Genomic DNA, 43,336 nt, shown 5'->3' with positions numbered 1-43,336 from the left:
CGTGTTGTGCGGCGGGCCCCGCTGTGTGGAGCAGGACCACGATTTGCAACTTGCAACGAGGTCGGTACCGTCGAGGCGAGTTCACGTTGCGGGAGGTGTTCGTGTGCGGCCCGGGAGGACCGGTTTCCTGGTGACGCTGGCAGGCCTGGTGGTCGGTCTTGCCGGATGCGGGCAACAGCAGGCGGACGTCGCGTCCGTGCAATCAGGTGGGCCAGGACTGTCGAAACAGGGCGTCGAGCGCCAGGACGCGGCCGCCAGATGGGCCGACGGGTACTGCGTCGCCGTCGGGTCCCTTGTGGACGGCTTGGCCACCATGCCGACGGTCGACCCGAGCACCCCGCGCCGTGCCGTGCAGACCTCCAGCGACCTCCTCGGCTCCATGATCGGCGGCCTCGACAACGCCAAGCGCGGTCTGCAGGCGCTGCCGCCGTCGCCCGTGGCGGGCGGGGATTCGGTGCGCACGAGCACGATCACCGAGTTCGACGGCATTCGCGCGCGGGCGGCTGCCGCGAAGCAGCGGCTCGACGCCGCCAGAAACGCGCCCTCCATCGATCAGCGCACACTGGGCGAGGCGAGTGGCCCGCTGGGTGAAGTGTCGCGTTTGGACTTGCTGGCGGGTTTCCAGTCCTATCCCGAACTGGCCACCGCGGCCGGCCAGGCACCGGTGTGCCAGCAGCTCACCGCGCGTGCCTCGGCCACGCCGACCGTTTCCACCACTCCGACGCCCTGACGCTCAGGCTCCGGCCCCCACGGGGGTCCACAGGGCTTCGATCGCGCGCTCGGCGTCCGCCAGGCTCTTCTTGGCCAGCGGGATCAGCTCGGCCATCGCCGGGTTGGTCTCGGCCAGCGTGAGCTCCGCCGTGATGAACCGTGGTTCGAGACCGGTCAGCGCGACACCGTGCGGGAGCCAGGCTTCCGCGTGGTCCCAGCCTTCGCGCGGCGTGCCCTCGCCGAACCCGCCACCGCGGCTGGCGAGCACGATGAACTCACGACCGCCGAGCAGCGGTTGCCGCGTCTCGGCGTCGACGGACAGGCCCGCCGCGATCAGGTGGTCGACCCACGCCTTCACGCTGCTGGGCGGGCCGAAGTTGTACAGCGGCAGGCCGAGCAGGATCGTGTCGGCCGCCTTGACCTCGTTGACGAGCCGCTCCGTCAGCGCCCAGGACTGCGCCTGCTCCGGGGTGTGCTGCTCCGGGGGCATCATCCGGGCGAGCGCGGTGGCGGTGTCGACATGCGGCACCGGGTCGCTGCCCAGGTCGCGATAGGTCACGGCGCCACGGGGATGGGCCGTTTTCCACGCCTCGGCGGCGCGGGCGGTGAGTTTCCGGCTGATAGAGCGCTCGCCCTGGATGCTCGAGTCGATGTGCAGAAGGTGCGCCATCTCGTATGCTGACCCTTCGGTAATGGTTTGTCCTACGCAAACCATTTATAGCATGCGGATAGATGACGTGTGGGTAAACTGATGCCGTGGCTTCCCCCTCCATCGGCAACCAGCCGCTCCACCGTTCGGGAGCGCTGATGGATCACCTCGCGCGCCGGATCCGGGTGCGTGCGGAAGCCGTGCTCACGCCGCTGGGTCTGCGGCCGCGGCACCTGATCACGCTCACGATGCTGCGCGACGGTGGTGGCTGCTCCCAGCAGACGCTCGCCGGGCGGCTCGAGATGGATGGCACGAACGTCGTCGGGCTGCTCAACGACCTCGAGAAGCTCGGGCTCGTGGAGCGCCGGCGATCACCGGAGGACCGCCGGCGCCACGTCGTCGAGCTCACCGACGCCGGTGACGAGCGCCTGGCCAAGGCCGAGCTCGCGCTCGCGGGCGTCGAGGACGAGGTGCTCGGTGCCCTCGATGGCAAGCAGCGCCAGGCGCTCTACGACCTGCTCAGGCAGGCCGCCTCGGGCGCGATACCCGGGTGGAGCGAGACTGGCCACGGGGCCTGCGTCGAGGCCGCTCGCGACTGCTGAAGCCGCGGCCGAGGCCTGTGTAGGACTCGGCATTGGGTGGAAATCCGGACCGATCTTGGGGTCGCGGGTAATCGAACTGATGTTCTACCCTGTTCGCTGTGGACCAGATCTCGTTCTTCTCGGCCGAGGCGAGCGGGCCCCGGCTCGCCGACCTCGCCGGAGTGCTGTGCGGGCGGGGACAGATCGTGAGCTTCGGGCGTACCGCCGCGCGGCTGTCCGTCGCCGTCGCCGAGGTGTGGCGCGCGAAGAGTCTGGCCACCGAGTTCGCCCGGCGCGGCGTGCAGGCCGACGTCCTGCGCACCGAGGACGGCGAACCACTCGTGCGCACCGCGTTCCGCGCCGATCTGATCGCGCTCGCCAACGCCTGGCGCCCGCGAGAGGAAAAGGAATTACCAACAGGGTTCCGGCTGACCGGTGGCGCGCTGCGCATGTGGGCACTCGCCGCGGGCTGCCCCGCGCAGCGGCACTACCTGCTCGCCGTCGACGAGGACGCGCCGGGCACGCACGCGCTGCTCGCCGACTCGTTGCGCCAACTCGGCCTGCCCGCGCAGGTCGTCGGACCGCGCGGCGGCGGGCCGGCCATCAGGGTGACCGGCCGCCGCAGGCTGGCGACACTGGAGGAACTGATCGGCTCGCCACCACCGGCGGCGGCCGCCGTCTGGCCGGTCAGGCCGGAATCGGGATCGGCAGCGTGATGCCCTGCGGTTTCGGCAGCATGCAGCCCGGCTGGTCCAGAGCCGCTTCGCCGTCACGGGTCAGGCACGCGGGGAGGCGATAGGTCTGCTGCCCGTAAGAACGACCGCGCAGCACGGTGACGTTGCCGTTTTCGTCGACCTCGCACGGGTTGTTCATGGTGCAGGATTTCCCGTCGTCGTTGCCGGTGTTGTTGACCCCGACGACCTCGCCGGTGCCGGTGTCGATGACCGGCGAACCGGACGTGCCGTGGATCGTGTCGCACGAGGGCGTGTAGCGGATGGAGTCCTTCCACACCCAGTCCGCCTCGTGCACCGAGTACACGACGCGCTCGATCCGGCAGGACCAGGTGCGCTTGAAGTAGCCGGAAACGACGTCGATCGGCGTGCCGACATCGGCGGGCGAGGCGGCGAGCGTCAGGGCGTGCCCGCCGAGATCGTCGGCGATCTGCCGGTAGCTGGAGTCGAGCTGGTAGAGCGTGACGTCGGTGTTGGTCATCGTGCCGTAAACGATCTTGGTCGACCGCAGTGTGCCCAGGTCACGGCCGTCGGCGCCGAGCAGGGTCATCTCGCGCCGGGACGGCTGGTTCACGATCACCTGCCCCGGGCCGGGCATGCCCTCGGACTCGCAGTGCCCGTTGGTCAGCACCAGACCGGGATCGTTGTCGTGGGAGCCGGGCAGCCGCACGAGCGACCCGGAACAGTTGTCGAGTTTGACGATGCCGGTGTAGCCGGAGCCCGGGTCCGCGAACGCGGGCGTGATTCCGATGCCGAGAGCGGCGGTGACCAGCACAGTGAGCAGGCGGCGAAGCATGAAGCCGGAGCGTAGTGGAACGGTCACCGAATGACCCCGGGCGGCACGTGGTGCGCATCACGTGCTAGGTGTGGAAAAGGTAACGCCGCCCAGCTCGGCGCGATTCGTGGAAAGTGCCGGCGACGGCGTGTTGCGAGACCTGGGCGGACATAACCGGCCTTCAGCGTGCACACTGGCTGGTTGAACGAGCGTCGCGCAGCGGCGACGGGAATGAGCAGGAGAGCGGACAGCGTGGCTGGAGCACGAACCAACAAGACCGCGGCGCGGAGCGCCTCCGCCGGGGGTGGTGGCCGGGCGACGGGTGGGCCCGACGCCTCGGCGAACGGTGCCGGGCGCCGGCGGCTCGTGATCGTCGAGTCGCCGACCAAGGCCCGCAAGATCGCTCCGTATCTCGGCCGCGGCTACGTCGTCGAATCCTCGGTCGGCCACATCCGGGACCTGCCGAGGGGCGCCGCCGACGTGCCCGCCAAGTACAAGGGCGAGGCGTGGGCCCGGCTCGGCGTGAACGTCGACCACGACTTCGAGCCGCTCTACGTCGTCAGCCCGGACAAGAAGGCCAAGGTCACCGAGCTGAAGAGCCTGCTCAAGGACGCCGACGAGCTCTATCTCGCCACGGACCCCGACCGTGAGGGCGAGGCCATCGCCTGGCACCTGCTGGAGACGCTCAAGCCCAAGGTGCCGGTGCGCCGCATGGTGTTCCACGAGGTCACCGAGCAGGCCATCCGCGCCGCGGCCGAGGACACCCGCGAGCTGGACAACGACCTGGTCGACGCGCAGGAGACCCGCCGCATCCTGGACCGGCTCTACGGCTACGAGGTCTCGCCCGTGCTGTGGAAGAAGGTCATGCCGAAGCTGTCGGCGGGCCGGGTGCAGTCGGTGGCGACCCGCATCATCGTGGAGCGCGAGCGTGAGCGGATTCGCTTCACCTCGGCCTCGTACTGGGACATCGCGGCGACGATGGACGCGGGTGAGGACGCCACGCCGCGCACCTTCCCGTCGCGGCTCATCTCGATCGACGGTGCCCGCCTGGCCACCGGTAAGGACTTCGGTTCCGACGGCCGCCTCAAGTCCTCGGCGAAGGACGTGCGGGTGCTGGCCGAGGCGGACGCGACCCGGCTGGCCGGTGCGCTGCAGGGCCGCGACTTCAAGGTCACCAGCGTCGAGGAGAAGCCGTACACGCGGCGTCCGTACCCGCCGTTCATGACCTCCACGCTGCAGCAGGAGGCCGGCCGCAAGCTGCGGTACTCCTCGGAGCGGACAATGCGCATCGCGCAGCGGCTCTACGAGAACGGCTACATCACCTATATGCGTACCGACTCCACGACGTTGTCGGAGACGGCGCTGACCGCGGCGCGCAACCAGGCCACGGACCTCTACGGCCGCGAATTCGTCGCGCAGAGCCCGCGGCAGTACACGCGCAAGGTCAAGAACTCGCAGGAGGCGCACGAGGCGATCCGGCCCGCCGGTGAGGTGTTCCGCACGCCGGGCCAGGTCGCGAACGAGCTGGCCACCGACGAGTTCCGGCTCTACGAGATGATCTGGCAGCGCACGATCGCCTCGCAGATGGCCGACGCCAGGGGCACCACCATGTCGGTGCGCATCACCGGCACCGCGAGCAGCGGCGAGGAGTGCACCTTCTCCGCGTCCGGCCGCACGATCACCTTCGCCGGGTTCCTGAAGGCCTACGTCGAGGCGGTGGACACCGAAAGCGGCGGCGAGGCCGACGACAAGCAGAGCCGCCTGCCGCAGCTGGTCAAGGACCAGCCGCTGACCGCGGCCGAGTTGAACCCGGACGGCCACACCACCAACCCGCCGCCGCGCTACAGCGAGCCCAGCCTGGTCAGCAAGCTGGAGGAGCTGGGCATCGGCCGCCCGTCGACGTACGCGTCGATCATCAACACGATCCAGGACCGCGGGTACGTGTGGAAGAAGGGCTCCGCGCTGGTGCCCTCGTGGGTCGCCTTCGCCGTGGTCGGACTGCTGGAGCGGCACTTCGAGCGGCTGGTGGACTACGACTTCACCGCCGCGATGGAGGACGAGCTCGACCGCATCGCCTCCGGTGACGAGCAGCGCACGCGGTGGCTGTCGCGGTTCTACTTCGGCGGCGAGCAGGGCGTCGACGGGTCGATCGGGCGGCTCGGCGGGCTGAAGAAGCTCGTCGGCACCGGCGTCGAGGACATCGACGCCCGCGAGATCAACTCGATCCCGATGTTCACCGACGACGCGGACCGCACCGTCTACGTGCGGGTCGGCCGGTACGGCCCGTACCTCGAGCGCGAGGTGGACGGCAAGTCGCAGCGCGCCAACCTGCCCGAGGACCTGCCGCCGGACGAGCTGACCGCGGAGATCGCGGAGAAGCTGTTCGCGACGCCGCAGGAGGGCCGCGTGCTGGGCACCGACCCGGTCAGCGGGCACGAGCTCGTGGCCAAGGAAGGCCGGTTCGGCCCGTACGTCACCGAGGTGCTGCCCGAGCCGGAAGAGCCCGCCGAGGGCGCGAAGAAGACCAGCAAGGCGAAGAAGCCGAAGCCGCGTACGGCGTCGCTGTTCAAGTCGATGGACATCGAGACCGTGACGCTGGACGACGCGCTCAAGCTGCTGTCGCTGCCGCGCGTGGTGGGCAAGGACCCGGAGTCCGGGGACGAGATCACCGCGCAGAACGGCCGGTACGGCCCGTATCTGAAGAAGGGCACGGACTCGCGCTCGCTGGAGACCGAGGAGCAGCTGTTCGGCATCACGCTGGAAGAGGCGCTCAAGATCTACTCCGAGCCGAAGCGCCGCGGCCGCCAGGGCGCCGCGAAGCCGCCGCTGAAGGAACTCGGCGCCGACCCGGTGTCGGGCAAGCCGATGGTGGTCAAGGACGGCCGGTTCGGCCCGTACGTGACCGACGGCGAGTTCAACGCCACGCTGCGCAAGGCCGACAGCATCGAGGAGCTGACCGCGGAGCGGGCGGCCGAGCTGCTGGCGGAGAAGCGCGCGAAGGGCCCGGCGCCCAAGAAGAAGGCGCCCGCGCGGAAGAAGGCGGCGGCGAAGAAGTAATTCTGGCCGTCCGTAACCTCGCCGTTACCCGGATGGGCGGATGCCATCGGCAAAATGCGCATTACCCTGGACGGGAAGCCCCGAGTAGCGCAGGAGTGGTATGAGCCCCGCGAAGGACAACGACTACTTCGGCGACGGCACGCACGCTGCCGCGTTCGACGATGCGCTGTCCGGTCCGGTCAGAGCTGACGAGGACGACTTCACGCTGACCAGGGTCGCGTCCCCGGTGCGGCCGGACTCGACGGCGATCCGCACGATGGTCGACCCCGAGACGCCGTTGGAGTTCTCCGATGCCGTCGAGGTCGATCCCGCCACCCCGGACGCCGTACCCCCGGCCCACTCGGCGGCGGCGGTGCCGCCCGCACCACCGCTCGGCATGCTGCCGAGGCAGCGCACCCGGCCGGGCCTGCGTTCGCTCAAGCGCCCGCAGCTGCGGATGCCGAGGTTCTCCTCGGTGTCTCCGGGCACGATCCGCCGCCCGAAGCCGTCGGCGGGGTCGACCGGGGTGATTCTGGCCGTCGTGATGGTGCTCGTGTTCTTGTTCGTCGCGATCCAGTTCCTCTCGAGCCTGATCAGCAGCATTTCGGGGTTGTTCAACTAGCCGGGGGACCCACCCAAGAGCAACACGATCGGCCCAACGGAGCTACCCTGGCGGAGCCGGACCGGCGATTCGGGGGCGTGCGCGGTCGCATGCGCCGGTACCACAGGGAACAAGCGGGGTGGGTCGGATCAGCGAGGTCGTACAAGCGAAACCCGACGCGGAGGCGGTGGCCGCGCGCGACGGCTCCACCATCTTCCGCGCGCGCAGAGTGCTGGCCATCCGGCCCTTTCGCAGGCTGTGGTTCGTCACCTACCTGTGCAGTGTCGCCGACTGGCTGTCCATCCTCGGCGTCACCAGCCTGGCCACGAAGCTGACGCAGAACTACACGGCGCAGAACTTCGCCTTCACCGGCGTGCTGATGGCCAACCTGCTGCCCGGCCTGATCTTCGCCCCGCTCGGCGGGCTGCTCGCGGACCGGTTCGATCGGCGCAAGATCATGTTCGTCGCGGACCTGCTGCGCTGCGGGTTCATCATGTCGATCGCGTTCGTCGGCACACCGTGGTGGCTCTACGTCGCGAGCTTCCTGGCCAGCTCCAGCGCCATGATGTGGATCCCGTCCAAGGACGCGGCGGTGCCCAACCTGCTGCGCCGCCCCGACCAGGTGGAGACGGCCAACCAGCTCGGCCTGGTGATGACCTACGGGCTGGCCGTGCTGTCGGCGGGCGGTATCTACACGATCATCACCGGCATCATGCCGACGCTGCACCTGCCGCCGGACCTGTTCGGCGAACTGGGCTTCGCCAAGATCATCGTCGTGCTGATCGGCCTGCTGTACCTGACCAGCGCGTTCCTGATCCTCACCCGCATCCCCGAACTGTCCAAGCGCAACGGCAGCGCGGCGGCGAAGGCGGCGGAGAAGAAGGAAGAGGAAAAGGAAGCCAAGGAGGCTTCGCCCGGCCTGTTCGCGCTGATGCGGGACGGGGCGAGCTTCATCCGCAGCACCCCGCTCATCCGCGGCCTGCTGATCGGCGCGGCCGGCGCGTTCGCGACCGGTGGCGCGGTGGTCGGTTCGGCGAAGCCGTACTCCTCCAGCCTGCTCGCCGGCGACGCCGCCTGGGGTCTGCTGATCGTCGCCGTGTTCGTGGGCCTGGCCACCGGTATGGGCGGGGCGCCGAAGCTGGCCCGCAGGCTGCCGCACGATCGGTTGTTCGGGATCTCGATCGTCGTCGCCGGGCTCGCGCTGATGCTGGTCGCGCTGTCGCCGCATCTGGCGGTGTCGCTGGTGGCGGTGGCCATCGTCGGCGCATGCGCGGGTGCCGCCTTCCTGACCGGCGTGACGATCATCGGCTCGCAGGTCGACGACTCGATCCGGGGCCGGATCAACGCGATCTACCAGTCGATGATGAAGATCATCGTGTTCGGCTCGACGGGGATCGTGCCGCTGCTCATCGGCCTGACGAAACCGCGCACGATCACGGTGTGGGGCAGTCCGATCATCATCGACGGCACCCGCCCGGTCATGCTCGGCGGCGGTGTCCTGGCCGCGGTCGTCGGCGTGATCGCCTACCGGCAGATGGACTCGCGCCGGGCCGAGACGATCATGTCCGACCTGCGCAACGTCATCCGCCGCCGCCCGCGCCGGGTGAACGGCCTGCTCATCGCGCTGGAGGGCACGACGGCCGCCGACACCGCGCACCAGGCCGACCGTCTCGTGCGGTGGCTGCGCGCGGTCGGGCCGCGGCCCGTGGTACTCGCCGCCGACCCCGCACTGGACGACAAGCGCCTGGCGCAGCTGATCAGCGGGGCTTCCCTGTCCGGTGCCCGCGCGCAGGCGCTGGCCGCGGCCGCGGTGCGGGCGGACATCGTGGAACGTGACGTGCAGCCCGCGCTGGACGACGGCGCGATCGTGGTGATGGAACGGTTCGTGGACTCGCCGCTGGCGCATCTGTCCGCCGTCGCCGGGCTGGACGCGAAGGAACTGGAAGGGCTCGCGGACTGGGCCACCGGACGGCTGCGGCCGGACGTGACCGTGCTGCTGGACGCGAAGCCGGACGGTGCCCCGCCGGGCCCGATCTCGATCGAGGACCAGTTCAAGGTGCAGAACCTGTTGAGCGAGATGGCCGCCGCCGACCCCGATCACTACGTCGTGGTGGACAGCGACGGCACCGAGGACGAGGTCGCCGAGCGCGTGCAGACCGCCGTCCGCGCGGTGCTGGTCGGCAGGCACGCCGGGCTCGCGCCACTGGAGGTCGTGGAGGCCTGATGGGCGGCGTCTGGTCACAGCTGGTCGGTCAGGAACCGGCTGTGGAGATCCTTTCGAGCGCGGCCGAGGCCGCCGCCAAGATCGTCGCGGGCGAGCGGGTGCCCGCCGGGGCGATGACGCACGCGTGGCTGTTCACCGGGCCGCCCGGATCGGGCCGTTCGGTCGCGGCGCGCACGTTCGCCGCCGCGCTGCAGTGCTCGACCGGCATCGGCTGCGGTGAGTGCACCGGCTGCCGCACCGCGCTGCACGGCACCCACGCCGACGTGCGGCTGGTGGTGCCGGAAGGACTGTCGATCTCGGTCGCCGAGATGCGTGCCCTCGTCCAGGCGGCCGCCCGCCGCCCGACCACGGGCGAATGGCAGGTCGTGATCATCGAGGACGCCGACCGGCTCACCGAGGGCGCGTCCAACGCGTTGCTCAAGGCCGTCGAGGAACCGCCGGACCGCACGGTGTTCCTGCTGTGCGCGCCCTCCGACCATCCCGAGGACGTGTCGGTGACCATCCGGTCGCGCTGCCGCCTGATCAACCTGCGGTCACCGGGAGCGGAGTCGATCGCGCGCGTGCTCGTCGAACGCGACGGCGTGAACCCGGAACTCGCGAACTGGGCCGCCTCGGTGTGTGGCGGGCACGTCGGCCGCGCCCGCCGGCTCGCCACCGACGACAGCTCCCGTAAGCGGCGGGAGACCGTGCTGCGCATCCCGCTGGGCCTGCGCCGCCCCGTGGACGTGTTCGCCTGCGCCGACGAGCTGATCACGGCGGCCGAAGGCGACGCGAGCGAGGCGAGCAAGGAGCGCGACGAAGCGGAGAAGGCCGAACTGCGCAACGCGATGGGCGGCGACGCGACCGGAAAGGGCGTCGCGGGCGCCAAGCGCGCGGCCGAGGCCGCGGTGAAGCAGCTGGAGAAGCGCCAGAAGTCGCGTGCCACCCGTACCCAGCGCGACACGCTCGACCTCGCGCTGGTCGACCTCGCCGGGTTCTACCGGGACGTGCTGGTCGTCGGCAGCGGCGCGCAGGCCCTGCTCAACCACCCCGACCACGCCTCCGACGTGCACGAGGCGGCGCGGACGTGGACACCCGAGTCCACGTTGCGCCGCCTCGAAGCCGTGCTCGCGTGCCGGGAGGCGATCCTCTGGAACGTCAAGCCGCGCATCGCCGTGGAGGCGATGGTCACGGCTTTACGCCAGGGCTGACCGCTACTTCGACCGCGGCGTCGGCGACGGCTTCACCACCGCGCTGCGGCGCCGGTTCGGCAACGCCGCGACGAGCACCACACCCAGCAGCAGCATCGCCGTGCCGGTCCAGAACATCGGCACCGCGGAGTACGCGCCCGAGGTGTAGGCGAGCTGCTTCGGGGCACCGGGCGCCGGGTTGTTCGCCGGGGCCGCGGGAGCCGTCGAGCCGCACACCACGCCGCCCTTCGGGGCGTAGGCCCGGCCGATCTGCTCGCCGAGCGAGAGCTGCGCCAGCGACGAGGGCAGCTTTCCGGCGACGTCCGCGGGCAGCACGTTCTTGAGCGCCTGCGTCGGCAGCACCTGCAGGTCGAGCATCCGGGCCGACGCGCCGAGCTGGTAGCCGGCGAACGGGTCGGTCAGGTCCTGCCCCTTCTGGTTCAGCTCGGCGATGCTCAGCCGCAGCACACCCAGGTCGAGCACCTTGCCGGTGGTGTCGCCGACCGGCTGCAGACCCTTGGTGGCGGTGGAGACCAGCCCGCCGACGACCGGCAGGCTCTGCAGCGGGCCGAACGCGTCGGACAGGCCGGACAGCGGAAGCCCGATCGGGATGTCCTTGGTCGGGTTGGCGGCGTCGAGGGTGTAGAGCACCTGGCCCTGCCGCAGGATCTGGATGACCGGGGCGGTGTAGTCGACCTTCGAGGTGTTCTTGTCGCCGGTCGAGGTGACCGTCAGCGTCGGCTGGCTGACCACCTTCAGTTCCAGCTCCAGCGGCGTGCCCTTGAGGAGCTGGATGTCGGCGGCCTGCAGGGTGGAGACCGACTGGACGGCCTTCTTGGCCGAGCCGGGGATGTCGACGAGCTTGACAACCGAGTGCGAGGACAGCGTGTTGGGCAGGCTCAGCAGCGAACCGGTGCCGTTGGCGCTGGTCTGGCCGCCGCCGCTGAGCAGGCCGCCGAGCGCCTGCAGCCCCTGCTGCGGGTCGAAGCCCTGGGCGAGCTTGTCACCCTGCGGCAGGTTGAGGCCGGTCATCGGCAGGTTCGGCATCGACGGGATGACGTTGAGCAGCGACAGGCTCGCGATCGAGGTACTGGCGTCGGCGATCGTGTCGACGCACGGACCCTGCGTCGGGCTCCAGCGTGCGTGCACTTGGCCGTTGAGCAGGCCGACGTTGAGCAGTGGATTCTGCGGCGCGTTGAACCCGCCGGAGAGGCCGTTGGGGTTGTCCGGCAGCGCGGTCTGCACCAGGCTGCCCGGCGCCTGCGGCGCGTTGCCCGCGACGGCCAGCCCGAACGGCGAGGACTGGGCGATCGCGCGCTCGTAGGAGAGGTAGGACTCGGAGTTGGCCTGCGCGCTGGACAGGCCCATCCCGGCTTCGAGCGCGGACTGCTTGGGCAGCTGTTGTCCGTAGCCGGGAAGGATCGTGCTCGTGTCGACCGCGTTCGGCAGCAGCCGCAGCACGCCCAGCGACGCGGCCGCGTCGGCGACCGCGTGGCCGAGCGGCTGCGGACCGGTGGGCGCTGCGACGGGCGCCTGGTTCGGGTCCGCCGGTTGCGGTGTCGGCGTGGTCGGAATCGTGGAATCCGCCATCGCAGGCGTGCCGGACAGCACGAGCAGGGCAGCGGTCACCGGCAGAGCCAGCGCGCGGTGCAGGCGTCGACGCATTGCGGGAAGTCCTCCACGGAAAACCAGGGCCGGATGGCTGGGACCGGCGTCACGCAGCCTAACGAGGAAGCCGGTCATGAGTGACGAACGCCATGCCGCTAGACTTGTCGACGTTGCCGCGTTAGCTCAGTCGGCCAGAGCGGTTCACTCGTAATGAACAGGTCGGGGGTTCGATTCCCCCACGCGGCTCGCAGGTCAGGGGTCCTCTTCGGAGGGCCCCTGACCTATTTCTGCGCTCCCGCGGATACCGTCAGCGGGCCGCAGCGAGGTCCGATTCACCCCATGTGGGTGACCGTATAGCCTGCCCGGCGTGCGAGGGAGGCGTCTGCTCGGCGCGATCACGGGGCTGGCGTTGCTCGGCGGTTGCGCCGTCGGTGCCGCGTCGTCCGGCGAGGACGTCGTGCGCACCACCGACGGCCTGGTGCGCGGTGTCGTCGCCACCGACCATCGCACGTTCTCCGGCATGCCGTTCGCCGCGCCACCGGTGGGCGAACTGCGCTGGCGCTCGCCCCAGCCGGTCCAGCCGTGGGACGACGTGCGCGACGCGACGCACACCGCCGACGTCTGCCCCCAGCCCGGCCGGGGCAGCGAGGACTGCCTGTACCTCAACGTGACCGCGCCCCGCGGCGCCGACCGCCTGCCGGTGATGGTGTGGCTCCACGGCGGCGGGTTCGTGGCGGGAGCGGGCAGCGACTACGACACGACCGGGCTCGCCGTCGACGGCGGCGTGCTCGTCGTGACGTTGAACTATCGCCTCGGCGCGCTGGGATTCCTCGACGCCGGCGACGATCCGGCCGCGGGCAACTTCGGTCTCGCCGACCAGCAGGCCGCGCTGCGCTGGGTCCACGACAACATCGCCGCCTTCGGGGGCGATCCGGGAAACGTCACGTTGTTCGGCCAGTCCGCCGGTGCCTACAGCGTCTGCGCGCAGCTGGCCTCGCCGGGCGCGCAGGGCCTGTTCGGCAAGGCCATCATCCAAAGTGGACCATGTGCGAACTCCTTCGTGACGGCCGAACAGGCGCGCCGGCGTGCGGCCGCTCTGCAGACCAGGCTCGGCTGCCCGGATATCGCCTGCCTGCGTGCGAAACCACGCGGCGAGTTCGTCGGTCTCGACGAGGCGGACGTGATCAGCGCGACCGGAACGCTGGGCGACATGCCGTGGCTTCCCGTGGTGGGCGAGGGTTTCCTGCCGCGCCAGCCGATCGACGCGCTGCCCGGCGGGATCCCGCTCATTCAGGGCACGACCCGTGAGGAGATGCGTCCTTTCGTTGTCGCGCAACCCATCGCCGCCGAGGACTATCCGCGCGTCCTCGAGCACGTCTTCGGCAAACAGGCGCAAGCGGTGCTGAACGAGTACCCGCTGGCGAACTATCCCTCGCCCGTCGCCGCGCTCGCGGCCGTGCTCACCGACTGGGGCCAGAAGGTCGGTGCGTGCCCCGCGCTGGACACCGACAAGGCGGCGAAACACGTCTATGCCTACGAATTCTCCGAAGGCGACGCGGCGCACTCCGACGAGCTGCCCTACCTGTTCGGCGGCAACGGTCCGCTCGCGCAGGCGATGATCCAGTACTGGTCGCGCTTCGCGAAGACCGGCGATCCCGGCTGGCCCGCCTTCGAGCAGAACGGCGTCGTGCTGTCGATCAAGAACGGCGACTTCCGCCCGGTCGACCTCGCGGCCGAGCACCACTGCGCGTTCTGGGCGAAGTGAGCCCGCGTCTGGGACGGGCGTCCTGAGAGTTAGGCTGGGTGTCCACATCGCACGGAGGGGAACAGCGTGGCCGTCACGCCGCCGGGGCACCGCGATCAGCTCTCGCCGAACCAGCTGGCCAAACAGGAACAGATCGTGCAGGCCGCGCGCAAGGTACTCGCCAGGGACGGGCTCGCGGGCTGCACCGCCCGCGCGATCGCCGACGCGAGTCCGCTCACCAAGAGCGCGATCCATTACTACTTCTCCGACATCGACCTCTTGATCGACCGGGCGATGGCCGCGCACGTCACCGATTTCCTGCGTGATCTGCGTGCGATCGCCGACCGGCACGACGATCCGGAGCACCGGTTCTGGGCGGTGGTACGGGCCTATTTGGACACCTTCGCGGAAAACCCGAACGCCGCCTTCGTCTGGTTCGAGTACTGGGTGGCCGTCGACCGCGCCGATCACGTGCAGGCCGCCGAGGTGATGCTGCGCTCGTCCACCGAACTGCTGACCGACCTGCTGGCCGATCTCGACGTCGACGACCCCCGCGCCAAGGCCCGTGCCCTGCAGTCCTACCTGCTGGGTGCGATCGTCCAGCAGCGCGTCCGGCCTCGGCCGTTCGCGACGTTGCGCGAGGAGATCAGGCCGCTCTGCCTGCCTTAGAGTGCCAGACATGCCATTGTTCTCGTTCGAGGGCGTCAGCCCCACCGTGCATCCCGACGCCTGGATCGCCCCCACCGCGACACTCATCGGCGACGTCGTCGTGGAGAAGGACGTCTCGATCTGGTACGGAGCGGTGATCAGGGCCGACTACGGCAGGATCATCATCCGCGAAGGCGCCAACATCCAGGACAACTCGGTGATCCACGTCGGCGGGATCTGCGAGATCGGCCGCAACGTGACCGTGGGGCACCAGTGCCTCGTGCACGACTGCACCATCGGCGAGCAAGCACTGATCGGGAACGGGGCGATCGTGCTCGACCAGGCGAGGATCGGGGAGCGGACGCTGGTCGCGGCGGGTGCGACCGTCGGCCCGAACACCGAGGTCCCGGCCGAGGTCATCGCGATGGGCACCCCGGCGAAGAAGTTCGTGCCGCTGACCGACTCCGCGCGGAGTTGGGTTGATCACAACGCCGCCCTCTACCAGGAGCTCGCCAGGCGGCACGCCGAAGGGATTGCCCCGGTCGACTAGGATGGCGAGTACAGCAGCGACTGGCGCCGTAGAGGTGGAGCACCACCGGGAAGCGACCGACGAGGCCGGCACCGCGCGCCTGGGTGTGGCCAGTGTCAGGGAGTAGGAAGATGACGCACCAGCCAGCCATCCCCACCCTCACCGCCGCAGACCCCGAGATCGCCGGACTCGTCGAGGACGAGGCTCGACGTCAGGCCGAGAAGATCCGCCTGATCGCGTCCGAGAACTACGTGTCGCAGGCAGTGCTCGAGGCCACCGGAACGGTGCTGACGAACAAGTACTCCGAGGGCTACGCGGGCAAGCGCTACTACGAGGGCCAGCAGGTCATCGACCAGATCGAGCGGATCGCGATCGACCGGGCGAAGGCCGTGTTCGGCGTGGACCACGCCAACGTGCAGCCCTACTCCGGCTCCCCGGCGAACCTCGCCGCGTACCTCGCCTTCGCCAACCCCGGCGACACCGTGCTCGGCATGTCCCTGCCCGCGGGCGGTCACCTGACCCACGGCGCGGGCGTGTCCGCGACCGGCAAGTGGTTCAACGCGGTGCACTACGGGGTGCGCAAGGAGACCGGCCGCGTCGACTTCGACCAGGTGCGCGACCTGGCCAAGGAGCACCGGCCGAAGCTGATCATCGCGGGCGGCACGGCGATCCCGCGCACGATCGACTTCCCCGCCTTCGCCGAGATCGCGCGTGAGGTGGACGCGGTGCTGGTCGCCGACATCGCGCACATCGCGGGGCTGATCGCGGGTGGCGCGCATCCCTCGCCGGTCGGCCACGCGAACGTGATCACCACCACGACCCACAAGACGCTGCGTGGCCCGCGTGGCGCGATGATCATGACCGACGCCGAGCACGCCAAGGCCATCGACAAGGCCGTCTTCCCCGGCCTGCAGGGCGGTCCGCACAACCACACCACGGCGGCCATCGCGGTCGCGCTGGCCGAGGCGGCGAAGCCGGAGTTCCGCGACTACGCGCACCAGATCGTCGCGAACGCCAAGGCGCTCGGTGACGCCCTGATCGAGCGCGGGTTCGACCTGGTCTCCGGTGGCACCGACAACCACCTGCTGCTGGTCGACCTGACCAGCAAGCAGATCGGCGGCAAGCCGGCCGCGCAGGCGCTGGACCGGGCCGGCATCGAGCTGAACTTCAACGCGGTGCCGTTCGACCCGCGCAAGCCGTTCGACCCCTCCGGTATCCGGATCGGCACCGCGGCGATCACCACGCGCGGCCTGACCGCGGAGCACCAGCCGCGCATCGCGGAGTGGATCGACCGCACCGTGGCCGCGGCCGCCAAGGAGGACGAGGACGCCATCGGCGCGATCGCCGGCGAGGTCCGGGAGCTGCTCTCGGCGTACCCGATCCCCGGTTACCGGGCCTGACGAGCACGAGAAAAGGGCACCCGTGCAACGGGTGCCCTTCTTTCGTTCCGTCCGGTCTCAGTGCTCGCCGGAGTCCGCGGCGAGCTTGGCGAGCCGGTCCGATTCGCGCTGGTAGGAGCGCTTGATCTCGGCCTCGGCCTCCATCCGGCCCACCCACTGCGAGCCTTCCACGCTCTTAGCGGGCTCCAGGTCCTTGTAGACCTGGAAGAAGTGCTCGATCTCGAGCTTGTGGAACTCGTTCAGGTGGTGGATGTCGCGCAGGTGCTCAAGGCGCGGGTCGTCGGAGGGGACCGCGAGGACCTTGTCGTCCGGGCCCTTCTCGTCGGTCATCCGGAACATGCCGATCGCGCGGCAGCGGATGAGGCATCCGGGGAACGTCGGCTCCTGCACCAGCACCAGCACGTCAAGCGGGTCGCCGTCCTGGCCGAGGGTGTCGTCGATGAACCCGTAGTCGGCCGGATACTGGGTGGCGGTGAACAGGGTGCGGTCCAGTTTGATGCGCCCGGTCTTGTGGTCCACCTCGTACTTGTTGCGCTCCCCCTTGGGGATTTCGATTGTGGCGTCGAACTCCACGGCGTCCTCGCTGACCTCGTCTTTTCAAGCCGCCCTGGCGGCTTACGGTTTCGCTAACTTGTCTTCACTAGTGTGGACCACACGCCGTTGGGAAGTCGCACTGATGTTGCCTTACCGACAGTGAGTTCAGCCCCGCGGGGGCGCCAAGGCGATGAGGAGGGGTGCGTGCCGCCGCACGAGGACGAGCCACTGTGGCCGTCGGACGACAGCGATGCGACGTCGGAGGCAGACGGGGGCGCTACGGCTCACCTGCCCCTGCCGGGCAAGCAGGAGCCCTCCGCGCGTCCCGAGGAGCCGGGCGAGGGCACGCAGCGCTCCGGCTCGCAGCCGCCGCCGGAGTCGGCGGGGGAGCGCACCCAGTTCCTCCAGCCGTGGGCCCGGCAGCCGCAGGGCCCGCCGGATCAGCCGCAGCCCCGCCAGAGCGAGCCCGCGCAGCAGCCCCGACCGCAACCCGAGGCCGAATCCGCGACGGCCTACCTGCCACTGCCGGAATCCCCGGCGGGCCAGTCGCGTCCCGAGCAGCGGCCAGGGCCCGCCCAACCGGCCCTCGGCGAGCAGCCGACCATGTTCGTGCCGCGCGTGACCGACGCCGAGCCCCCGGCGGAGCAGCGGCCCGTGGTCCCGCCCGCCGGGATCGTGCACGCGCAGCCCATGCGCATCGAGCCGAGCGGCGAGCTGCGCCCGGACGGCCCGTCCGCCGAGAACGAAGCCCCGCCGGCCGCCCCGGCAGCGGAAACGGCTGCGGAGACCGAACCGCGCCGCAAGCGCCGTGGCCTCATCTACAGCGGTGCCGCGCTGGTGCTCGTCATCGTCGTCGGGGTGGCGCTCGCGTTGCCCTACGTCTCCAACCGGCTCGGCCTGCCGTGGGCGCCCAACCTGCCCAAGGGCGACACCCCCGAGTCCCCGACCGTCAACCTCGCGCTTCAGGCGCCGAGTTCCACCGCTGCCACCCCCACGAGCAGCGGCGTCGGCTCCGCGCTGGCCGGGCCCGCCGCGAACCCCGCGCTCGGCACGCTCACCGGCATCGTGATCGACCCGGCCACCGGTTCCACGCTGTGGAACCACAACTCCGGCCAGCTGCTCACCCCGGCCTCGACCACCAAACTGCTCACCACCTCCGCCGCGCTGCTCCAGCTCGACCACGGTCTGCAGCTGACCACGAAGGTCGTGCAGGGCAGTTCCCCGGACACCGCGATCCTCGTCGCGGGCGGGGACATCACGTTGTCCGCGCTCCCGCAGGGCAAGGACTCGGTCTACCAGGGCGCCGCACACCTGGACACGCTCGTCAACCAGGTGAAACAGGCCAGCGGCGGCACCATCAAGAAGGTCCAGATCGACCTCTCCGCCTACACCGGCGCCACCTCCGCGCCGGGCTGGGCACCCGAGGACACCCCGTCGACCTACGCGACCCAGATCGTCCCGGGAATGCTCGACGGCGGAATGACGGATCCGAACAACGACGAGTCGAAGCGGACCGCCAATCCGGCGGGCGATCTGCTGCAGACCTTCGCACAGCGGATGGGGGCGACCGTCGCGCCGGCGAGCACCACCACCGCGCCGCAGGGAGCGAAGGTGCTCGGCGAGGTGAAGTCGGCGCCGATCACGGAACTGATCGCACACCTGCTCGAACGCTCCGACAACGAGCTGGCCGAGGTGGTCTCCAGGACGACCGCGATCAGCGTGGGCAAGCCCGCCTCGTTCGCCGGTGGCGCGCAGACGACGCTGGATATCCTCTCCCGCAACGGTTTCGACGTCTCCGGCGTCAGCCTCAACGACGGCAGCGGTCTGTCCACTTTGAACAAGGTGCCCGCCAGGCTGCTCGCGCAACTGCTCTCCGTGGCCGCCGCGCCCGATGGCAAGGACCCGCGCACCGAGAAACTGCGGCCTCTGTTGGAAGGCCTTCCGGTGGCCGGTGGCAGCGGCACGCTGTCCGACCGCTACGGCGACCCGAACTCCTCGGCGGGCAAGGGCTGGGTCCGCGCCAAGACCGGCACGTTGTCCGGGGTGAACACGCTCGCCGGCGTCGTGCTGGACAAGGACGGCCGCGTGCTGACGTTCGCGTTGATGTCCAACGGTTCCGACATCGCCGCGAGCCGTCCCGCACTCGACGCGATCGCGGCCAACTTGCGTGGCTGCGGATGCCGCTGACGCCGGGTAGCGTCGGACAGGTGAGCACGGTGGGCGAGGACAACAAGAAGCTGGTCGTCGACTGGTCGTTGGCGGCATCGACCGGCGCGTTCCTCGTGCGCGGCGGCCCGAACGTGCCGCCGGAGGAAGCGAAGCTGGCGGTCTCCGAACTGCGGGAGCTGACCGTGGACGCGGAGGCCCACGTCCGCGAGGTCACCGGGCTCGGCGCCGGGCTGCCCCTGCTGCCCGGTGAGGTGGTGGACCGTCCGGGCTGGGTGCGCTCGGCCGCCGCGGGGCTGGATGCGTTGACCGGCAAGGCTTTGCAGTCGCTGCCGACCGGCAAGCTGAGTCCGGTGCTCGCCGGGGGAGCCGGTGTGCAGACGGGTGTGGTGCTGGCGTTCCTCGCCTCCCGCGTGCTCGGCCAGTACGACCCGTTCGGCGGCGACGGCGGCCGTCTGCTGTTGGTGGCGCCCAACGTGGTCACCGCGCAGCACGCGATGCAGGTGCCCGGCCGCGATTTCCGGCTGTGGGTGTGCCTGCACGAATGCACGCACCGGCTGCAGTTCACGGCGGTGAGCTGGCTCAAGGACTACTTCGGCGACGAGGTGGAGCGGCTGGTGTCCGGCCTGGCCGGGGACGACGACGGGTTCACCCAGCTCGTCGGCCGCCTGCCGGACGCGGTCCGCGAGGTGAAGCGCGCGAAGTCCGACGGGGTGGTGGCGCTGAGCCAGCTGTTGCGTTCTCCGCAGCAGCGCGAGGTTTTCGACAAGCTGCTCGCGCTTTCCACGTTGCTGGAAGGGCACGCGGACTACGTGATGGACGCGGTCGGCCCCGGCGTCGTGCCCGCGGTGGAAATGATCCGTGCCCGCTTCACCGCGCGCCGACGTGGCGGCGGGCTGCTGGACCGGATCCTGCGCAGCCTGCTCGGCATCGACGCGAAGGTCCGCCAGTACGCACAGGGCGCCGCGTTCACCCGGCACGTCGTGGACCGGGTGGGCATGTCCGGGTTCAATGCCGTATGGACTTCGCCGAACACCCTGCCCAGCCGCGCCGAGATCGCGGACCCGGACAAGTGGGTGCGGCGCGTCCACGGGTGAGCGAGCACCTGGCCCGCGTCCGGCGGGCGGTTCGTGAGTTCCTCGCCACGCAGCCCGGCACGAGCGTCGACGTGGCGGTGTCCGGTGGCGCCGACTCCCTTGCGCTGACCGACGCCGCGCACTGCTCCGGTCGCCGGGTCCGGGTGCTGATCGTCGATCACGGCTTGCAGGAGGGTTCCCGGAAGATCGCCGAGGACGCCGCCCGGCAAGCGCGCGCACTCGGCGCCGACGACGCCGAAATCCTGACCGTCGACGTGGCGGGTCCCGGCGGGCCCGAAGCCGCCGCACGCCGGGCCAGGTACGCCGCGCTGCGGGAAGCCGCCGATGGTCTGGTTCTGCTCGGGCACACCCGTGACGACCAGGCCGAGACGGTGCTGCTGGGCCTCGGCCGGGGTTCCGGGCCACGGTCGATCGCGGGCATGAAGCCGTTCGATCCGCCGTGGGGCCGCCCGCTGCTGGACGTGCCGCGCGCCGCGACCCGTGCGGCGTGCGCGGCGCTGGGCGTCGAGCCATGGGAAGACCCGCACAACACCGACACCCGCTTCACGCGCGTCCGTCTGCGTAACGAAGTGCTGCCACTGCTGGAAGAAGTGCTCTCCGGTGGGGTCGCGGCCGCACTTGCCCGCACCGCGGCGCAACTCCGCGAGGATGTGGAGACACTGGACACGCTCGCCACCCGATTTGGCGCGGACGAACCGACGCTGGATGCCCGTGAGCTGGCCGAAGTACCCGCCGCGTTGCGACGCAGAGTGATCCGGCGGTGGCTCCTCGACGGCGGCGCGTGTGATCTGACTGACGCGCATCTGCGTTCGGTGGACGACCTCATCGGAAATTGGCGCGGACAGGGCGGTGTGTGGCTACCCGGCAGCTTGGTGGTGGAACGGACACATGGCAGGCTTGCGATGAATCGTCGCGAACTCACCAGAGGGGATTGACCTGTGTACGAAGGCGAGATCGCCTCCGTGCTCGTCACCGAGCAGCAGATCCAGGACAAGATCAACGAACTCGCCAAGCAGATCGCGGCGGACTACGAACGTGAAGGTGTGACCGGCGATCTCCTGCTGGTCGGGGTGCTCAAGGGCGCCATCATGTTCATGACCGACTTCGCCCGCGCACTGCCGATACCGGCCCAGCTGGAGTTCATGGCGGTGTCCTCGTACGGCTCCGCCACGTCCTCTTCGGGAGTGGTGCGGATCCTCAAGGACCTCGACCGGGACATCGCGGGCAAGCACGTGCTCATCGTGGAGGACATCGTCGACTCGGGGCTGACGCTGTCGTGGCTGCTGAAGAACCTCGCGAGCCGCAACCCGGCCTCGCTGGAGGTCTGCTCGCTGCTGCGCAAGCCGGAAGCGGTCAAAGTGGACGTTCCCGTCCGTTATGTCGGTTTCGATATTCCCAACGAGTTCGTGGTGGGCTACGGCCTCGATTATGCGGAGCGTTATCGCGACCTCCCCTACATCGGGACGCTCGATCCGAAGGTCTACAGCAGTTGAGTAACTCCTGGTGAACACCTTGCACAGGCGTCAAGAATTTCGGAACCGTTGCTCCGGCAAACGCGTCATACAGCCGGACCGAGTGCGTTAACCTAAGCGAACAGGGGTAGCCGTCCGGCCACGGGCGGCATCGACTTGGGGTAGGAGAGAACTGATGGGGAACAGCGGCTACGCGGACACCGCGGCGTTCAAGAACGCGGCGGTGAATGGTCAGCTGGGTGTCGATCCGGACGCGGCGCAGAACGTGCTGAAGAAGATCCGGGCAGGCAAGGACTCCGTGGAGAACCTCCTGCGCAACGCCGGTGCGCTCGCCGAGGCCCCGAAGCTCGGCGCGAACCCCGTCGGTGACGCGATCGCGGCCAAGTTCGCCCAGCGCGCCGACGGCGGCAACGACTCCTACTCCACCGCTCTGCAGAACCTCTTCACCCAGTACGAGCAGGCCGAGCAGGCGATCGTCGCCGCGATGAGCCACTACCACCAGATCGACCAGGATGCCGCGGACGCACTGTCCGGGCAGGCGTGAACCAGGGGGCAAGAGCCGAGATGGGTAGCCAGAGCGATTCGTACTCCGGCGGCGCTGGCGGCAGCGCCGTCCAACTGGGCGACAACGGCGAGAGCGCCGCGCTGGTCCAGCAGGCCCGTAACAGCGCGGGCGGTTTCGACTACGGCTCGGACCGGGCCATCGCCAGCCCGCCGAACTGGGCCTCGCAGGAGAGCATGCAGCTCTACCAGGGCGCCACGGTGAACAACGACCCGGCCACGGCCGAGGCCACCGGACAGGCGTGGAAGGCACACGGCGACGAGCTGCACCAGGCCGCCACCGATCTGTACAACGCCGTGACCGAGCTCGGCAACGCCTGGGTCGGGCAGGGTGCCGCGTCCGCGCAGGGCGCGCTGGTCGGCATCGCCGGTTCCAGCAAGCAGGCGGGCGACGCCGCGCACACGATGTCCAACCGGATGGCGCAGCAGGCCTCGGCGGCGGCCGAGGTCAAGAAGATGCCCGCGCCCAAGGAGTTCGACCCGGCCAAGCAGACGGCCGCGATGCTGGCCGGTGGCCCGGCCGCGATGGTCGCCGACATGAAGCAGCAGTCGGACGAGGCCAAGGCCGTGCACGCGCAGCAGGTCCAGTACTTCAACGCCTACACCCAGGCGATGTCCGAGGTGGACGACACCACGCCGAGCTTCGGCCCCGAGTCGCTGGGCCTGCCGCCGGACGGCAGCATCGGCGCCACGAAGGCGTCCTCGGTCGGCGCGGGCGCCGGCGGGATCACCGGCGCCTACGGTGGCGGCACGCTCGGTCCCGGCGCCGGCATGTCCTTCGGCGGCGACACCACGCACGGTTCGTTCGCGGGCAACTTCGGTCAGGGCGGTCTCGGCGCCGGCCAGCCGGGCGCGGTCCCGCCGGGCGCCCCGGGTGCCCCGGCTCCGGGTGCGGTCACCGGCACGGGCGCGGTCCCCGCCGCGCACATCACACCGACCGCGTCCTCTTCGGGTGGTTCGGGTGCCGCCCTGGGCGTGGGCCTCGGTCTCGCCGGTGCGGGCCTGGCCGCCGCCGGTGGCAAGACGGTGCTCAGCCGCGGCAGCAAGTCCGCCGCCAAGGAGGAGACCGACGAGACCTCGGCGGCCGCGACGGGCGAAAGCAGCCAGTCCCAGCAGCAGGGACACAGCGCCGCCGCGAACATGCCGCAGCAGCAGCTGATGAACTCCGGCGGCACCATCGGCTCGAACAGCACCCCGACCGCCGGCATGGGCGGTATGGGCGGTGCCGGTGCTCAGGGCGCCGAGGACGAGGAGCACCAGCGTGCTTCCTTCCTCATCGAGGCCGACCCGGACGAGGCGTTCGGTGCGAATGTCGCCACCGCGCCGCCGGTCATCGGGGCCTGGGGCGACGACGAGGACGAGGACTGACGGGTGCGGGCGGAGCTGCTTTCTCCGCTGGAGCTGGATTTTCTGTGGGAGTCGTTCGGCGGCGGTGAGCTGCCCTACCCACTGGAGGTGCGCTCACACGGAGCCACCTTGGACGAGCGCGACCGGCTGCGCAGGCAGACGCTGGCCGCGCTCGCCCAGCGTGGGGTCGCCGACGGCCGCGGGCGTCCCGAGCCCCACGTGGAGAACTACTTCGAGGTGCTCGCCGGCGCCGAGGTGAGCCTGGATTCGGTGCACCTCGCCGCGCCGAACACGTCCCCGCTGCTCGCGGTGGCGGCGGCGCTCGGCGGGCAGGGCGTGCTGACCGTCCACGACGAGCGGGGTTTCCACTTCCACCCCGCTCCCGCGGACGGCCTCGCCAGCGCCGTCCTCTCGCTGCTCCCGCCCGCCCAGCGTGGCGCGGAGAAGTCGATCACGGTGCCGCTCGCGCAGCTGCTCACCGGCACCGGTGCCGATTTCCTGCAGCGCCGCGTGCCCGACGGCGAGGGCAGGGTCAGCGCGGACGAGGACCGCAAGGCTCTCGCCCGGTTGCAGGCCCAGCCGCGGTTGCGGGGCGGGCAGATCGGCGCGAACGCGCGCAACCGGATGGGCGGCAAGGTGCGCCCGCCGGTGCTGAGCTGGTTCGACACCGAGTCCGGCCGCTACTTCACACAGGCCAGCCGCGGGCACGACGGCCGCGACTGGATCACGATCGCCCCGGCGGACGCGCCGTCCCTACGTCATCGCCTTGGTGAGATGCTCTCCGGTGCCGCGAGTACGAGCATGGCGCCGGGAGGAGCATAGTGACGGGCGGGCAGGAGTTCTTCACGCCGCTGACCTTCGATTTCCTGTGGGAATCGGCCGGGTTGGGCGAACTGCCGTACCCGCTGCGCGTGCGCTCGCACGGCACCACGATGGACGAGCGCTCCGCGCTGCGTCACCGCGCGGACCAGGAACTGCGGGCCCGTGGCCTGCGCGATCAGTACGGCAGGCTCGAGCCGCACGTCGAAGACTGGTTCGCGCTGCTGGCGCGGCCCGCGCTGTCCATCGACGCGCTGCACATCCCGGAGTTCCAGCAGCCGCCGGTCGCGATTCTCGCCGCGACGGACGGCCGTACCGGCGTGCTCGCGATCCAGGACAACGATGGCGTCTGGATCCGCCCGGCCCACGCCGACGGGCTCGCGGCCGAGGTGGTCGACCTGCTGCCCGCGGGCAAGCGCGGCTCCGAAGCCTCGATCACGCTGCCCGTGGAGGAGGCCCTGCGCATCCCGCCGAACCGGGTGTCGGTCATGTCCGGTGGCGGTGAACCCGACGGCAAGTCGCGGCGGCGGACGTCGCTGAGCGACCGGATCGCCGATCCGCGGGAGGCCTACGCCCGGCTCGCGGGCCAGCCGAGGCTGCGCGGCGGTCAGCTCGCAGCGAACAGCCGCAACGAACTCGGCGGGCGCAGCCGGTCCCCGGTACTGGCCTGGTTCGACACCGCGAGCGGCCGCTACCTGAGCCTTTCCCGGGCAGGCACCGACGGCAGGGAGTGGGTCACGGTGTCCCCGGCCGACGCGAAGACGCTGCGCAGCAGGCTCGGGGAGATGGTCGCCGCGGTCGCGGACCGAACAGCCGGGAACCAGCAGGCATAACGGGCCGTTTACCTCCCGAAGGTTGTGCGGGTGGCAGCGAGTCCACCAATGGCGGCCGGACTGTACCCTGGATGAACGGGTGTCCCTCGCACACCGCAAGTAGTTGTCACACCGTGACGGCGGATGGCTACATCTACCGCCTAACCAGGGAGGGTCAAGGCCAGCACGGCCGAGGCATATGGACCGGAAGCGCCTGCTCAGGAACCCATTACTGTGGATCGTCGCGGTTCTGCTGCTCTACTTCGCGTTCAGCACCATCTTCGACAGCAACCGCGGCTACACCCAGGTGCCGACTTCACAGGCGATCGCGCAGGTCAGCGCGGGCAACGTGAAGGAAGCCAATCTCGAGGACAAGGAGCAGCAGCTCAAGCTGTCGCTCAACAACAAGATCAACGTCGACGGGCAGCAGGTCGACCAGATCATCACGCCGTATCCGGCGAACGCGTCCACCGAGATCTACAACCAGCTGATCGCCGCCAAGAACGTCAAGTTCACCACGACCGTCACCCAGCAGTCGTTCTTCTCCCAGCTGCTGATCTACCTGATCCCGCTGGGCATCCTGCTGTTGCTGCTGATGTGGATGATGAACAACGCGCAGGGCGGCGGCAACCGGGTCCTCAACTTCGGCAAGTCCAAGGCCAAGCAGCTCAACAAGGACATGCCCAAGACCACCTTCGGTGACGTGGCGGGCGCCGACGAGGCGGTCGAAGAGCTTTACGAGATCAAGGACTTCCTGCAGAACCCGGCGCGCTACCAGGCGCTCGGCGCGAAGATCCCGAAGGGTGTGCTGCTCTACGGCCCGCCCGGTACCGGTAAGACCCTCCTCGCGCGTGCCGTCGCCGGTGAGGCCGGCGTGCCGTTCTACACGATCTCCGGTTCGGACTTCGTCGAGATGTTCGTCGGTGTCGGTGCCTCCCGGGTGCGTGACCTGTTCGAGCAGGCCAAGCAGAACGCGCCCTGCATCATCTTCGTCGACGAGATCGACGCGGTCGGCCGCCAGCGTGGTGCCGGCCTCGGCGGCGGGCACGACGAGCGCGAGCAGACGCTGAACCAGCTGCTGGTCGAGATGGACGGGTTCGACTCGCGCGGCGGCATCATCCTGATCGCCGCCACCAACCGGCCCGACATCCTGGACCCGGCGCTGCTGCGGCCCGGCCGCTTCGACCGGCAGATCCCGGTGTCCGCGCCGGACCTGCGTGGCCGCCAGGCGATCCTGCAGGTGCACTCGAAGGGCAAGCCGCTCGCGCAGAACGTCGACCTGGAGGCGCTGGCGAAGCGCACCGTCGGCATGTCGGGCGCGGACCTGGCCAACGTCATCAACGAGGCCGCGCTGCTCACCGCCCGCCAGAACGGGCACGTGATCAACGACGCCGCGCTCGAGGAGTCGGTGGACCGGGTGATCGGCGGTCCGGCCCGCAAGAGCCGGATCATCTCCGAGAAGGAAAAGAAGATCACCGCCTACCACGAGGGTGGCCACGCGCTCGCCGCGTGGGCGATGCCCGACCTGGAGCCGGTGTACAAGCTGACCATTCTGCCGCGTGGCCGCACCGGCGGGCACGCGCTGGTCGTCCCCGAGGACGACAAGCAGCTGATGACCCGGTCGGAGATGATCGCGCGGCTGGTGTTCGCGCTCGGCGGGCGCACCTCGGAGGAGCTCGTGTTCCACGAGCCCACCACCGGTGCCTCGTCCGACATCGAGCAGGCCACCAAGATCGCCCGCGCGATGGTCACCGAGTACGGCATGAGCGCCCGGCTGGGTGCCGTGAAGTACGGGCAGGAGCAGGGCGACCCGTTCCTCGGCCGCTCCGCGGGCCGCCAGGCCGACTACTCGCTCGAGGTCGCGCACGAGATCGACGAAGAGGTGCGCAAGCTCATCGAGACCGCGCACACCGAGGCCTACGAGATCCTCAACACCTACCGGGACGTCCTCGACGATCTGGTGATGGAGCTGCTGGAGAAGGAAACCCTGCAGCGCAAGGACCTCGAACGGATCTTCGCGACGGTCGAGAAGCGCCCGCACATCACCGTGTTCAACGAGTTCGGTGAGCGCGTGCCATCGGACAAGCCGCCGATCAAGACCCCCGGCGAGCTGGCGATGGAGCGTGGCGAGCCGTGGCCGCCGCCGGAGGACAAGCCCGTGCCGCGTCCGGAGCCCACCCCGGTGGGCACCGCGCCCGGTGGGGGGGACCTGCCCGGCGGCCCACCGTACGGGCAGCCGGAGCCGCCGTCGAACCCGTACGCCCCGCCGCCGTCCGGTGGTGGCTACCCGCCCAACGGCGGCCGTCCCTACGGCCCGAACGGCACCGGCCAGTGGCCGCAGCCGTCCGGCCCGCAGAGTGGCCCGCCGAACTACGGTGCCCCTCCGGGATGGCGCCCGGCCACGCAGCCGGGTGGTCAGCCGTGGCGGCCCTCGGACGAGTGGCGCCGCTCTCCGGGTGAGGAGCAGCAGCAGGGCCGGCCGGGTTGGTTCGGCGGTTCGGGCGACGGCGGTTCGGACGAGCAGGGCGGCAACGATCGCCAGTGAGCTGAAAGCACTGCCGATGCCCGGTCGCTGCGTGGTGATGGGCGTCCTGAACGTCACCCCGGATTCGTTCTCCGACGGCGGCCGCTACCTCGACCTCGACGCCGCGATCCAGCACGCACACGAGATGTGGGATCGCGGCGCCGACGTGATCGATGTCGGTGGTGAGTCCACCCGGCCGGGCTCGGCGAGGGTGGACGCCCAGACCGAGATCGACCGGGTGCTGCCGGTGATCCGCACACTCGCCGCCGACGGGCTGTGCCTGTCCGTCGACACCACCCGCGCCGCGGTCGCGGAGGCCACGATCGACGCGGGTGCGACGATCATCAACGACGTCTCCGGCGGCCTCGCCGACCCCGGCATGGCGAAGGTCGCGGCGAGCACGCGTGCGCCATGGGTGCTGATGCACTGGCGCGGGCACAGCAAGGACATGAACCAGCTGGCCACCTACGGCGACGTGGTGGCCGAGGTGCGCGACGAGTTGTCCGCACGGGTGGACGCCGCGCTGGCCGCCGGTGTGGCCCACGAGAACATCGTGCTCGACCCCGGCCTCGGCTTCGCGAAACAGGCCGACCACGACTGGGCCCTGCTGCAGCGGCTCGGCACGTTCCTGGACATGGGCTTCCCCGTACTGGTCGGCGCTTCCCGGAAACGCTTCCTCGGGCGCCTGCTCGCGGACGAGAAGGGCGAGCCCCGCCCGCCCTCCGGCCGCGAGGACGCCACCGCCGCGATCTCCACGCTCGCCGCGGCCGCCGGCGCGTGGGGCGTGCGAGTGCACGCCGTCGGCGCGTCGCTGGACGCCGTGACCGTGGCCGCCGCGTGGCGGCAAGGGCACGCATGAGCGACCGGATCACCCTGACCGGACTGCGGGTTTTCGGCAGGCACGGCGTGTTCGAACACGAGAAGCGCGACGGGCAGGAGTTCGTCGTGGACATCACCGCCTGGCTCGATCTGACTCCCGCGGCCGCGACCGACGACCTCGAGCGGACGCTGCACTACGGCGAGCTGGCGGAGCTGGCCGCCGGCATCGTCGGCGGCGAACCGTACGACCTGATCGAAAGCGTCGCGGGCAGGATCGCCGACGAGGTCATGGCCGACGACCGGCTGAGCGCGGTCGAGGTGACCGTGCACAAACCGTCGGCGCCGATCCCGCTCACCTTCGACGACGTGGCGGTGACCGTGCGGCGGGACCGATGAGCCGGGCCGTGCTGTCGCTGGGCTCGAACCTCGGCGACCGGCTGGACTACCTGCGGTCGGTGCTGGACGGGCTGCGCGAGGCGGTCGTCGCCGTGTCGTCGGTGTACGAGACGAAACCGTGGGGCGTCGAGGACCAGCCGGACTTCCTCAACGCGGTGTGCATTGTGGACGATCCCGCCCGCGACCACTGGGCGTGGCTGCGTGCGGGACAGGCACTGGAGCAGGCTGCGGGCCGGGTGCGCGAGCTGCGCTGGGGCCCGCGCACCCTCGACGTCGACGTGGTGACCGTGGACGGCGTCAGCTCCGGCGATCCCGAACTGCTCCTGCCGCACCCGGGCACCCCCGAACGCGCGAGCGTGCTCATCCCGTGGCTCGAGATCGAGCCGAACGCGGTTCTGCCTGGGCACGGCCCCATTCGGGAGCTGCTGGCCGCCCTGCCCGTCGAGGACCGCTCGGGCGTCCAGCTTCGCGCGGACCTCCGGCTCACGTCGTGACGGCGTTCCGGGGCATCAGCCGCGTAGCGCGACGCTGATCCATTCCGCGGCCGCGATGCCGCCCGGAAACGGCGGCCAGCCGTTCATGATCCCGAGCAGCTGCCAGTACCTTTCCGCGCGCACGTCGGTGTAGGCCGAGATCTGGTCGGCCAGCTCCCGCCTGTCCGTCGCGCCCGAGGCGGCCAGCATCTCCTCCGCCAGCGCGCGGCCCTGCTCGGACGAGGGCGCCACGCCGGCGTCGACGTACTGCTGCGCCCGCGCGCTCCACTCGAACCAGTTCTCCTGCCGTCCCAGCGAGCCGGCGCCCTCGGCCAGCTCCGCCGAACGCCGTTCGCTCATGCCGCGGACCAGCCGCCGGAATTCCGGGTCCTGGATCAGCTCGGCGAACTCGACCCACGCCTGCACCTGCTCCGGCGTCGGATCGTCGGGCAGCGTCGGTTTCGCGCCGTGCACGCGGGCGGCGAACTCCGGGTCGAGTTCGATCCCTTCGGACATCTCCGACCAGAACTCGTCCACCAGCCGCACGCGCTCCTCATCGGACATCGAGGCCAGTTCGTTCATCAGTTTCACTTCCTCCAGTTCGGACTTTCGCTTCACGACCGCACGCAGCACCGCCCGGCGCAGCCGCAGTCTGCGGATCTGCTCGTCGAGTGCCTCGATGTGCCGTGCCGCCAGCAGCGGCACGGTCGTCTCCTCGGCCAGCACCAGCGCGACGTCGGTGAGGCCGAGGCCGAGCTCGCGCAGCGTCCTGATCAGCTCGAGCCGGGCCAGCGACCGGGTGTCGTAGAGCCGGTAGCCGGAAGGTGTGCGGTCGGTGGGCGGGAGCAGCCCCTCATCGGAGTAGAACCGGATCGTCTTGACCGGCAGCCCGGTCCGCCGCGCCAGTTCCCCGATGGTGAACGCCCTGCTCACAAAGTCCATGCTGAAGTCTCCAGTCACTGGAGAGTCAAGTCTGCCAAGGTACGGTGACGATATGCACTTCACGCGGCCCCGCGAGCTGGTGACCGCCGGACTTGTCGGGCTCGTGCTCTCTTATCTGGTCTTCGAGTTCCAGTACAACGCGCTGCCTCGGCTGCCCACGTTCGCCGGGGTGACCCTGCTGGTGCTCGGCGTGATCGAAGTCGCACTCGCTTTTTCCATCCGCTCCCGGATCCGCAACGGCCGCGTGTTCGGATCGCTCGCGGTGGCCCGCGCGGTCGCGCTCGCCAAGGCGTCGTCGCTCCTCGGGGCGTTGATGTTCGGCGCATGGGGCGGCGTCCTCATTGCGCTGGTCCCGCGTGCCGGCGAGGCCGCGGCGCCGGCGGCGGACGTCCGCAGCGCCGTGATCGGCCTGGTCAGCGCGGTAGCCCTTGTCGGGGCGGCACTGTGGTTGGAACACTGCTGCCGGACACCGGATCAGGGTGATCAGGATCGCGATAGTCACCCGACCGGTTAACGCGGAGAAGTGACCGCTCGAAGTACCGACTAGGTCTCAAACGGATAACTGACGGGTACGGTGTTGGGCATGACTGGCGTGGGTGACGACTCGCGCGGCCGCCTTGTGGGCAGGCCGTGGTTCGTCGTCGGCTTGGCCCTCGCCCTGGCAGCGACCCTCGCGCTCGTGCTCGCGGACGACATCCGGTATCTCCGGCTCGGCATCGTCGCCGCGTTGTGGGCGGCGCTGGTCGGCGCCTTCCTCGCGGTCCGCTACCGCAAGCAGGCGTCGAGCACCGACGAGGCGGTCGCGCAGGCGCAAGAGGTCTATGAACTCGAACTGGAGCGCGAGATCGCCGCGAGGCGTGAGTACGAGCTCGAGATCGAGTCCGAAATGAGGAGCAAGGCCGAGGCCGACTCCCGCGTCGAACTGGACGCGCTGCGCTCCGAGGTGCTCGCACTGCGCGAAAGTTTGCAGTCGCTCTTCGGCGGTGAGGTGCTGCTCGAACGGGTCGCGCTGACCGCGCAGGCCACCCGGATGCGTGCGCTGCGCGAGGAGGGCCACCTCGTCGAAGCGCCGGGCAACGGCCGTCTGCCCGCGCAGTTGACGGCGGCCCCCGCCAAGGAAGGCACCGAGCGGCCGACCGAGCTGATCGACCGGGTGCGGGACAAGCAGCCCAGCCGCGGCCGTCCCGCCTCGGGCGCGCCGGAGCCCCGGCGCCCCGAACGGTCGCTGGATCTGCCGCCGCGCCGCGTCGCCAAGAACGAGGCCGCCCGCACCGGGTACGGACGCAGCAGCGCGGCCGCGAGCGTGTCCAAGGCCGCCGCCGAGGCCCGCGCCGAGCAGACCAGGTTCACGCAGCCCCCCGCCGAGCAGCCGAGGGTCACGCCCGACGAGGAACAGACCCGGCTCACCCGCGCCGCCACTCCGGTCCGGCGTCCCGAGGCCGCGAACGAGCTGACCCGGCCCGCACTCAACGTGACCGGCAGGCAGCCGGAGCCCGAGGCCGCCGACGAGCCGGCCCAGCTCGACGCGGACTGGACGCCGTCGTGGGAGAACCGGGTCACGCGCGACCGGCCGGTCAGCGATCTTTCCGCGGCGTTTCCCGCGAACGGCAACGGCGGTCCGGTCACCCCGGAACCGCAGCGCAACATCCGCAAGCCCGCGGAGCCGCCGCAGCGCGGCGAGAAGCCGACCCCTCGGTTCGAGGGTTCGCGTCCGCGGATGGAGCCGGCCAAGCCCGCGCAGCAGGAGCCGGCGCCGCGGTTCGAGTCGTCCCGCCCGCGCATGGAACCGGTCAAGCGCGCCGAGCCGGTCGGCCGGTTCGAGACCTCCCGGTCGAAGATGGAACCGGTGCCTCGGTTCGAGGGTTCGCGCCCGCGGATGGAGCCGGTGAAGCGTGCGGAGACGTCCCATCCGCGGATGGAGCCGGCCAAGCCCGCGCAGCAGGAGCCGGCGCCGCGGTTCGAATCGTCCCGCCCGCGCATGGAACCCGTCCGGCCCGCCGAGACCTCGCTGCCGCGCCTCGACCCGGTGCCGCCCGCGGAGGAGGAGCTGCCCGCGCCCACCAATCCGACGTTGCCGGAGGAAGTGCGGCGGCGTGCGCAGGAAGGCGGGGCCGGTGGCCGTCGCCGCAAGCCCGAGCCGCCCGAAACGCCGGCCGAGACCTCCGGTGGCCGCAGGTACCGCCCCGAGGGCGAGCCGCCGTCCTGGCAGTCGAACGGCCGGCCGACCGGCAGTCACGCACGTCCCGACGTGAACGGCGAGCCCGCCACCGGTCGCCGCGCGAAGCCGGAAGCCCACGAATCGACCGGGCATCGCGCCAAGCCCGAGGACTCCACGGGCCGGCGCGCCGCGGCGGAGGAAACGGGTTCGCACACGGCCGGCCGCTCGGTGAGCGATCTGCTCGCCGCGCACGGCGCCACGACGGACGCGATCCCGCGCCGCCGGCGTCGCGCCGAGGACTGAGTTCGAAGGCGCACAGTCGGTCGTCGTAGAGTTCCGGGCTGTGACGGCACCCCCTCGCAGGATCACCGTGCTCCTGCCCGTACTCGGCCTCATCGTGGTCGCGGTGTGCGGGCTGACCCTGCTGGCGCTCGCCACCGTGAGCGTCGGCCCACTCGCGGTCGTGATTGGCGCCACCGCCGCGCTGATCCCGGTCGCGGTCGTGGTCGCGACATTCCTGTGGGTCGACAGATGGGAACCCGAACCCGCGAAACTGCTGTTGCTGGCCTTCGCCTGGGGCGCGTGCATCGCGACGATCACCACCCTGCTGATCAACAACACCGCTGAGTCGGTCGGGGATTTGTTGCTGGGCAAGGGAAACGGCAGCCGGGTCAGCGCACTGGTGTCGGCACCGCTGGTCGAGGAGGCGGCGAAGGGCTCGTTCGTCCTCGCGATCTTCCTCAAGCGGTCCGACGAGTTCGACGGCATCGTCGACGGCATCGTCTACGCCGGATTCACCGCCGCCGGTTTCGCCTTCACCGAGAACATCTACTACTTCGGCCGCGCGTTCGCCGACTACGGCTTCGGCACCGGCACGAGTTCGGGCGTGATCGCGGCGTTCGTGCTGCGCGGCGTGCTCTCGCCGTTCACGCATCCGTTGTTCGCGGCGCTCACCGGAATCGGGTTCGGCGTCGCGGCCCGCGCACCGCGCGGTCCGGTCAAGGTGCTCGCGCCGCTCGGCGGATACATCGCCGCGGTGTGCCTGCACGCACTGTGGAACGGGGCCGCGACCATCGGCGGCGCGAAGGCGTTCTTGAACATCTACTTCCTGATCATGGTGCCGATCTTCATCGCCGTCGTGATGCTCGTGGTGCTGCAACGGCGCCGGGAGCAGCGGATCATCCAGGCCGCGCTGCCGAAGATGGCGCAGGCGCGCTGGATCGCCGCGTCCGAGGTCGGACTGCTGTCGAGTCTGCGTGGCCGGCGCGAGTGGCGGCGCCAGGCGCGCAAGCAGTCCGGGCGTGCCGCGGCCAGAGCCGTCGGCGCCTATCAGGCCAGCGTGACCGAGCTCGCGTTCTTGAAACGTCACAAGCCGTCCTCGGCGGCGGCGGTACGCGAACGTGAACTGCTCGGTACGCTGCGCGCCTCGCGCGAGGAAGCCGTCAGGCTGGCGGGGGAAAACGGCGGCGCGGGATGACCCTGCTCGGGTGAAGCTGGTCACCTAGGCCCGGCGAGCCGCCCCGCCGCGAGCTAGTCTCGCGCCGTCGTCCGGTACCCGCGACCGAAGAGCGGGACTGGAACGAGCTTGAGGAGCTTTTGCCATGTGCGTCCTTAGGGGCACGCGATGACGCGTCCCGCCCGCTTGGCCGTCGGCGTCGTGTCGGCGGGCCGGGTGGGCAGTGTGCTCGGGGCCGCTCTCGCCCGTGCAGGTCACACGATCGCCGCCGCTTCCGGCATTTCCGCCGCTTCGCACGACCGTGCCGAGCGGCTGCTGCCCCATGTTCCGCTCAAACCGCCAGACGAGGTCGTCGCCGTGGCGGACCTGGTGCTGCTCGCCGTTCCCGACGACGCGCTCGCGGATCTCGTGTCCGGCCTCGCGGCGACCGGCGCATGGCGGCCTGGCCAGATCGTGATCCACACGTCCGGCGCCTACGGCGTGGATGTGCTGCGTCCCGCGGCCGAGGCGGGTGCGCTGCCGCTGGCGCTGCATCCCGTGATGACGTTCACCGGCCGCGAGGAAGACCTGCAGCGCATGGCCGCGTGCAGCGTCGGGGTGACCGCAGCGCCGGGCGACGAGGCCGCGTGGAACGTCGGCGAGGCGCTGACCGTCGAGATGGGCGGCGAGCCGATCCGGGTGCCGGAGGCGGCGCGGCCGCTGTATCACACCGCGCTCGCGCACGGCGCGAACCATCTCGTCACGCTCGTCGCGGACTGCCTGGAACTCCTTGCTGGCGCAGGTATCGCCAACGCGGAACGGATGATCGGACCGCTGCTGTCGGCGGCGCTGGACAACGCGCTGCGGCACGGCGACCGGGCACTGACCGGTCCGGTCGCCAGGGGCGATTCGGGTACAGTTCGCAAACACCTCGCGGTGCTCGCGGAAGAAGCGCCCGAGGTCCGACCTTGCTACACCGCACTCGCCCGGCGGACCGTGGCACGTGCCACGGCGGCGGGACTGCTCAAGTCCGATGCGGCCGCCGAAATCACCGAACTTCTCGACGAAGGACCCCAGAAGTGACCACCCCGAAGTTCACCCGAGGGCAGCTGAACACGTATCAGACGCCCGACGACATGACCAGCGTGAGCGCCGCGCTGCACGCGGTCGGCCGCAAGGTCGCACTCGTGCCGACGATGGGTGCGCTGCACGCCGGGCACCTCGAACTGCTGCGCCGCGCCAAGCGGTTGCAGGGCGTGGTGGTGGGCGCCTCGATCTTCGTGAATCCCTTGCAGTTCGGGGAAGGCGAGGACTTCGAGGCCTATCCGCGGCCGCTGGAGCGCGACCTCGACGTGCTCGGCGAGATCGGCGCGGAACTGGCGTTCGTGCCGAAGGCCGGCGATCTCTACGCCGAGGGGCACGCGGTGACGGTGCACCCCGGCCCCGTCGGCGACGAGCTGGAGGGGGCGGCGCGGCCCGGTCATTTCGCCGGGGTGCTCACGGTGGTGGCGAAGCTGTTCAACATCGTGCGACCGGACTACGCGTTCTTCGGGGAGAAGGACTACCAGCAGCTGGTGCTGGTCAAGCGAATGGTGGCCGAGCTCAACATTCCCACCAGGGTGATCGGTGTGCCGACAGTGCGCGAGGCCGACGGGCTCGCGTTGTCGTCACGCAACGTCTATCTGTCGGACCAGCAGCGTGCCGACGCCGTCGTGTTGTCCGCGGCGCTGGCGGCGGGGGCGCATGCCGGTCCGAGGGGGGCAGAGGCGGTGTTGTCCGCGGCGCGGGAGACGCTGGCCGCGCAGCCCGCGGTCGCCGTGGACTATCTCGAACTGCGTGGAACCGATCTCGGTCCCGCGCCCGTCGATGGGGAGGCGAGGTTGCTCGTCGCGGCCAGGGTCGGCAAGACCAGGCTGATCGACAACGTCGCGGTCCTCCTCGGCACAGCAGGGGAATAGAGGGAGAGTCGACATGTACCGCACGATGCTCAAATCGAAGATCCATCGCGCGACCGTCACCCAGGCGAACCTGCACTACGTCGGTTCGGTCACGGTGGACGAGACGTTGATGGAGGCCGCCGATCTGCTGCCGGGCGAGCAGGTGTCCATTGTGGACATCGCCAACGGGGCGCGGCTGGAGACCTACGTGATCCCAGGGGAGCGGGATTCCGGGGTCATCGGCATCAACGGCGCGGCGGCGCACCTGGTGCACCCGGGCGATCTCGTCATCCTCATCTCGTACGCGCAGATGGAGAACGCCGAGGCCGCCTCGTTCCAGCCCAGGATCGTGTTCGTGGACGGCGACAACCGCATTCAGCATTCGGGCAGCGACGCCGGGCACGCCCCGGAGGGTTCGGGCCTGATCAGCGGGAGCGTGCCCATCGTGCCGCAGGACCGGGAAACGACGTTCCCGGTCGCCGAAACCGTCGACGCCGCGAGGCTCGACGCACTGCTGCACGCGGAGAGCTAGTTGCTGCTGGCCATCGACGTCGGCAACACGAACATCGTTCTCGGGTTGTATGCGGGCACCGAGCTGATCGGTGACTGGCGGATGCGGACCGACGCGCAGATGACCGCCGACGAACTCGCGCTGACCATGCGTGGTCTACTCGGGACGCACGCCGACGCGGTGACCGGCATCAGCGCGCTGTCGACGGTGCCCGCGGTGCTGCGTGAACTGCGGGTCATGCTGGCGCGGTACTACCCGCGCGTGCCGAAAGTCGTTGTGGAGCCAGGGGTTCGCACCGGCGTGCCGCTGCTGGTGGACAACCCGCGCGAGGTGGGCGCGGACCGGCTGGTCAACACACTGGCCGCGCACCACCTGCACCCGACCGCGTGCGTGGTCGTGGACTTCGGCACGTCCACGAACGTCGACGCGATTTCCGCCAAGGGCGAGTTCCTCGGAGGCGCGTTCGCCCCGGGCATCGAGATCTCGGTCGACGCACTCGCCTCGCGCGCCGCACAGCTGCGGAAGGTGGAACTCGCCGCGCCCCGGTCGGTGATCGGGAAGAACACGGTGGAATGCCTGCAGTCCGGGATTCTGTACGGTTTCGCGGGCCAGGTGGACGGTCTGGTGCGCCGAATCGTGAAGGAACTCTCCAGCGAAGGCCGGGTGACGGTACTGGCGACCGGCGGCCTGGCCCCGTTGGTGCTGAAGGAGTCGGAGACGATCACCGAACACGTACCCGACCTGACCCTGTTGGGGCTGAGGCTGGCGTACGAACGGCAATTGCGCTGAACCGCGAATGCCAGAGCGGCCGGTTGCGCCTTCCGCGCTAACGGCGTGAAGCCCGCATAGCCGTCGTCATCAACGGCAAATCGAACTCGCCCTCGGCTGTTTCCGGGGTCCTGGCCAGGAACTCCCGCAGCCTGGCCAGCGTCGCCTCCCGTTCCTCGGGCGGGGCGATCAGCATGTGCGAGTGCGTCGCGACCGTCGCCAGCAGGGTCTCCGCCGTGCGGCGCTGGGTGTGCCGGAAGTGGCTGCGCTCGAACGGCTCCCACTGCGCGTGCGACGGCAGTTCACCCGAGAACGACCGCCACGACCTGCTGATGCTCGTCCTGGTCAGCTCGCCGAACTCCGCGACCCAGGGCACCGTCATGTCGTCGTGGTTCCACAGTGCGAGAAACGTACCGCCCGGCCGGGTGACCCGCGCGATCTCGGTGAGCGCCGGGCCCGGGTCGAACCAGTGGAACGCCTGCCCGGCGACCACGGCGTCGGCGCTGGCGTCCGGCAACGGGATGCTCTCCGCGGTGCCGTCCAGCACCGGCACGTCCGGCAGGAGCCTGCCGAACTCCGCCCGCATCCCCTCGTCGGGTTCGACGGCTGTCACCCGCAGGCCCAGCGCACGCAGGCCCTCGGTCAGTTTCCCCGTCCCCGCACCGAGATCGACAACGTGTGCCGCCTCCGCCGGCAGGCCCCAGCGCAGGGCTTCCAGCGGGTAGTCGGGCCGGTGCTCGGCATAGGCGGCCGCCTGCGCGCCGAACGAACGGGCACGCCGGGACCGCAGTTCCTGTTCATCGGTCACGGGAACGATCATATTGACCGAGATAGGTAATCCGGTTGGCCTAGCGAATCGGTGAGTTCGTACCCTATGCGCATGACCGATTCCCCCGCCTCCGAGCGCCCCGTGCCCGATGACGACCTGCCCGAACAGATGCGGGTCCGCCGGGCCAAGCGCGACCGGATAATCGCGGAGGGAGCCGAACCCTATCCCGTCGAGGTGCCCCGCACACACAGCCTCGCCGAGATCCGCGCGAAGTATTCCGACCTGCCCACCGATGCCCAGACCGGGCAGATCGTCGGCATCACCGGGCGCGTGCTGTTCATGCGCAACACCGGCAAACTGTGTTTCGCCACTCTGCGCGAAGGCGACGGTACCGAGCTGCAGGCGATGATCAGCCTGAACGGCGTCGGCGCCGACTCGCTCGCGGCCTGGAAATCCGACGTCGACCTCGGCGACCACGTTTTCGTGCACGGCGAGGTCATCACCTCCAAGCGCGGCGAGCTTTCGGTTATGGCCGACTCGTGGCAGATCACCTCGAAAGCGCTTCGCCCGCTGCCGGTCGCGCACAAGGAGCTCGCCGAGGAAACTCGCATTCGGCAACGTTATGTCGACCTGATCCTGCGCCCCCGGGCCCGCGATGTCGTTCGCACGAGGGCCGGCGTCGTGCGTTCCCTGCGGAATTCTTTCGAGCGGCGTGGCTTCACCGAGGTGGAAACCCCGATGCTGCAGAGTCTGCACGGTGGTGCGGCCGCCCGGCCATTCGTCACACACTCCAATGCCTTCGATATGGATCTGTATCTGCGGATCGCACCGGAGCTCTACCTCAAGCGCTGTGTCGTGGGCGGGATCGAGAAGGTCTTCGAGATCAACCGGAACTTCCGCAACGAAGGCAGCGACTCATCGCATTCGCCGGAATTCGCCATGCTGGAGTTCTACGAAGCGTATGCGACCTATGACACAAACGCTGTGATGACCCGTCAGTTGATCCAGGAAGCCGCGGAAGCCGTGTTCGGCACCCTGGAAGTGACATTGACGGACGGAACGCCATATGACCTTTCGGGCGAATGGACGTCGCTGACGATGTACGGATCGCTCTCCGATGCCCTTGGCGAGGAAGTGACGCCGGAGACATCCGTGGAGAAGCTGCGAGGATTCGCCGAGGCACGCGGCCTCGAGGTGGATCCGAAGCTGGGCCACGGCAAGCTCGTCGAGGAACTGTGGGAGCATCTGGTCGGCGATCATCTGCACGAGCCCACATTCGTGCGTGATTTCCCGATCGAAACGTCACCGTTGACCAGGCAGCATCGCAGCGTTCCCGGCGTGGCCGAGAAGTGGGACCTCTATGTTCGCGGTTTCGAGCTGGCCACCGGTTACTCGGAGCTGGTCGATCCGGTGATCGAGCGGGAAAGGCTCACCGCGCAAGCCGGTTTGGCGGCGGCCGGAGATAGTGAGGCTATGCGCCTCGATGAGGATTTTCTGCGGGCCCTGGAGTACGGAATGCCACCATCCGGTGGCGTTGGAATGGGTATCGACCGCTTGTTGATGGCGCTCACTGGTCTCGGTATCCGTGAGACGATCCTGTTCCCGCTGGTACGTCCTGAATAAGCTGCGCCACGCGGCAATCCAAAGCGGATTTGCCTTGGGCCCTGATTCCGGGTATTAATGTCTTAGTCAATGGCTTGAAGGGGCGCTCGCCCCTACCCCGGACATTCTGGCTGGCGCAAAACAGGAGGAAACTGATGGCACAGAAGGTGCTGGTCTCCCTCGTGGACGACCTCGACGGTTCTGAGGCGGATGAGACCGTCGAGTTCGGCCTCGATGGGATCAACTACCAAATCGACCTCTCGGCCGACAATGCCGAAGAGTTGCGTGACGCGCTGGCCCAGTATGTCGAGCACGCTCGCCGGGCGGGCGGGCGTAAGCGTGCGGGCCGTCCGTCGACGAAGCCGGCCGCCAGCTCGGCTTCGGTGGACCGCGAGCAGAACCAGGCTATTCGTGCGTGGGCGCGCAAGAACGGCTTCCAGGTTTCCGACCGCGGGCGTATCCCGTCCGAGGTCGTCGAGGCCTACCACAAGAAGAACTGAGTCTTTCAGGTAAAGGCTTTGTGAGAAGGCCGCCGGAGTTTGCTCCCGGCGGTCTTCTCTTGTGTCCGATTGTTGAACATGGTTCTATTCGGCGTTCCGCAATGCGTACACGAGTCCTGTGGGGAAAGTCACCCGGGCCATTCGGCCTATTAAGCATTCGCCCGGCAGAAGGGCGTTCTTGGGAAGGTGCTCCCTAACGTGTCGGCCGGGCCTCATTCGATGTGCCATTGACACATCCCTCCGTCACAAACGGCCGCCCTCCGCGACGGCTCCTAACCCGAACGAGTGGTTAGGTGTGCCTTACCTCGGGCGGTGCTCACGGAGCGGGACCGGAACCCTGTTCGCGCTCAGCGGACAAGGGGCCTCCGTGGAATCCCGGCGGGCGTCCACGCGTTGGACCAGACGTCAGTTACCAGCGAAGACTTCCGGCCGAGAGACGGCCGGCGTGCTGACTTCTGTGACCTAATCCGCGCATGTGGTAGTCCTTCGCGACCGGATGGCTACTACAGTGGACCTACGGTGCTGAATCCATCGCGGAAAGATGGAGGCTCACCGCCGGCGCAGCAGTCGAGGGAGTGGGAATGTTCGAGAGGTTCACCGACCGCGCGAGGCGGGTGGTCGTCCTGGCCCAGGAAGAGGCCAGGATGCTCAACCACAACTACATCGGCACCGAGCACATCCTCCTGGGCTTGATCCACGAGGGTGAGGGTGTCGCCGCCAAGGCGCTCGAATCGTTGGGCATCGCGCTGGAGGGCGTCCGCCAGCAGGTCGAGGAGATCATCGGCCAGGGCCAGCAGGCTCCGAGCGGGCACATCCCCTTCACCCCGCGAGCCAAGAAGGTGCTCGAGCTGTCGTTGCGCGAGGCGCTCCAGCTCGGTCACAACTACATCGGCACGGAGCACATCCTGCTCGGCCTGATCCGCGAGGGCGAGGGCGTCGCCGCACAGGTGCTCGTCAAGCTCGGCGCGGACCTCAACCGGGTGCGCCAGCAGGTGCTGCAGCTGCTGTCCGGCTACCAGGGCAAGGAGCCGGCCGAGGCCGGTGCCGGCCGCGGCGAGGGCACCCCGTCCTCCTCGCTCGTGCTGGACCAGTTCGGCCGCAACCTCACCGTCTCCGCCCGCGAGGGCAAGCTCGACCCGGTCATCGGGCGTGGCAAGGAGATCGAGCGCGTCATGCAGGTGCTCTCCCGCCGCACCAAGAACAACCCGGTGCTGATCGGTGAGCCCGGCGTCGGTAAGACGGCCGTCGTCGAGGGCCTTGCCCAGAACATCGTCAAGGGCGAGGTCCCGGAGACGCTGAAGGACAAGCAGCTCTACACGCTCGACCTCGGCTCACTGGTCGCCGGTTCCCGGTACCGCGGTGACTTCGAAGAGCGCCTGAAGAAGGTGCTCAAGGAGATCAAGACCCGCGGCGACATCATCCTGTTCATCGACGAGCTGCACACGCTTGTCGGTGCCGGTGCCGCCGAGGGTGCGATCGACGCCGCGTCGATCCTCAAGCCGATGCTGGCCCGTGGTGAGCTGCAGACCATCGGTGCCACCACGCTCGAGGAGTACCGCAAGTACATCGAGAAGGACGCCGCGCTGGAGCGCCGCTTCCAGCCGATTCAGGTCGGCGAGCCCTCGCTCGAGCACACCATCGAGATCCTCAAGGGTCTGCGCGACCGCTACGAGGCGCACCACCGCGTGTCGATCACCGACTCCGCGCTGGTCGCCGCGGCCACGCTGGCCGACCGCTACATCAACGACCGGTTCCTGCCGGACAAGGCGATCGACCTGATCGACGAGGCCGGTGCCCGCATGCGCATCCGCCGCATGACGGCTCCGCCCGACCTGCGCGAGTTCGACGAGAAGATCGCCGCCGTCCGCCGCGACAAGGAGTCCGCGATCGACGCGCAGGACTTCGAGCGCGCCGCGCGCCTGCGCGACGAGGAGAAGACCCTGCTGGGCCAGAAGTCCGAGCGGGAGAAGCAGTGGAAGGACGGTGACCTGGACGTCGTCGCGGAGGTCGACGACGAGCAGATCGCCGAGGTCCTCGCCAACTGGACCGGTATCCCGGTGTTCAAGCTCACCGAGGAGGAGACCACGCGTCTGCTCCGCATGGAGGACGAGCTGCACAAGCGGATCATCGGCCAGGAGGACGCGGTCAAGGCCGTGTCCCAGGCGATCCGCCGCACCCGCGCCGGCCTGAAGGACCCGAAGCGCCCGTCCGGTTCGTTCATCTTCGCCGGCCCGTCCGGTGTCGGTAAGACCGAGCTGTCCAAGGCGCTGGCGAACTTCCTGTTCGGCGAGGACGACGCGCTCATCCAGATCGACATGGGTGAGTTCCACGACCGCTACACCGCCTCGCGGCTGTTCGGTGCCCCTCCGGGCTACGTCGGCTACGAGGAGGGCGGCCAGCTCACCGAGAAGGTGCGCCGCAAGCCGTTCTCCGTGGTGCTCTTCGACGAGATCGAGAAGGCGCACCAGGAGATCTACAACACCTTGCTGCAGGTGCTGGAGGACGGCCGGCTCACCGACGGTCAGGGCCGTACGGTCGACTTCAAGAACACGGTGCTGATCTTCACCTCGAACCTGGGCACCCAGGACATCTCCAAGTCCGTGAGCCTCGGCTTCTCCGGTGGCGGTGACGAAGCGAACCGCTACGACAAGATGAAGCAAAAGGTCAACGAGGAGATGAAGAAGCACTTCCGGCCCGAGTTCCTCAACCGGATCGACGACATCATCGTCTTCCACCAGCTCACGCAGCAGCAGATCATCGAGATGGTGGACCTGATGGTGACGCGGGTCGAGACCCAGCTCAAGGCCAAGGACATGGCCATCGAGCTGACCGACAAGGCGAAGGCGCTGCTGGCCAAGCGCGGCTTCGACCCGGTGCTCGGTGCCCGTCCGCTGCGCCGCACCATCCAGCGGGAGATCGAGGACCAGCTGTCCGAGAAGATCCTGTTCGGCGAGGTGCAGCCGGGTCAGATCATCATCGTCGACGTCGAGGGCTGGAGCGGAAACCCCGAGGACAAGGACGACAAGGCGCACTTCACCTTCCGCGGCGAGACCAAGCCGCTCGAGGTGCCGGACGCCCCGCCGGTTTCGATCGGCGCGTCCAACGACTCGGGTGAGGCCGAGGCCGAGTAAGAGGCGACGAGAGGCGCCCCCAGGGAAGCCGGCGGATTCGAGGGGTCGTTGCAACACAACTGGTCAACTGGCCAGGAGCTTAGCGAAGCGCTCGGCTGGGGTTTCCCAGCCGAGCGTTTTGCGTGGGCGGTGGTTGAGTTCGGCGGCGACGGCATCG

At 69.6% G+C, this 43,336-nt stretch carries 39 protein-coding genes and 1 tRNA gene; 34 read left to right on the top strand and 6 right to left on the bottom strand.

Going from position 1 to position 43,336, the window contains the following annotated elements:
• Positions 1-103: 103 nt before the first annotated feature.
• Positions 104-730, top strand: a complete 627-nt coding sequence (locus HFP15_RS36495) for a hypothetical protein (protein ID WP_312871924.1) — start codon at positions 104-106, stop codon at positions 728-730.
• Positions 731-733: 3 nt separating this feature from the next.
• Here HFP15_RS36495 and HFP15_RS36490 read toward each other — a convergent pair whose 3' ends face one another.
• Positions 734-1,381: an FMN-dependent NADH-azoreductase gene (locus tag HFP15_RS36490; RefSeq protein ID WP_168522120.1), complete on the bottom strand. Its 648-nt coding sequence runs from the start codon at positions 1,379-1,381 to the stop codon at positions 734-736.
• Between the two features lie 137 nt (positions 1,382-1,518).
• Between HFP15_RS36490 and HFP15_RS36485 the strand changes: the two genes are divergently transcribed.
• Complete coding sequence (locus HFP15_RS36485; protein ID WP_168522128.1) at positions 1,519-1,962, top strand: MarR family winged helix-turn-helix transcriptional regulator; 444 nt, start codon at positions 1,519-1,521, stop codon at positions 1,960-1,962.
• Positions 1,963-2,060: 98 nt separating this feature from the next.
• Positions 2,061-2,657, top strand: coding sequence for a hypothetical protein (locus HFP15_RS36480; protein WP_168522118.1), 597 nt, complete (start codon positions 2,061-2,063; stop codon positions 2,655-2,657).
• Here the strand turns inward: HFP15_RS36480 and HFP15_RS36475 are convergent.
• Complete coding sequence (locus tag HFP15_RS36475) at positions 2,629-3,468, bottom strand: trypsin-like serine peptidase (RefSeq protein WP_168522116.1); 840 nt, start codon at positions 3,466-3,468, stop codon at positions 2,629-2,631. The two genes, HFP15_RS36480 and HFP15_RS36475, sit on opposite strands and share 29 nt — an antisense overlap.
• Positions 3,469-3,678: 210 nt before the next feature.
• On the opposite strand from HFP15_RS36475, the gene topA reads away from it, so the two are divergent.
• The 4 genes from topA to HFP15_RS36455 all read left to right on the top strand — a co-directional run bounded on the left by topA (position 3,679) and on the right by HFP15_RS36455 (position 10,498).
• Positions 3,679-6,504, top strand: a complete 2,826-nt coding sequence (topA, locus tag HFP15_RS36470) for a type I DNA topoisomerase (RefSeq protein WP_168522114.1) — start codon at positions 3,679-3,681, stop codon at positions 6,502-6,504.
• A gap of 100 nt (positions 6,505-6,604) precedes the next feature.
• A complete protein-coding gene (locus tag HFP15_RS36465) occupies positions 6,605-7,105 on the top strand; it encodes a hypothetical protein (protein ID WP_168522112.1) in 501 nt (166 codons plus the stop codon).
• Positions 7,106-7,223: 118 nt separating this feature from the next.
• Positions 7,224-9,308 carry a bifunctional MFS transporter/dTMP kinase gene (locus HFP15_RS36460; protein WP_168522110.1) on the top strand — a complete coding sequence of 695 codons (2,085 nt, stop codon included), beginning with the start codon at positions 7,224-7,226 and terminating at the stop codon, positions 9,306-9,308.
• Positions 9,308-10,498, top strand: a complete 1,191-nt coding sequence (locus tag HFP15_RS36455; RefSeq protein ID WP_168522108.1) for a DNA polymerase III subunit delta' — start codon at positions 9,308-9,310, stop codon at positions 10,496-10,498. The genes HFP15_RS36460 and HFP15_RS36455 overlap by 1 nt, the downstream gene beginning before the upstream one ends.
• Positions 10,499-10,501: 3 nt before the next feature.
• Here HFP15_RS36455 and HFP15_RS36450 read toward each other — a convergent pair whose 3' ends face one another.
• A complete protein-coding gene (locus HFP15_RS36450) occupies positions 10,502-12,142 on the bottom strand; it encodes a hypothetical protein (protein WP_210718328.1) in 1,641 nt (546 codons plus the stop codon).
• A gap of 115 nt (positions 12,143-12,257) precedes the next feature.
• Here HFP15_RS36450 and HFP15_RS36445 point away from each other — a divergent pair.
• The 5 genes from HFP15_RS36445 (at position 12,258) to glyA (ending at position 16,406) form a co-directional block, all read left to right on the top strand.
• Positions 12,258-12,331: transfer RNA gene (locus HFP15_RS36445), tRNA-Thr, on the top strand.
• A 121-nt stretch (positions 12,332-12,452) separates the two neighbouring features.
• Complete coding sequence (locus tag HFP15_RS36440; protein ID WP_168522106.1) at positions 12,453-13,850, top strand: carboxylesterase/lipase family protein; 1,398 nt, start codon at positions 12,453-12,455, stop codon at positions 13,848-13,850.
• Between the two features lie 66 nt (positions 13,851-13,916).
• The gene (locus tag HFP15_RS36435; protein WP_168522104.1) at positions 13,917-14,498 is read left to right on the top strand and encodes a TetR/AcrR family transcriptional regulator; all 582 of its coding nucleotides are present in this window, start codon (positions 13,917-13,919) and stop codon (positions 14,496-14,498) included.
• 10 nt (positions 14,499-14,508) lie between these two features.
• The gene (locus HFP15_RS36430; RefSeq protein WP_168522102.1) at positions 14,509-15,027 is read left to right on the top strand and encodes a gamma carbonic anhydrase family protein; all 519 of its coding nucleotides are present in this window, start codon (positions 14,509-14,511) and stop codon (positions 15,025-15,027) included.
• 110 nt (positions 15,028-15,137) lie between these two features.
• Positions 15,138-16,406 (top strand): serine hydroxymethyltransferase, encoded by a 1,269-nt coding sequence (gene glyA / locus HFP15_RS36425; RefSeq protein ID WP_168522100.1) that lies wholly within the window; start codon positions 15,138-15,140, stop codon positions 16,404-16,406.
• A 57-nt stretch (positions 16,407-16,463) separates the two neighbouring features.
• Here the strand turns inward: glyA and HFP15_RS36420 are convergent, their stop codons facing one another.
• Positions 16,464-16,979, bottom strand: a complete 516-nt coding sequence (locus HFP15_RS36420) for an inorganic diphosphatase (protein WP_168522098.1) — start codon at positions 16,977-16,979, stop codon at positions 16,464-16,466.
• 165 nt (positions 16,980-17,144) lie between these two features.
• Here HFP15_RS36420 and dacB point away from each other — a divergent pair, with 165 nt between their 5' ends.
• The 12 genes from dacB to folK all read left to right on the top strand — a co-directional run bounded on the left by dacB (position 17,145) and on the right by folK (position 29,447).
• Positions 17,145-19,127 carry a D-alanyl-D-alanine carboxypeptidase/D-alanyl-D-alanine endopeptidase gene (gene dacB, locus HFP15_RS36415; RefSeq protein ID WP_168522096.1) on the top strand — a complete coding sequence of 661 codons (1,983 nt, stop codon included), beginning with the start codon at positions 17,145-17,147 and terminating at the stop codon, positions 19,125-19,127.
• The gene (locus HFP15_RS36410; protein ID WP_168522094.1) at positions 19,118-20,203 is read left to right on the top strand and encodes an Rv3626c family coenzyme F420 biosynthesis-associated protein; all 1,086 of its coding nucleotides are present in this window, start codon (positions 19,118-19,120) and stop codon (positions 20,201-20,203) included. Before dacB ends, HFP15_RS36410 begins: the two co-directional genes overlap by 10 nt.
• On the top strand, positions 20,200-21,138 hold the full coding sequence (gene tilS / locus HFP15_RS36405; protein WP_312871921.1) for a tRNA lysidine(34) synthetase TilS: 939 nt from the start codon (positions 20,200-20,202) through the stop codon (positions 21,136-21,138). Before HFP15_RS36410 ends, tilS begins: the two co-directional genes overlap by 4 nt.
• 3 nt (positions 21,139-21,141) lie before the next feature.
• Positions 21,142-21,696, top strand: coding sequence for a hypoxanthine phosphoribosyltransferase (gene hpt, locus HFP15_RS36400; RefSeq protein WP_168522090.1), 555 nt, complete (start codon positions 21,142-21,144; stop codon positions 21,694-21,696).
• Between the two features lie 154 nt (positions 21,697-21,850).
• Complete coding sequence (locus tag HFP15_RS36395; protein ID WP_168522088.1) at positions 21,851-22,219, top strand: hypothetical protein; 369 nt, start codon at positions 21,851-21,853, stop codon at positions 22,217-22,219.
• Positions 22,220-22,239: 20 nt separating this feature from the next.
• Positions 22,240-23,604 (top strand): WXG100 family type VII secretion target, encoded by a 1,365-nt coding sequence (locus HFP15_RS36390; protein WP_168522086.1) that lies wholly within the window; start codon positions 22,240-22,242, stop codon positions 23,602-23,604.
• Positions 23,605-23,607: 3 nt separating this feature from the next.
• Positions 23,608-24,405 carry an ESX secretion-associated protein EspG gene (locus HFP15_RS36385; RefSeq protein WP_168522084.1) on the top strand — a complete coding sequence of 266 codons (798 nt, stop codon included), beginning with the start codon at positions 23,608-23,610 and terminating at the stop codon, positions 24,403-24,405.
• On the top strand, positions 24,405-25,235 hold the full coding sequence (locus HFP15_RS36380) for an ESX secretion-associated protein EspG (protein WP_168522083.1): 831 nt from the start codon (positions 24,405-24,407) through the stop codon (positions 25,233-25,235). Before HFP15_RS36385 ends, HFP15_RS36380 begins: the two co-directional genes overlap by 1 nt.
• A gap of 178 nt (positions 25,236-25,413) precedes the next feature.
• A complete protein-coding gene (gene ftsH / locus HFP15_RS36375; protein ID WP_168522081.1) occupies positions 25,414-27,759 on the top strand; it encodes an ATP-dependent zinc metalloprotease FtsH in 2,346 nt (781 codons plus the stop codon).
• A 16-nt stretch (positions 27,760-27,775) separates the two neighbouring features.
• Positions 27,776-28,597, top strand: a complete 822-nt coding sequence (gene folP / locus HFP15_RS36370) for a dihydropteroate synthase (protein ID WP_168522079.1) — start codon at positions 27,776-27,778, stop codon at positions 28,595-28,597.
• Positions 28,594-28,953, top strand: a complete 360-nt coding sequence (gene folB, locus HFP15_RS36365; RefSeq protein ID WP_168522077.1) for a dihydroneopterin aldolase — start codon at positions 28,594-28,596, stop codon at positions 28,951-28,953. The genes folP and folB overlap by 4 nt, the downstream gene beginning before the upstream one ends.
• Complete coding sequence (gene folK, locus HFP15_RS36360) at positions 28,950-29,447, top strand: 2-amino-4-hydroxy-6-hydroxymethyldihydropteridine diphosphokinase (protein ID WP_168522075.1); 498 nt, start codon at positions 28,950-28,952, stop codon at positions 29,445-29,447. Before folB ends, folK begins: the two co-directional genes overlap by 4 nt.
• A 15-nt stretch (positions 29,448-29,462) precedes the next feature.
• On the opposite strand, the gene HFP15_RS36355 is transcribed toward folK, so the two are convergent.
• A complete protein-coding gene (locus tag HFP15_RS36355) occupies positions 29,463-30,368 on the bottom strand; it encodes a helix-turn-helix domain-containing protein (protein ID WP_168522073.1) in 906 nt (301 codons plus the stop codon).
• A 52-nt stretch (positions 30,369-30,420) separates the two neighbouring features.
• Between HFP15_RS36355 and HFP15_RS36350 the strand changes: the two genes are divergently transcribed.
• The 7 genes from HFP15_RS36350 to HFP15_RS36320 all read left to right on the top strand — a co-directional run bounded on the left by HFP15_RS36350 (position 30,421) and on the right by HFP15_RS36320 (position 37,198).
• Complete coding sequence (locus HFP15_RS36350; protein WP_168522072.1) at positions 30,421-30,882, top strand: DUF3180 domain-containing protein; 462 nt, start codon at positions 30,421-30,423, stop codon at positions 30,880-30,882.
• A gap of 69 nt (positions 30,883-30,951) precedes the next feature.
• Positions 30,952-32,829, top strand: coding sequence for a DUF6779 domain-containing protein (locus tag HFP15_RS36345; protein ID WP_168522070.1), 1,878 nt, complete (start codon positions 30,952-30,954; stop codon positions 32,827-32,829).
• Between the two features lie 67 nt (positions 32,830-32,896).
• Entirely contained in the window at positions 32,897-34,003 is a 1,107-nt protein-coding gene (locus HFP15_RS36340; RefSeq protein ID WP_168522124.1) for a PrsW family intramembrane metalloprotease, read from the top strand.
• 147 nt (positions 34,004-34,150) lie between these two features.
• Positions 34,151-35,044, top strand: coding sequence for a Rossmann-like and DUF2520 domain-containing protein (locus tag HFP15_RS36335; protein ID WP_168522068.1), 894 nt, complete (start codon positions 34,151-34,153; stop codon positions 35,042-35,044).
• Positions 35,041-35,919, top strand: coding sequence for a pantoate--beta-alanine ligase (gene panC, locus HFP15_RS36330; protein ID WP_168522066.1), 879 nt, complete (start codon positions 35,041-35,043; stop codon positions 35,917-35,919). Before HFP15_RS36335 ends, panC begins: the two co-directional genes overlap by 4 nt.
• A 13-nt stretch (positions 35,920-35,932) precedes the next feature.
• Positions 35,933-36,430 carry an aspartate 1-decarboxylase gene (gene panD, locus HFP15_RS36325; protein WP_168522064.1) on the top strand — a complete coding sequence of 166 codons (498 nt, stop codon included), beginning with the start codon at positions 35,933-35,935 and terminating at the stop codon, positions 36,428-36,430.
• On the top strand, positions 36,431-37,198 hold the full coding sequence (locus tag HFP15_RS36320) for a type III pantothenate kinase (RefSeq protein WP_168522062.1): 768 nt from the start codon (positions 36,431-36,433) through the stop codon (positions 37,196-37,198).
• A 37-nt stretch (positions 37,199-37,235) separates the two neighbouring features.
• On the opposite strand, the gene HFP15_RS36315 is transcribed toward HFP15_RS36320, so the two are convergent.
• Positions 37,236-37,997, bottom strand: a complete 762-nt coding sequence (locus tag HFP15_RS36315; RefSeq protein ID WP_168522060.1) for a class I SAM-dependent methyltransferase — start codon at positions 37,995-37,997, stop codon at positions 37,236-37,238.
• 60 nt (positions 37,998-38,057) lie between these two features.
• Here HFP15_RS36315 and lysS point away from each other — a divergent pair, with 60 nt between their 5' ends.
• The 3 genes from lysS to HFP15_RS36300 all read left to right on the top strand — a co-directional run bounded on the left by lysS (position 38,058) and on the right by HFP15_RS36300 (position 43,179).
• The gene (lysS, locus tag HFP15_RS36310; RefSeq protein ID WP_168522058.1) at positions 38,058-39,569 is read left to right on the top strand and encodes a lysine--tRNA ligase; all 1,512 of its coding nucleotides are present in this window, start codon (positions 38,058-38,060) and stop codon (positions 39,567-39,569) included.
• Between the two features lie 134 nt (positions 39,570-39,703).
• On the top strand, positions 39,704-40,048 hold the full coding sequence (locus HFP15_RS36305) for a histone-like nucleoid-structuring protein Lsr2 (protein ID WP_168522056.1): 345 nt from the start codon (positions 39,704-39,706) through the stop codon (positions 40,046-40,048).
• A gap of 581 nt (positions 40,049-40,629) precedes the next feature.
• Entirely contained in the window at positions 40,630-43,179 is a 2,550-nt protein-coding gene (locus HFP15_RS36300; RefSeq protein ID WP_168522053.1) for an ATP-dependent Clp protease ATP-binding subunit, read from the top strand.
• Positions 43,180-43,336: the final 157 nt, after the last annotated feature.

The sequence above is a fragment of the Amycolatopsis acididurans genome (assembly GCF_012328925.1).
Taxonomy (GTDB): Bacteria; Actinomycetota; Actinomycetes; order Mycobacteriales; family Pseudonocardiaceae; genus Amycolatopsis_E; species Amycolatopsis_E acididurans.
Note: the sequence above shows the minus strand (reverse complement) of the source record. Positions and strands in the feature narration are given on the sequence as shown.

Bases quoted from the DNA above. Each gene is read 5' to 3' on its own strand.
- HFP15_RS36490 (WP_168522120.1), bottom strand. From the start codon at position 1,381: ATGGCGCACCTTCTGCACATCGACTCGAGCATCCAGGGCGAGCGCTCT.
- HFP15_RS36485 (WP_168522128.1), top strand. From the start codon at position 1,519: ATGGATCACCTCGCGCGCCGGATCCGGGTGCGTGCGGAAGCCGTGCTC.
- HFP15_RS36475 (WP_168522116.1), bottom strand. From the start codon at position 3,468: ATGCTTCGCCGCCTGCTCACTGTGCTGGTCACCGCCGCTCTCGGCATC.
- topA (WP_168522114.1), top strand. From the start codon at position 3,679: ATGAGCAGGAGAGCGGACAGCGTGGCTGGAGCACGAACCAACAAGACC.
- HFP15_RS36465 (WP_168522112.1), top strand. From the start codon at position 6,605: ATGAGCCCCGCGAAGGACAACGACTACTTCGGCGACGGCACGCACGCT.
- HFP15_RS36455 (WP_168522108.1), top strand. From the start codon at position 9,308: ATGGGCGGCGTCTGGTCACAGCTGGTCGGTCAGGAACCGGCTGTGGAG.
- HFP15_RS36450 (WP_210718328.1), bottom strand. From the start codon at position 12,142: ATGCGTCGACGCCTGCACCGCGCGCTGGCTCTGCCGGTGACCGCTGCC.
- HFP15_RS36430 (WP_168522102.1), top strand. From the start codon at position 14,509: ATGCCATTGTTCTCGTTCGAGGGCGTCAGCCCCACCGTGCATCCCGAC.
- glyA (WP_168522100.1), top strand. From the start codon at position 15,138: ATGACGCACCAGCCAGCCATCCCCACCCTCACCGCCGCAGACCCCGAG.
- HFP15_RS36410 (WP_168522094.1), top strand. From the start codon at position 19,118: ATGCCGCTGACGCCGGGTAGCGTCGGACAGGTGAGCACGGTGGGCGAG.
- HFP15_RS36395 (WP_168522088.1), top strand. From the start codon at position 21,851: ATGGGGAACAGCGGCTACGCGGACACCGCGGCGTTCAAGAACGCGGCG.
- HFP15_RS36390 (WP_168522086.1), top strand. From the start codon at position 22,240: ATGGGTAGCCAGAGCGATTCGTACTCCGGCGGCGCTGGCGGCAGCGCC.
- ftsH (WP_168522081.1), top strand. From the start codon at position 25,414: ATGGACCGGAAGCGCCTGCTCAGGAACCCATTACTGTGGATCGTCGCG.
- folP (WP_168522079.1), top strand. From the start codon at position 27,776: ATGCCCGGTCGCTGCGTGGTGATGGGCGTCCTGAACGTCACCCCGGAT.
- folB (WP_168522077.1), top strand. From the start codon at position 28,594: ATGAGCGACCGGATCACCCTGACCGGACTGCGGGTTTTCGGCAGGCAC.
- folK (WP_168522075.1), top strand. From the start codon at position 28,950: ATGAGCCGGGCCGTGCTGTCGCTGGGCTCGAACCTCGGCGACCGGCTG.
- HFP15_RS36355 (WP_168522073.1), bottom strand. From the start codon at position 30,368: ATGGACTTTGTGAGCAGGGCGTTCACCATCGGGGAACTGGCGCGGCGG.
- HFP15_RS36350 (WP_168522072.1), top strand. From the start codon at position 30,421: ATGCACTTCACGCGGCCCCGCGAGCTGGTGACCGCCGGACTTGTCGGG.
- HFP15_RS36345 (WP_168522070.1), top strand. From the start codon at position 30,952: ATGACTGGCGTGGGTGACGACTCGCGCGGCCGCCTTGTGGGCAGGCCG.
- HFP15_RS36335 (WP_168522068.1), top strand. From the start codon at position 34,151: ATGACGCGTCCCGCCCGCTTGGCCGTCGGCGTCGTGTCGGCGGGCCGG.
- panD (WP_168522064.1), top strand. From the start codon at position 35,933: ATGTACCGCACGATGCTCAAATCGAAGATCCATCGCGCGACCGTCACC.
- HFP15_RS36315 (WP_168522060.1), bottom strand. From the start codon at position 37,997: ATGATCGTTCCCGTGACCGATGAACAGGAACTGCGGTCCCGGCGTGCC.
- lysS (WP_168522058.1), top strand. From the start codon at position 38,058: ATGACCGATTCCCCCGCCTCCGAGCGCCCCGTGCCCGATGACGACCTG.
- HFP15_RS36305 (WP_168522056.1), top strand. From the start codon at position 39,704: ATGGCACAGAAGGTGCTGGTCTCCCTCGTGGACGACCTCGACGGTTCT.
- HFP15_RS36300 (WP_168522053.1), top strand. From the start codon at position 40,630: ATGTTCGAGAGGTTCACCGACCGCGCGAGGCGGGTGGTCGTCCTGGCC.